We start from the raw sequence: 55,322 nt of genomic DNA on the forward strand, positions 1-55,322 counted from the left end.
GCACCCACCCCATACGACAACGTCGGCCTTCAAGACCACAACCGGGTCTTGAAGGCCGACGTCACGCGAGGCCCCGGATTAACCAACAGCATCCTTTCGAGGTGCGGGGCCCGTTCCCGTTTGCGCGCGCACCGGTGCCCTTTCCGCGGCGCCGGGTTAGCGTGAAGATCACGGGGGACACAAGGGGGGTACAGATGAGGGACAGGCTCGCCGTGCGCGGCATCCTCCGGTTCCTGCTGGCGGCCGCGCTGACCTCGGTCGCGGGGTGCACCTCCGCGGGCCGCGACGCCGCCCCGGGCCCCACGGAGTCCGACAGCGCCCCGCCCAGCCTCGCCCCGCGCACCGCGGCCGCGCTGCGCGCCGTGGAGGAGGCCACCGGCAAGGCCGGCTCCGCGCGGATCACCTCGACGACGGTCATGGGCGCCATGCTCTCCACGAAGACCGAGGGCACTCTCGACTGGGCCGGCGACTCCACCGGCACCTTGCGCATCACGTACACCGGCGGCGAACTGGCCGAGACCATGCGCAAGCTGGGCACCACCACGATGGAGGCCCGGCTGCTGCCCGACGCCTACTACGCCAAGGTCGGCGCCCGCTTCGCGGAGCAGCTGGGCGGCCGGCACTGGATCAGATACGACTACGACGACCTGGACGCACTGCCCGGCGACTCGGGGACCTACCTCAAGGACCAGCTCCGCAACACCGCCCCCATCCCTCCGATCAGGCTCCTGCTGGCCTCCGGGGACGTCCGCGCCGCGGGGGAGGAGGAGGTGGGCGGCGTGCGTACCCGGCACTACTCGGGCACGGTGGACGTGGCAGGTCTCTCCGACGCGGCGCTGAAGAAGCAGCTCACCGAGGCCGGTGTCACCGGCGAGACCCTGGAGATCTGGGTCGACGACCGCAACCTGCTGGTCAAGAAGGTGGAGCAGGCCAGGATGTCGACGGGCCTGATGACCCAGACCGCGTACTACCGCGACTACGGTGTGCGGCTCTCGGTCGAGCAGCCGCCGACGGCGGACACACAGGACTTCGAGGACCTGGTGAAGCGGCAGGAAGGCACGTCCTGAACATGACCGTCCCGTTCCGCGACCTGGCCGGGACGATGAACGACCTCGACGGGAGCCGAGCCCCGTACGGGCGGATTTGCTTGACGGCGACCCGCTCACGTACTCTCGTCCAGAAGCCAAAGACCGCTGGTCGTTGCCGTGTGCTCGTACGAGGGCGCGGTGGCCGAAGGATCCGCTGACTGCGGACGACCCGCGCAGGTGACTGTGGATGTGCTCCCGGGGTTCGTGGTTCTTACTGTGAACGACCGGTCGAGCTACGCCCCGTGCGCCTGCGCCGGGGCGTTTCGTTTGCCCAGCCCCTTCTGAGCGGTCCTCATCACCCGGAAGGAGGCCGACGCTCTATGGCAAGGCCCGACAAGGCTGCCGCGGTAGCCGAGCTCGCGGAGCAGTTCCGCAGCTCGAACGCCGCTGTGCTGACCGAGTACCGGGGTCTCACCGTGGCGCAGCTCAAGACGCTGCGTCGTTCGCTCGGTGACGACGCCCAGTACGCCGTGGTGAAGAACACGCTGACCAAGATTGCGGCCAACGAGGCCGGGATCTCGACGCTCGACGACCTGTTCAACGGTCCGACGGCGGTTGCCTTCATCTCCGGTGACCCGGTGGTGTCGGCGAAGGGTCTTCGTGACTTCGCCAAGGACAACCCGAACCTCATCATCAAGGGCGGTGTCCTTGAGGGTAAGGCGCTGTCCGCCGATGAGATCAAGAAGCTCGCGGACCTCGAGTCCCGCGAGGTTCTGCTCGCCAAGCTGGCGGGTGCCTTCAAGGGCAAGCAGACTCAGGCTGCTCAGGTCTTCCAGGCGCTCCCGTCGAAGTTCGTCCGCACCGCGGAGGCGCTTCGTGCCAAGCAGGCCGAGCAGGGCGGTGCCGAGTAATTCGGCTCGCGCATTGACCGCCGCCTGAGGCGACGGTCGTAGCGGGCCGAACGTACGCCCGCCTCACCAGTACATCCCGGCACCAGCCGAATTAGTGGAAGGATCGCCCATCATGGCGAAGCTCAGCCAGGAAGACCTGCTCGCGCAGTTCGAGGAGATGACCCTCATCGAGCTCTCCGAGTTCGTGAAGGCCTTCGAGGAGAAGTTCGACGTCACCGCCGCCGCCGCGGTCGCCGTCGCCGGCCCGGCCGGTCCGGCCGCCGCCGCCGAGGCCGCTGAGGAGCAGGACGAGTTCGACGTCATCCTCACGGGTGCCGGCGACAAGAAGATCCAGGTCATCAAGGTCGTGCGTGAGCTGACCTCCCTGGGTCTGAAGGAGGCCAAGGACCTCGTGGACGGCGCTCCGAAGCCGGTCCTCGAGAAGGTCGCCAAGGACGCCGCGGAGAAGGCCGCCGAGGCCCTCAAGGGCGCCGGCGCCTCCGTCGAGGTCAAGTAACACCCTCGAGGTCCCTCGGACCTCTCTGCGCGCTGACGACGGCCTCCTGAGGCTGTAACGCGAACGCACCGAAGAGCGATCATCCATCCGGGTGGTCGCTCTTCGGCGTTCCGAGGGGTTCCGTGGCGGCTGCCTTGCACCGGGGGCCCCCGGCGGTATGGTGATCTTCGTCGTGCCTGCCAGACCCCTGGTGACAGGTGGCAAGTGACGAGCGCAGCACCCGGTTTGGGCAAGGGGGCCTTGACGAACCGCACGCAGCGCGCAATTCTCAGGACGCGTCGTCACAAGGATCCGAATCCGAGGCATGGATCGACGACGAAGAGGGCAGTATCAACGTGCATTGAGGGCGTGGGCTTGCGCAGGTGTCGAGAACGACGAGGGTCTCGAAAAACCCGCACTGGACATCAGTGTGCCAAGTGGCTACACTGACCCTTTGCGCTGCCTGTTAGCTGTCCCCTGCCCGTCACCAGGGGCATGCCCTCGCTTGAGCACCGACGATCGGACCATTCCTGACCTGGCCCTTTAGCCAGATCCGGAACAGCCTGTCTTCGTGCACGGGAGAGGGACCGGTACGCGCGTAGTGAGTCCGAGCCCTCGGAAGGACCCCCTCTTGGCCGCCTCGCGCACTGCCTCGACCGCGAATATGAACAACGGCGCCAGCACCGCCCCGCTGCGCATCTCCTTTGCAAAGATCAAGGAGCCCCTCGAGGTTCCGAACCTTCTTGCGCTGCAAACCGAGAGCTTCGACTGGCTGCTCGGCAACGAAGCGTGGAAGGCTCGTGTCGAGGCGGCTCTGGAGTCCGGTCAGGACGTCCCCACCAAGTCCGGTCTGGAGGAGATCTTCGAGGAGATCTCTCCGATCGAGGACTTCTCCGGGTCGATGTCGCTGACGTTCCGCGACCACCGTTTCGAGCCCCCGAAGAACAGCATCGACGAGTGCAAGGACCGCGACTTCACGTACGCGGCTCCGCTCTTCGTCACGGCTGAGTTCACCAACAACGAGACCGGCGAGATCAAGTCCCAGACGGTCTTCATGGGCGACTTCCCGCTCATGACCAACAAGGGCACCTTCGTCATCAACGGCACCGAGCGTGTCGTGGTGTCGCAGCTGGTCCGTTCGCCGGGTGTCTACTTCGACTCCTCCATCGACAAGACGTCCGACAAGGACATCTTCTCCGCCAAGATCATCCCGTCCCGGGGTGCCTGGCTGGAGATGGAGATCGACAAGCGCGACATGGTCGGTGTGCGCATCGACCGCAAGCGCAAGCAGTCCGTCACCGTCCTCCTGAAGGCTCTCGGTTGGACCACCGAGCAGATCCTCGAGGAGTTCGGCGAGTACGAGTCCATGCGCGCCACCCTGGAGAAGGACCACACCCAGGGCCAGGACGACGCGCTGCTCGACATCTACCGCAAGCTGCGTCCGGGCGAGCCCCCGACCCGTGAGGCCGCGCAGACGCTGCTCGAGAACCTCTACTTCAACCCGAAGCGCTACGACCTCGCGAAGGTCGGCCGCTACAAGGTCAACAAGAAGCTGGGTGCGGAGGCTCCGCTCGACGCGGGCGTCCTGACCGTCGAGGACGTCATCTCGACGATCAAGTACCTGGTGAAGCTGCACGCGGGCGAGACCGAGACGGTCGCCGACAGCGGCCAGTCGATCGTCGTCGAGACCGACGACATCGACCACTTCGGCAACCGCCGTCTGCGCAGCGTCGGTGAGCTCATCCAGAACCAGGTCCGTACGGGTCTGGCGCGTATGGAGCGTGTCGTCCGCGAGCGGATGACGACTCAGGACGTCGAGGCGATCACGCCGCAGACCCTGATCAACATCCGGCCGGTCGTCGCCTCCATCAAGGAGTTCTTCGGCACCAGCCAGCTGTCGCAGTTCATGGACCAGAACAACCCGCTGTCGGGTCTCACCCACAAGCGCCGTCTGTCGGCTCTTGGCCCGGGTGGTCTCTCCCGTGAGCGGGCCGGCTTCGAGGTCCGTGACGTGCACCCCTCGCACTACGGCCGCATGTGCCCGATCGAGACGCCCGAAGGCCCGAACATCGGTCTGATCGGCTCGCTCGCCTCCTACGGCCGCGTCAACGCGTTCGGTTTCGTGGAGACGCCGTACCGCCGGGTCACCGACGGCATCGTCACCGACGAGGTCGACTACCTGACGGCCGACGAAGAGGACCGTTACGTCATCGCGCAGGCCAACGCCACGCTCGACGACGATCTGCGCTTCACCGAGAACCGCGTCCTGGTCCGCCGCCGTGGCGGCGAGGTCGACTACGTCGCCGGTGACGACGTGGACTACATGGACGTCTCGCCGCGCCAGATGGTGTCGGTCGCGACCGCCATGATCCCGTTCCTCGAGCACGACGACGCCAACCGTGCCCTCATGGGCGCGAACATGATGCGTCAGGCCGTGCCGCTGATTAAGTCCGAGTCCCCGCTCGTCGGCACCGGCATGGAGTACCGCTCCGCCGTCGACGCCGGCGACGTGGTCAAGGCCGAGAAGGCGGGTGTGGTCCAGGAGGTCTCCGCGGACTACATCACCACCGCCAACGACGACGGCACGTACATCACGTACCGCCTGGCCAAGTTCGCCCGCTCCAACCAGGGCACCTCGGTCAACCAGAAGGTCATCGTCAACGAGGGCGACCGCATCATCGAGGGCCAGGTCCTCGCCGATGGTCCGGCCACCCAGAACGGCGAGATGGCGCTGGGCAAGAACCTGCTCGTGGCGTTCATGCCGTGGGAGGGTCACAACTACGAGGACGCGATCATCCTGTCGCAGCGCCTCGTGCAGGACGACGTCCTCTCCTCGATCCACATCGAGGAGCACGAGGTCGACGCCCGTGACACCAAGCTCGGCCCTGAGGAGATCACCCGGGACATCCCGAACGTCTCCGAGGAGGTCCTCGCCGACCTCGACGAGCGCGGCATCATCCGTATCGGTGCCGAGGTCGTCGCCGGCGACATCCTCGTCGGCAAGGTCACGCCCAAGGGTGAGACCGAGCTGACGCCGGAGGAGCGCCTGCTGCGCGCGATCTTCGGTGAGAAGGCCCGTGAGGTCCGTGACACCTCGCTGAAGGTCCCGCACGGCGAGATCGGCAAGGTCATCGGCGTCCGCGTCTTCGACCGCGAGGAGGGCGACGAGCTTCCCCCCGGTGTGAACCAGCTGGTGCGCGTGTACGTGGCGCAGAAGCGCAAGATCACCGACGGTGACAAGCTCGCCGGCCGGCACGGCAACAAGGGTGTCATCTCGAAGATCCTGCCGATCGAGGACATGCCGTTCCTGGAGGACGGCACCCCGGTCGACATCATCCTCAACCCGCTCGGTGTCCCGTCCCGAATGAACCCGGGACAGGTCCTGGAGATCCACCTCGGCTGGCTCGCCAGCCGCGGCTGGGACGTCTCCGGCCTCGCCGAGGAGTGGGCGCAGCGTCTGCAGGTCATCGGTGCCGACCAGGTCGCCCCGGGCACCAACGTCGCCACCCCGGTCTTCGACGGTGCGCGTGAGGACGAGCTCGCGGGTCTGCTGCAGCACACCATCCCGAACCGTGACGGCGAGCGCATGGTGCTCCCGACCGGTAAGGCGCGGCTGTTCGACGGCCGCTCCGGTGAGCCGTTCCCGGACCCGATCTCGGTCGGCTACATGTACATCCTGAAGCTGCACCACCTGGTCGACGACAAGCTGCACGCCCGGTCGACCGGTCCGTACTCGATGATCACCCAGCAGCCGCTGGGTGGTAAGGCTCAGTTCGGTGGCCAGCGCTTCGGTGAGATGGAGGTGTGGGCGCTGGAGGCTTACGGCGCCGCGTACGCCCTCCAGGAGCTGCTGACCATCAAGTCCGACGACGTCACCGGCCGCGTGAAGGTCTACGAGGCCATCGTCAAGGGCGAGAACATCCCCGAGCCCGGCATCCCCGAGTCCTTCAAGGTGCTCATCAAGGAGATGCAGTCCCTGTGCCTCAACGTGGAGGTGCTGTCCTCGGACGGCATGTCCATCGAGATGCGCGACACCGACGAGGACGTCTTCCGCGCGGCGGAGGAGCTTGGCATCGACCTGTCCCGGCGCGAGCCGAGCAGCGTCGAAGAGGTCTGACGGGAGTCCGGCCGGGCTCGACATGAGCCCGGCCGGCCCCAGGACCCCCGTATCAGACCCCATGACTTACAACCCTGAGAGGGATTGACGCATAGTGCTCGACGTCAACTTCTTCGACGAGCTCCGGATCGGTCTGGCTACCGCTGACGACATCCGTCAGTGGAGCCACGGCGAGGTCAAGAAGCCCGAGACCATCAACTACCGCACGCTCAAGCCCGAAAAGGACGGACTCTTCTGCGAGAAGATCTTCGGTCCGACCCGGGACTGGGAGTGCTACTGCGGCAAGTACAAGCGCGTCCGCTTCAAGGGCATCATCTGTGAGCGCTGCGGCGTCGAGGTCACTCGCGCCAAGGTGCGTCGTGAGCGGATGGGCCACATCGAGCTGGCCGCTCCCGTCACGCACATCTGGTACTTCAAGGGTGTCCCGTCGCGTCTGGGCTACCTGCTCGACCTGGCGCCGAAGGACCTCGAGAAGGTCATCTACTTCGCCGCGTACATGATCACGTTCGTGGACGAGGAGCGTCGTACCCGCGACCTGCCCTCGCTGGAGGCGCACGTCTCCGTCGAGCGTCAGCAGATCGAGAACCGTCGCGACGCCGACCTCGAGTCCCGCGCCAAGAAGCTCGAGACCGACCTGGCCGAGCTCGAGGCCGAGGGTGCCAAGGCCGACGTGCGCCGAAAGGTGCGCGAGGGTGCCGAGCGTGAGATGAAGCAGCTGCGGGACCGTTCGCAGCGCGAGATCGACCGTCTCGACGAGGTGTGGGCCCGGTTCAAGAACCTCAAGGTCCAGGACCTCGAGGGCGACGAGCTGCTCTACCGCGAGCTGCGCGACCGCTTCGGCACGTACTTCGACGGTTCGATGGGTGCCGCGGCGCTGCAGAAGCGCCTGGAGTCCTTCGACCTCGACGAGGAGGCCGAGAAGCTCCGCGAGATCATCCGCACCGGCAAGGGCCAGAAGAAGACCCGTGCGCTGAAGCGGCTGAAGGTCGTGTCTGCCTTCCTGCAGACCTCCAACAGCCCCAAGGGCATGGTTCTCGACTGCGTCCCGGTCATCCCGCCGGACCTTCGCCCGATGGTGCAGCTGGACGGTGGCCGCTTCGCGACCTCCGACCTGAACGACCTGTACCGCCGTGTGATCAACCGCAACAACCGCCTGAAGCGCCTTCTCGACCTCGGTGCGCCCGAGATCATCGTGAACAACGAGAAGCGCATGCTCCAGGAGGCCGTCGACGCCCTCTTCGACAACGGTCGTCGTGGTCGCCCGGTCACCGGTCCCGGTAACCGCCCGCTCAAGTCCCTGAGCGACATGCTCAAGGGCAAGCAGGGTCGTTTCCGTCAGAACCTGCTCGGCAAGCGTGTGGACTACTCCGCGCGTTCCGTGATCGTCGTCGGTCCGCAGCTGAAGCTGCACCAGTGCGGTCTGCCGAAGGCGATGGCGCTGGAGCTCTTCAAGCCGTTCGTGATGAAGCGTCTGGTCGACCTGAACCACGCGCAGAACATCAAGAGCGCCAAGCGCATGGTGGAGCGCGGCCGCACCGTCGTGTACGACGTCCTCGAAGAGGTCATCGCCGAGCACCCGGTGCTGCTGAACCGTGCGCCCACCCTGCACCGCCTCGGCATCCAGGCCTTCGAGCCGCAGCTGGTCGAGGGCAAGGCCATCCAGATCCACCCGCTCGTCTGCACCGCGTTCAACGCGGACTTCGACGGTGACCAGATGGCCGTGCACCTGCCGCTGTCCGCGGAGGCGCAGGCCGAGGCCCGCATCCTGATGCTGTCCTCGAACAACATCCTCAAGCCCGCCGACGGCCGTCCGGTGACGATGCCGACCCAGGACATGGTCCTCGGTCTGTTCTTCCTGACGACCGACGGTGAGCTGCGCGACACCAAGGGCGAGGGCCGGGCGTTCGGCTCCACGGCCGAGGCGACCATGGCGTTCGACGCCGGTGAGCTCGCGCTCCAGTCCGCGGTCGACATCCGCTTCCCGGTGGGCACCATCCCGCCGCGCGGCTGGACCCCGCCGGCGCGGGAGGAGGGCGAGCCGGAGTGGCAGCAGGGTGACACCTTCCGCCTGCGTACGACCCTGGGCCGCGCGCTCTTCAACGAGCTGCTGCCCGAGGACTACCCGTTCGTCGACTACTCGGTGGGCAAGAAGCAGCTCGGCGAGATCGTCAACGACCTCGCGGAGCGCTACCCCAAGGTCATCGTGGCGGCGACGCTCGACAACCTGAAGGCGGCCGGCTTCTACTGGGGTACCCGCTCCGGTGTCACCGTGGCCATCTCCGACGTCGTCGTCCCCGAGGCGAAGAAGGCGATCGTCGCGGGCTACGAGGCGCAGGACGAGAAGGTCCAGAAGCAGTACGAGCGCGGTCTGATCACCAAGGAAGAGCGCACTCAGGAGCTCATCGCGATCTGGACCAAGGCGACCAACGAGGTCGCCGAGGCGATGAACGAGAACTTCCCCAAGACGAACCCCATCTTCATGATGGTTGACTCGGGTGCCCGAGGAAACATGATGCAGATGCGGCAGATCGCCGGTATGCGTGGTCTGGTGTCGAACGCGAAGAACGAGACCATCCCGCGTCCGATCAAGGCGTCCTTCCGTGAGGGCCTCTCCGTGCTGGAGTACTTCATCTCCACGCACGGTGCCCGTAAGGGTCTGGCGGACACCGCCCTGCGTACCGCCGACTCGGGTTACCTGACCCGTCGTCTGGTGGACGTCTCGCAGGACGTCATCATCCGCGAGGAGGACTGCGGCACCGAGCGCGGCCTCAAGCTGGCCATCGCCGAGCGCGGCGCCGACGGCGTCCTGCGCAAGGCGGACAACGCCGAGACCAGCGTGTACGCGCGCTGCCTCGCCGAGGACATCGTCGTCGACGGCAAGGTGCTCGCCCCGGCGGGCGTCGACCTCGGTGACGTCCTCATCGACCAGCTGGTCGCCGCGGGCGTCGAGGAGGTCAAGACCCGCTCGGTCCTGACCTGTGAGTCGACCGTCGGCACCTGCGCGATGTGCTACGGCCGCTCGCTGGCCACCGGCAAGCTGGTCGACATCGGTGAGGCGGTCGGCATCATCGCCGCCCAGTCCATCGGTGAGCCCGGTACCCAGCTGACGATGCGTACCTTCCACACCGGTGGTGTGGCCGGTGACGACATCACCCAGGGTCTGCCGCGTGTCGTCGAGCTCTTCGAGGCCCGTACCCCGAAGGGTGTCGCCCCGATCTCCGAGGCCTCCGGCCGCGTCCGGATCGAGGAGACCGAGAAGACCAAGAAGATCGTCATCACGCCGGACGACGGCAGCGACGAGACGGCGTTCCCGATCTCGAAGCGCGCCCGACTCCTGGTCAGCGAGGGCGAGCACGTGGAGGTGGGCCAGAAGCTCACCGTGGGTGCCACCAACCCGCACGACGTGCTGCGCATCCTGGGCCAGCGTGCCGTCCAGGTCCACCTGGTCGGCGAGGTCCAGAAGGTCTACAACTCGCAGGGTGTGTCGATCCACGACAAGCACATCGAGATCATCATCCGGCAGATGCTGCGCCGTGTGACGATCATCGAGTCCGGCGACGCCGAGCTGCTGCCCGGCGAGCTGGTCGAGCGCTCGAAGTTCGAGACCGAGAACCGTCGTGTGGTCCAGGAGGGCGGTCACCCGGCCTCCGGTCGTCCGCAGCTCATGGGTATCACCAAGGCCTCGCTGGCCACGGAGTCCTGGCTGTCGGCGGCGTCCTTCCAGGAGACGACCAGGGTTCTGACGGACGCGGCGATCAACGCCAAGTCCGACTCCCTGATCGGCCTCAAGGAGAACGTCATCATCGGTAAGCTCATCCCGGCCGGTACGGGTCTGTCCCGCTACCGCAACATCCGGGTCGAGCCGACCGAGGAGGCCAAGGCCGCGATGTACTCGGCCGTCGGCTACGACGACATCGACTACTCGCCGTTCGGCACGGGCTCCGGCCAGGCCGTTCCGCTGGAGGACTACGACTACGGTCCGTACAACCAGTAAGGCGCAGTACGTCTGAAGCACTGAAGGGCGGTCACCCCGTGGGGTGGCCGCCCTTCGGCGTTTCCGCAGCTCTCGACAGAGCCGCCGGCTCCTGGTGCGGCGGCTCTCAGTACGGCCGCTGCGGCTGGAGGTACGGCTGCAGGTGGTGCAGCCGGGTGTGGTAGTCCGGGTGGGAGGACAGCAGCTTGCTCAGCGCGCTCTCCGCGACGGGCACACCGCCGTTCTGCGCGGTGAGCGCGGCCTGGGCCTGCTGCTCCTGCTGGTGCAGCTTGCCCAGTACGGCGGCCAGCATCGGAGCGAAGCCGAGGCCCGCGGCGTGTTCGTCGGCCCGTAGCTCGGCGCGGCGGCCGACGGCGGCGAGCGCGTACGGCACGCCCAGGATCAGCAGCGGGAGGCCGTACAGGGTGCTGACGGTCGCCACGGCGATACCGCCGATGAACAGCACGACAAAGGCGACGCCGAAGCAGCCGAAGGCGCGCGACACATGGAAGACGAAGGTGGAGAACACCTTCAGGACACGCCAGGCGATGCGGCCCGGCAGCGCGTACCAGTAGCCGAGGAGCCCGGACCAGGCGTGGCCGCCGACGTGGTGGCCCAGCTCATGGGCCATGACGGCGGCGAGCTCGCCGTTGGGGAGCTCGTTCATGGCGAAGCGGGTGACGCCGACGATGTGGCCGGCCGCGGCGACCGCGTTGAGGCTGTCGCTGTCCTCGACCCAGAGCTCGTAGGTGCGGCCCTCGACGCCGGCCCGGGCCGTGACCTCCCGCCAGACCGGTTCGATTTTGGCTCGTTCTTGCGGCGTGGGGTAGCGCAGATGGAGCAAACGGCGCGCGAGGGCGCTCTCTGTGGGGCGGTGGAACACAAGTGCGCCGCTGGCGAGCCAGAGCAGGATCACGACGAACGCGAGGTCGCCGAAGAAGGCGGAGACCAGGCCGACGACGCAGAGGCTGCAGAGGAAGTTCGGCAGGTAGAGGAGCAGGTTGCCGACCGCGGTGGCGTCCGTGCGCCGCTGGTGGTTGGAGATGTGGACGCGGCGGGCGTCGGTGTTGATGTGGTGAGGGTGAGCGGGGTCGCCGGGGGGCGGGGGAGCGGAGGCGGTGGGGGGAACGGGAGGAGCGGCGGGAGCGGCGGGGACGGTCGGAGACTGGGGCGGGGTCTGGGGGTACTGCGGGGGGATCGGCGCGGAGGCTTGCGGGTACGTGGGCGTGGCCTGCGGGTATGCGGGTGAGGCCTGTGGGTACGCGGGTGCGGCTTGCGGGTACGTGGGTGGCTGCTGTGGGTACGTGGGTGGCTCTTGCGGGTACTGCGGGGGTACCTGCGGCTGGGCGGCCTGGGCGGGGTACTCCGGGTACTCCGGCGGTGGCTGGGTCATCGGGCTTCCTTCGGAGGCGGGGACGGCTGCTGTGCGGGGCGGTCAGCCGATCAGCAGGGAGGCGGGCAGCAGGACCGTGCCGGTGCAGAAGGCGATCAGGCCGGTGCGGATCCACTGGTGCTTGCGTGCGGCGATCCGGCTCAGGTCGGCGAGTGCGGTGGTCAGCCCGGTCGTGGGGTCGCGCCGGGTGTCGCCGAGCGCGGTCTCCAACTGTCCGAGCCGGACGGCCTGTTGGATGTCGCCGAAGTAGGACAGGGGCCGGCCGGGCGTCCACTTCTCGGCGCGGTAGCGGGGCAGTACGGCCAGCAGCAGGGCGAAGAGGGAGAGCCCCAGGGCCGCGGACCCGGCCCACCACAGCGCCGTGCCCGTGGCGGAGAGCGCGGCCGGGGTCCAGTCCCGCCCGGCGAGCAGACCGCTGGACACGCCCGCGGTCGTGCCGAGGGCGGCGACCAGGACGGACGCCTTGCTGTCGGCACGGGCGACCTCGCCGCGCAGCTCGGTGAGGAGCCGCTCGCAGAGGGGGACCAGGTCGGCGGGCGGGTCGGCGTCGTCCGGGCGGGGAGCCGGGGCCGGGACGGGAGCGGGATCGAGCGTGGTCATGTGCCGCCGTCCTCCGTCTTGTCGGCCCCGCTGCTGCCATTCGCGCCGCTGTCGTTCCGGTCGCCGCCGTTCGCGCCGCCGTCGTTCCCGTCCGGGGCTGCGGGGGCGTCCGGCACGGCCTGGGCCGGCAGGGTCGGGGTCCTGCCGTAGCCGGGCGGGGGCTGCCAGGCGGGCGGTTCGGGTGCGGAGCCGGCCGGCCCGGACGGAGACGCCGCCGTCGCGGCCTGCGGCGCCGGGGCACCGGCGTACGGGCCGGAGGCGCCCGGCGCGGGCGGCGGGGAGTACGCCGGGGGCGGCGGGGAGTAGGGCGCGGGTGCCTGTGCGCCCGGGGTGCCGGGCGGGAACTGGGGGAACGGCGCCACCCCGGGCGGGGCGGGCGGGGCCGTGGGCGCGGCGGGGACTGTGGGGGTGCCGGCCGGGCCGGGCGCGGTGGGGATCGTGGGTGTGGCGGCCGGGCCGGGCGCGGTGGGCATCGTCGGGGTGCCGGCCGGGCCCGGCGCGGTGGGGCCGCCGTACGGGCCGGGGGCAGTCGTCGGCGAGCCCGGGTACGGCCCGGTCGGGAACGGCCCTGCCGTGGCCGGCTGCCCGGGCGCGTACGGTCCTGTCGGCGCCGCGTACCCACCCGCGGGCTGCGCCGGCCCGCCCGTGCCGCCGTACCCCGTTGGACCAGGCTGTCCTGCCGTGCCCGGCTCCGGCGCGCCGCCACCCTGCGGGATCGCCGCCCCCGGATACGCCGGTCCACCTCCCTGCGGCAGCGGCGGCGGGTTCTGCGGTACGCCCGGGAGGCGCTGGGTGAGGATGTCGTTGACCGTGCGCAGGGCCAGTTGCTTGGGGCCCTCCAGCTCCCAGTTCTCGGCGGCGTCACCGCTCAGAAGCTGCTTCACCAGCTCCATCTGGGACTGGATCATGCGGAGTTGGTCCTCGCGCATGCTGGTCATGACCAGGGCCGAGTCCTCCGGGTGCTGGGCCAGGTGCAGCGCCCAGGCGTGCACGCCACCCTGCTGGAGGTGGTACTGGTAGAAGTCGATCTTCTGCGCCTCCAACTGCTGGAGTTCCAGCTGATGCTGACCCGCCAGCAGTGCCTGCGCATGCTGCCATCGCTGCTGCTGGAGGAGCAGTTCCTGCTGCTGGGTGCCGTACTGCAGGGCGCGTTCGATCTGCAGCGAGTCGCTCTGCCGGCCCCGGCGGTCGACCTCGACGTCGATCTCCATGCCCCGCTGCGCCGCACGGATCTGCTCGGCGGCGGAGTGGTCGATGGCCTGCTTGCGCAGCTCGTGCTCGATGTTGGCCTGGTCGCGCCGCAACCGCAGGGTCCAGGTGACCTGGAGTCCGGCCAGCGCCCCGAGCGGCCCCAGCAGGTTCATCCGCTCCAGCAGCTCCACCTCGGCGGCCGCGCTGTCGGCGATGGCGAACCGGCGCGTCACCGGGCGGGCCGCCTGCTGGAGTTCGCCCAGCAGCAGGCCGGGCACGTCCCGGTGGCCGCTGGCCACGAAGCGGGCCGGGTCGAGGACCTGCCAGGAGAGGTCGACCACGGCCGTGAACTCGAACGCGTCGTTGTCGCTGGGCAGGGTGAGGTCGCAGGTGTGCGGGTGCACGCCCATGTCCACCTCGTACACGGCCGTGTAGTGGTTCGCCGCGATGTCGCCGCGCGTCGGCCGCCGCGGCGGCAGATACGCCTCGTATCCGCCCTTGGCGATGGAGAAGACCAGGGCGTGGTCGATACGGACGTACGACTTCAGGCTGAACTCGAAGCGCGACAGCTGCCGCACGGTGAGGACCGGATCGACGATCTGGGTGTGCCGGTCGGCCTGCTGCTGCCACTCGGGCTGGCGGAAGGTGGGCATGGGGCGTGTCTCCTCGGACGTACCACCCGGCGTACGCGGGTCGGTCTGACGTGGGTCAGCGGGTGGGAAGCGTGGTCAGCAGGCGGGCCGCGACCGGGGGCGGGGGGTTTCCGTCCTCGCCGGGCATGGTGCGCAGCAGATGGCTCAGCCGCTGGTGTTCGGCGGGCGTGGTGACGAGGGCGGGGAGCAGGGCGGCCAGCGCCCATTCGGTGGCCGTGGCGCGGTCGGCGATCAGGACCCACCCGCGCAGCACGTCGAGCGCGTGCCGCGTGGCGCGCGGGTCGGCCAGCGCGGCGCGCCAGAGGTACGGGATGCCGTGGGACGCGGCACCGGCCTCGGGCACCGCGCGGGCGTACCACGCGAGGACCAGCGGGGTGCCGTACCGCTCGTCGTCCTCCGTACGGCGGCAGGCGTTGACGAAGCCGGCGAGCGTGAGGTCGTGCACGGCGCGGTCGTCGGCGAGGTGTTCCCGCAGTTCCTCGAGCACCTGCTCGCTGGCGGGGGAGAGCAGCAGCAGTTCCACGGCCTCGGCGAGCTCGCCGGCCATCTCGTCGTCGAGGTCGTCGGGGCCGTCGTCGTAGAGCCGCCGTACCGCTCCGCGCAGCGCGGCGAGGGCCTGCTCGGGGCGTTCCGGGCCGATCAGCCCGTACGACCGCACGGCCACCCAGCGCAGTCGCGCGTCGGGGCCCTCGCACCAGGCGTCGAGGATGCGCGGGATGTTGGGCGTGTCGATGAGGTGGGCGAGGGTGAGGGCGTTGACGGCGACCAGCCGCTGCCGGAACCGCTTGGAGGTGGCCCACGGCTCGATGACCAGGGCCATCGCCGACGGCAGGTCGGTGCGGGCCAGGATCGCGACGGTGGACGCGGCGCGGGTACGGACCAGGGGGCGGCCGTCCTCGGCGAGGTGGCGCAGCCAGCGGATGAGGGCGGGCCGGGCGGACGGATGGCCCGTCCACAGCTCGCGCAACAGGACGAGCGAGGCCCGCTCGTCGCGGAACGCGGCCTTCTGCTGGGTGACCGGGCCCCACTCGGTGTGCTCGTCCTCCTCGTACTTCCTCGCGCGGGCGAGCTGCAGGCGCTTGCCGATGTGCGTGCCGAAGACGGGGACCTCGGCGACGCGGGCCGGGTTCTCGGTCTCCTGGAGGAAGCGGTAGAGGAGGTCGCTCAGTTCGGCGGTGAGGGCGTACGGGCCGCCGTCGAAGGCGGCCAGGGCGACCAGGAAGGCCTTGTCGCGCAGGTGGACCGCGCTCTCGTCCTCCTCGAACCACTCCTGCACCTGGTTCTCCAGAGAGGCCAGCGAGAACTGGGCCACCGCGTCCTCGGTGACCTGTCCGGTCGCGTACGCGCCCAGCAACCGGGCGAAGGCGGCGACCTCGCGCAGCTGGTGGCCGCGGCCCAGGAACTCCACCACGTCCGGCAGGCCGAGCAGCTTGGCGGCGGTCTCCTCGTCGGTGCGGGTGCGCAGGTGCGCGGCGAGGACGTCGGCCGTGGCAGGCGGCCGCCACTCCACGACGGGCACGTCCTCCAGTACGGCATTGGGGCCGACGGTCACGACCAGAAAGGCGTCCTGCTCGGCGAGGAGGTCCTTCGCCGCGAGCAGGTGCGGTTCCCGCAGGGGGCGGTCGCGGCGGGTGGTGAGGTCGCACAGGACATAGCCGCGGGCCTGGTCCTCGGCCGCGAACTGCTCGGCGAGGGCGGCCGGGCCGGTGTCGCGCTCCAGGGTGCGGACCGGGGCGGCGGCCAGACGGTGCAGCAGCATCAGGGCGGCCGTGCGGCGGCCGGTGAAGCGGGCGCCGGACAGGACGAGGACACGGTCGCGGCGCAGCCGGTCGAGCAGGCCGGCCATGACCTCCTCGTCGGCGACGAAGGTGGTGGCCAGACGGTCGAGGGTGGTCCGCGGGACCTCGCCGGAGGCCGAGGCGGGCGCGGAGATCCCCGGTATCGCGTAGTGGATCTCCGTCTTGCTGCCCATGATGACGTCGCCGGCGACCCGGCCGCCGCTGACGCCGTGCTGGTCGTGGCCGACCAGGCTGCCGCCGAAGCGGGCACGGTCGCCGACGTTCATGGTGCGGGGGCTGTGGTCGACCAGGTCGCGCCGGGCGGACCAGGCGTTCTGCGGCTGGTCGCGTTCCTCGGTGGCTTCGCCGGTCGGCTGGGTCTCGTCGGCGGCCGACTCGGCCTGCTTCGGGTCCGGTGCGTTGCCGTTGCCGGGCCCGCCCGGTCTGGGGTTCTCCGGTTCTGCTGGGCTGCTCATGCGCCGTCCCCCCGCTCGGTGCCGCCGAGGTTCACGTCGCCGGTGACCTGGCCGCCGCTGACCCCGTGCTGGTCGCCGCCGACCAGGCTGCCGCCGAAGGACGACGAGCCGCCGTTGAAGTTGAAGACGGTGCCCGGCGCCGGGGCTCCCCGTGTCCCGTCCGGCGCCGGGCGGTCCCTGCGGGTGCCCTGAGCGGGGACCCTCTCCTCGGGGGCGCCCGATGAGGGGACCCGGTCGGCGGGGGTGCCCTGAGCGGGGACCCTCTCCTGCGAGCCGTCCTGTGCGGGGACCCGCGGCGCCGGGCGGTCCCCCGAACCGCCCGGCGCCTCCCCCGCCCCCGTGTCACCGTGGTCTTTGCCGTCTGCCTCAGCCGCCTCGGCCGCCCCGGCGGGCACTGGGCCGTGCAGCCACGCCTTCAGCGGGCCGTTCTTGCTGGCCACCGTCACCGGGTGGAAGTCGGCGGCCGGGATGCCCGGGTGGTCGTGCCGTACGACACCGGAGTACAGGGCGTCGGAGACGCACAGGGCGAAGTCGGCGGTGCGCTCGCGCAGGGCGGCGCGCAGTACGTCAGCGTCCAGCAGTCGGCAGGCGTGGTTGAGGTCGGAGCCGACCCAGCCGTCGTGCTTGTCGACGGCGACGTAACCGGTGGCGAGGACACCGCGCAGCCTGATCTGCGCGGAGCTCGACGCCATGCGGTTGACCGTCCTCAGCTGGGCCGGGACCTCCGTGAGCAGGGCCCGCAGCAGCGCCGTGACCGGGGTGTTGGCATCGATCAGCTCCATCACCGAGTCCCCGCGGTCGGCCCGCAGCCGGCGGGTCTCGTCGATGCCCGCGCTCTCCAGCGTGCGGTCGGCGATGTCGTAGAGCATGCGCCGCAGATAGGCCTGCTCCACGTCGTCCCGGTCACTGAACCTCTCGATGTCCAGCAGCAGGATCGTGCGGCTCACGGGGTCGGTCATGGTCGCCTCTCGAGGGGTGTGCGCTGTGCAGAGCAGCAGCGTGGTGGCGATGGGGCTTCGGCGGTGAGGGCGGATGACGCACTCGGAGTGTGACCGTGTGCACAGAAGCCCTCCGGGGGGTGCGGGAGCTTCGTGAGCCGGGGTGCCCGTTGCGGGGCGGGCGTGCCGACCGTCACGGGGGCTGCCGCCCCCCGGCCCCGCTTCGGCCTGGAGGGCCTCGCCCTCAAGCGCCGGCCGGGCTGGAAGGCCTCGTCCTCAAGCGCCGAACGGGCTGGATGTCGTCGGCCGGGGTTGCAATGTCCGGTCGCTTGCGGTTACACGTCCGCCCGCCCCGGTGGCGATGCGACCCCGTCCACCGGCCCCGGTGGCGACGGGATCCCCATCGCCGGTCCCGTCGCCGCGATCCTCCGCAGGATGTCCGGCCGCATGATCAGCATGGTGCGGCGGCCCGTGGCGACGGCCCCCTTGTCCCGCAGTTCCCGCAGCAGGCGCTGCACCATCTCCCGGGACGCGCCCACCGAGCCCGCAAGCTCCTGCTTGCTGAGCGGTACGGCCAGCTCGACGCCCTCCGGGGTGCGGCGGCCGTGCGTGCGGGCCAGGTCCAGGAGCAGGACGGCGAAGCGCTCCCGCACGCTCATCGACGCGAACTCCAGCCGACGCCGGTCCGCCGCGCGGGTGCGGTCCGCGGTGAGGCCGAGAAGGGCGAAGGAGACGGCGGGGGAGCGGTTGAGGAAGTCCTTGAAGCGGTCACGCTCCACCGCCACCGCCCGTACCGGCTCCAGCGCGGTCACCGTCGCCGACCGCGGGCGTCCGGTCAGCGCGGCCGACTCGCCGACGATGTCGCCGGGGCCGCGCAGCGCCAGCAGGGCCTCGTAACCGTTGGCGGCCGAGGCGGTGACCTTGGTCCAGCCGTACGCGAGGAAGAGGACGTGCGAGGAGGGCTCGTGCTGGTGGACCAGGACCATACGGGGCGTGAAGTCCAGCGAGCGGCCCAGCGCCAGCAGCGCCGAGCGGTCCTCGCTCTCCAGCCGGGCCAGGAACGGCACCCGGTCGTCCAGGCCGCCGTCGTCCGGCGAGTACGCGGACGTCCCCATTGGCATGCTCATCCCCCGATTCCCGACAGCGGACGGATCAACGTACTGAAAGCGCAAGATCGCGGAGTGTGAAAGAGCGCAAACCGGCCATTGGCGGAAGACGGCGCCCGGACGTACTCGGCTCGCCTCGCCTGCCAGGTGCCGGGTCGGGACGCGCAGGCGGCCCGGGAACCGTCGATTCGAAGATCGCGGAAGGAGCGCGGCTTCGGCTTGTTTTGTGCGGGCCCGCCGGTCCCGCCCATTTGTTTTGACCGCAGCGAATGAGGTAGGTACGCTCAGACCTTGTGCCTGGGGTGTGCCCTGGCCCTCGTGCGTGCCTTGAACCGCACGCGGGGTCCGAGACCGGCCACCGCAATCTGCGCCCTTTTTGCCTTGCGGCGAAGGTCCGCGGGATTCGACACACCCGACCGCGTGGGTCGGTGAATGTTCCAGGTTAGCTTCACCATTCGGCACACAGAAACCGGAGAAGTAGTGCCTACGATCCAGCAGCTGGTCCGGAAGGGCCGGCAGGACAAGGTCGAGAAGAACAAGACGCCCGCACTCGAGGGTTCGCCCCAGCGTCGTGGCGTCTGCACGCGTGTGTTCACGACCACCCCGAAGAAGCCGAACTCGGCCCTGCGTAAGGTCGCGCGTGTGCGTCTGACCAGCGGTATCGAGGTCACTGCTTACATTCCGGGTGAGGGACACAACCTGCAGGAGCACTCCATCGTGCTCGTGCGCGGCGGCCGTGTGAAGGACCTGCCGGGTGTTCGCTACAAGATCATCCGTGGTTCCCTCGACACCCAGGGTGTCAAGAACCGCAAGCAGGCCCGCAGCCGCTACGGCGCCAAGAAGGAGAAGTAAGAATGCCTCGTAAGGGCCCCGCCCCGAAGCGCCCGGTCATCATCGACCCGGTCTACGGTTCTCCTCTTGTCACGTCGCTGATCAACAAGGTGCTGCTGAACGGCAAGCGCTCCACCGCCGAGCGCATCGTCTACGGCGCCATGGAGGGTCTGCGTGAGAAGACGGGCAACGACCCGATCATCACGCTGAAGCGCGCGCTGGAGAACATCAAGCCGACCCTTGAGGTCAAGTCCCGCCGTGTCGGTGGTGCGACCTACCAGGTTCCGATCGAGGTCAAGCCCGGTCGTGCCAACACCCTCGCGCTGCGCTGGCTCGTCGGTTACTCGCGTGCCCGTCGCGAGAAGACCATGACCGAGCGTCTCCTCAACGAGCTTCTCGACGCCTCGAACGGCCTCGGTGCGGCCGTGAAGAAGCGCGAGGACACCCACAAGATGGCCGAGTCCAACAAGGCCTTCGCGCACTACCGCTGGTAGTCGCAGACCCCATCGAGACCGAGAGAAGACTGAAGCCTTATGGCTACCACTTCACTTGACCTGGCCAAGGTCCGCAACATCGGGATCATGGCCCACATCGACGCGGGCAAGACGACCACCACCGAGCGGATCCTCTTCTACACCGGCGTCAGCTACAAGATCGGTGAGGTCCACGACGGCGCCGCCACCATGGACTGGATGGAGCAGGAGCAGGAGCGTGGCATCACGATCACCTCTGCTGCCACCACCTGTCACTGGCCGCTCGAGGACAACGACTACACGATCAACATCATCGACACCCCGGGGCACGTCGACTTCACGGTCGAGGTGGAGCGCTCGCTGCGCGTCCTCGACGGTGCCGTCACGGTGTTCGACGGTGTCGCCGGTGTCGAGCCGCAGTCCGAGACGGTGTGGCGTCAGGCCGACCGTTACGGCGTGCCGCGCATCTGCTTCGTGAACAAGCTGGACCGTACCGGCGCCGAGTTCCACCGCTGCGTGGACATGATCTCGGACCGCCTGGGCGCCCAGCCGCTCGTCATGCAGCTTCCGATCGGCGCCGAGGCCGACTTCAAGGGCGTTGTGGACCTGGTCCGCATGAAGGCGCTCGTGTGGTCCGCCGAGGCCGCCAAGGGCGAGATGTACGACGTCGTCGACATCCCGGCCACGCACACCGAGGCCGCTGAAGAGTGGCGCGGCAAGCTGGTCGAGGCCGTCGCGGAGAACGACGAAGAGATCATGGAGCTGTACCTGGAGGGCCAGGAGCCCACCGAGGAGCAGCTGTACGCCGCGATCCGTCGCATCACCATCGCGTCCGGCAAGTCCAACGACACCACGGTCACCCCGGTGTTCTGTGGCACCGCGTTCAAGAACAAGGGCGTCCAGCCCCTGCTCGACGCGGTCGTGCGCTACCTGCCGACCCCGCTCGACGTCGAGGCCATCGAGGGCCACGACGTCAAGGACCCCGAGGTCGTCGTCAAGCGCAAGCCGTCGGACGAGGAGCCGCTGTCCGCGCTCGCGTTCAAGATCATGAGCGACCCGCACCTCGGCAAGCTCACCTTCGTCCGGATCTACTCCGGTCGCCTGGAGTCCGGCACCGCGGTGCTGAACTCGGTCAAGGGCAAGAAGGAGCGCATCGGCAAGATCTACCGCATGCACGCGAACAAGCGTGAGGAGATCGACTCGGTGGGCGCCGGCGACATCGTCGCCGTGATGGGCCTCAAGCAGACCACCACCGGTGAGACGCTGAGCGACGACAAGGCCCCGGTGATCCTGGAGTCCATGGACTTCCCGGCGCCGGTCATCCAGGTCGCCATCGAGCCCAAGTCCAAGGGTGACCAGGAGAAGCTGGGTGTCGCCATCCAGCGTCTCGCGGAGGAGGACCCCTCCTTCCAGGTCCACTCGGACGAGGAGACCGGCCAGACCATCATCGGTGGTATGGGCGAGCTGCACCTCGAGGTGCTGGTCGACCGTATGCGCCGTGAGTTCAAGGTCGAGGCCAACGTCGGCAAGCCGCAGGTCGCGTACCGCGAGACGATCCGCAAGGCCGTCGAGCGCGTGGACTACACCCACAAGAAGCAGACCGGTGGTACCGGTCAGTTCGCCAAGGTGCAGATCGCGATCGAGCCCATCGAGGGCGGCGACGCCTCGTACGAGTTCGTGAACAAGGTGACCGGTGGTCGCATCCCGAAGGAGTACATCCCTTCGGTCGACGCCGGTGCGCAGGAGGCCATGCAGTTCGGCATCCTCGCCGGCTACGAGATGACGGGCGTCCGCGTCACGCTCATCGACGGCGCCTACCACGAGGTCGACTCCTCCGAGCTCGCGTTCAAGATCGCCGGTTCGCAGGCCTTCAAGGAGGCCGCGCGCAAGGCCAGCCCCGTGCTTCTCGAGCCGATGATGGCCGTCGAGGTCACCACGCCCGAGGACTACATGGGTGAGGTCATCGGCGACATCAACTCCCGCCGTGGCCAGATCCAGGCCATGGAGGAGCGGGCGGGTGCCCGTGTCGTGAAGGGTCTCGTGCCCCTCTCGGAGATGTTCGGCTACGTCGGAGACCTCCGTAGCAAGACGTCGGGTCGCGCAAGCTACTCGATGCAGTTCGACTCCTACGCCGAGGTTCCGCGGAACGTCGCCGAGGAGATCATCGCGAAGGCCAAGGGCGAGTAACGCTCCGCGTTCCCACGCTTTAGGCTTGACTCCGGAGCCCGGAGGGGCATTCACCCGCATTTGTGGGGGAATGCCCCCGGGCCCGGGCTTTCCAGCAAAGATCACCTGGCGCCGATGAAGCAAGGCGTTCAGAACCACTCCACAGGAGGACCCCGTGGCGAAGGCGAAGTTCGAGCGGACTAAGCCCCACGTCAACATCGGCACCATCGGTCACATCGACCACGGTAAGACGACCCTCACGGCCGCCATTACCAAGGTGCTGCACGACAAGTACCCGGACCTGAACGAGGCCTCGGCCTTCGACCAGATCGACAAGGCTCCTGAGGAGCGCCAGCGCGGTATCACCATCTCCATCGCGCACGTCGAGTACCAGACCGAGGCGCGTCACTACGCCCACGTCGACTGCCCGGGTCACGCGGACTACATCAAGAACATGATCACCGGTGCCGCGCAGATGGACGGCGCGATCCTCGTGGTCGCCGCCACCGACGGCCCGATGCCGCAGACCAAGGAGCACGTGCTCCTGGCCCGCCAGGTCGGCGTTCCGTACATCGTTGTCGCCCTGAACAAGGCCGACATGGTGGACGACGAGGAGATCCTGGAGCTCGTCGAGCTCGAGGTCCGTGAGCTCCTCTCCGAGTACGAGTTCCCGGGCGACGACGTCCCGGTCGTCAAGGTCTCGGCGCTCAAGGCGCTCGAGGGCGACGCGACGTGGGGCCAGTCCGTCCTGGACCTCATGGACGCCGTCGACTCCGCCATCCCGGAGCCGGAGCGTGACGTCGACAAGCCGTTCCTCATGCCCATCGAGGACGTCTTCACGATCACCGGTCGCGGTACGGTCGTCACCGGCCGTATCGAGCGTGGTGTCCTGAAGGTCAACGAGACCGTCGACATCATCGGCATCAAGACCGAGAAGACCACCACCACGGTCACCGGTATCGAGATGTTCCGCAAGCTGCTCGACGAGGGCCAGGCCGGTGAGAACGTCGGTCTGCTGCTCCGCGGCATCAAGCGCGAGGACGTCGAGCGCGGCCAGGTCATCATCAAGCCGGGCTCGGTCACCCCGCACACCGAGTTCGAGGCCCAGGCCTACATCCTGTCCAAGGACGAGGGTGGCCGCCACACGCCGTTCTTCAACAACTACCGTCCGCAGTTCTACTTCCGTACGACGGACGTGACGGGCGTTGTGACCCTCCCCGAGGGCACCGAGATGGTCATGCCGGGTGACAACACCGAGATGTCGGTGCAGCTCATCCAGCCCATCGCCATGGAAGAGGGCCTGAAGTTCGCCATCCGTGAGGGTGGCCGGACGGTCGGCGCCGGCCAGGTCATCAAGATCACGAAGTGATCTTGAACTGACCCGGTAGCTCCGCCGCGAGCTCCAGAAGGGGCCCGTACGACTTCGGTCGTACGGGCCCCTTCGCCATGTCCGGGAACGGCCGCTCGGGAAACGCCGCGGCTCGGCCACGCCGACACACCGGAGAGCCCTCAGTCTCGCGGGGCGGACGAATACGTATACGAAAGCCGACCGGGGTTACGGTGTGAAGGAGATCCCCACAGGTGACGCGACCTTTGCCACGTGTACGAAGAATCACGTAACGCGGCTGAAATTCAGAGGTAACACTGTAGGGACGGTCCCCCGCCCGCGAGCGGGGGCTCCACTGGTCTGCGCACCGGCAACGGCGCCGAGCGCACCCCCGCCGGTCGTACCGGAGTGCCGGGGGCCCAGGCGTTTGCCCGTGCACGGGTGTGCCCCGGCCCCTCCACCGATGCCGCCGGAAACCACCCGGCCGAACCGACCCCGGTCAGCCGTTCCGGCAACCCCATCAGAAGGGACCCCCAGGTGACCCGTCCTGACACGAAGAGCCGTATCGCGTCCTTGCTCGCCGACATCGAGCGGCGCAATCCGGCGCAGCCCGAGTTCCACCAGGCCGCGCACGAGGTGCTCGAAACCCTGGCTCCGGTCCTTTCGCAGCGCCCGGAGTACGCGGACGCGGCCCTCGTCGAGCGCCTGGTGGAGCCCGAGCGGCAGATCATCTTCCGTGTCCCGTGGCAGGACGACCACGGAAAGGTCCAGGTCAACCGGGGCTACCGCGTGGAGTTCAACAGCGCGCTCGGCCCGTACAAGGGCGGTCTGCGGTTCCACCCGTCGGTGAACCTGGGCATCGTGAAGTTCCTCGGCTTCGAGCAGATCTTCAAGAACGCCCTGACCGGTCTGGGCATCGGCGGCGGCAAGGGCGGCAGCGACTTCGACCCGCGCGGCAGGTCGGACGCGGAGGTCATGCGGTTCTGCCAGTCGTTCATGACGGAGCTGTACCGGCACATCGGTGAGCACACGGACGTTCCGGCGGGCGACATCGGTGTGGGCGGCCGGGAGATCGGCTACCTGTTCGGCCAGTACCGGCGCATCACCAACCGCTGGGAGGCCGGTGTCCTCACCGGCAAGGGCACACACTGGGGCGGTTCGCTGATCCGGCCCGAGGCGACCGGCTACGGCAACGTCCTGTTCGCCGCCGCCATGCTGCGGGAGCGCGGCGAGGACCTGGAGGGCCAGACCACGGTCGTCTCCGGCTCCGGCAACGTCGCGATCTACACCATCGAGAAGCTCGCCGCCCTTGGCGCCAACGCGGTGACCTGCTCCGACTCCGGCGGCTACGTCGTCGACGAGAAGGGCATCGACGTCGACCTGCTCAAGCAGGTCAAGGAGGTCGAGCGCGGCCGGGTCTCCGACTACGCGGCACGGCGCGGCGCGTCGGCGCGGTTTGTCGCGGGCGGCAGCGTCTGGGACGTGCCGGGCGACGTCGCGCTGCCCTCGGCGACCCAGAACGAGCTGGACGCGGCCGCGGCGGCCACGCTGATCGGCAACGGCGTCAAGGCGGTCTCCGAGGGCGCCAACATGCCCACCACTCCCGAGGCGGTCCACCTCTTCCAGGAGGCGGGCGTCGCCTTCGGCCCCGGCAAGGCGGCCAACGCGGGCGGGGTCGCGGTCAGCGCGCTGGAGATGAGCCAGAACCACGCCCGCACCTCATGGTCGCGGGAGCGGGTCGAGGACGAGCTGACCCACATCATGAACAGCATCCACGCCATCTGCCACGAGACCGCCGAGCGCTACGGCGTCGCGGGCGACTATGTCAGCGGTGCGAACATCGCGGGCTTCGAGCGCGTCGCCGACGCGATGCTGGAGCAAGGTGTGATCTGACTGAGGTTCGCCATCTGCAAGGGCGCCGGACGGTCGGCGCCGGCCCAGGACATCAAGATCACGAAGTGACCTCGTGCCGGACCCGATGGCTTCAGCCTGAGCCGACCTCCGGAAGGGGCCCACCTCGTCGCGGCGACCCGGGTTTGACCTACGTCACCTTAGGGGTATTGTCTCCGGCTCGATTGGCCAGGCCCCTGCCCCATATGGCAGACTGTCGGAGTTGCTCGGTCGAGTGTTGATGCTGCGCGCCTCCCGCCGGGAGGACCGGAAGCGAGTCCCACAGTACTCGTCGTCCCAACTGCCTTTACGGCAGCGCTGGGACGGACGTACGGGAATCTTCCGGGAAGTGTCAGTGCGGCGCCGACCAGGCACCCGGTGGGCCTTTCGGCCCCCGACTTGCGGTTCCGGAAGGGCCGTGTTCCCCAGCAAGGGATGTCTCAGGTGGGACATCTGTGTGAGCGGGAGCGCGACACGCCCGACCGCGTGGGTCGGAGGAAGTGCACGGAATGCCGGGTTCCAGAGCGTTACGAGAGACAGGACTACTGAGTAGCCATGGCGGGACAGAAGATCCGCATCCGGCTCAAGGCCTACGACCACGAGGTCATCGACTCCTCGGCGAAGAAGATCGTCGAGACGGTGACCCGCACTGGTGCGTCGGTCGCGGGCCCGGTGCCGCTGCCCACTGAGAAGAACGTGTACTGCGTCATCAAGTCGCCGCACAAGTACAAGGACTCGCGCGAGCACTTCGAGATGCGCACGCACAAGCGCCTGATCGACATCCTCGACCCGACGCCCAAGACCGTTGACTCCCTGATGCGACTCGACCTTCCGGCCGGTGTCGACATCGAGATCAAGCTCTAGGGGTCGGTGATCTGAGAATGGCTAAGCAGATCAAGGGCATCCTGGGCGAGAAGCTCGGCATGACGCAGGTGTGGGACGAGAACAACCGTGTTGTTCCGGTCACCGTCGTCAAGGCCGGCCCCAACGTCGTCACCCAGGTCCGTACGAACGACGCCGACGGCTACGAGTCGGTCCAGATCGCCTTCGGCGAGATCGACCCGCGCAAGGTGAACAAGCCCCTCAAGGGTCACTTCGCCAAGGCCGACGTCACCCCCCGCCGCCACCTCGTCGAGATCCGTACCGCTGACGCCAGCGAGTACACCCTCGGCCAGGAGATCACCGCCGAGGTGTTCGAGGCCGGCATCAAGGTGGACGTGACCGGCAAGAGCAAGGGCAAGGGCTTCGCCGGTGTCATGAAGCGTCACAACTTCAAGGGCCTCGGCGCCGGTCACGGCACCCAGCGCAAGCACCGCTCCCCCGGCTCCATCGGTGGCTGCGCCACCCCGGGCCGCGTGTTCAAGGGCCTCCGCATGGCGGGTCGCATGGGCAACGAGCGGGTCACCACCCAGAACCTGACCGTCCACGCCGTTGACGCGGAGAAGGGTCTGCTGCTCATCAAGGGCGCGGTTCCCGGTCCGAACGGCGGCCTCGTCCTGGTCCGCACCGCGGCCAAGGGGGCCTGAGGTAACCGATGAGCACTGTTGACATCCTTTCGCCGGCGGGCGACAAGGCCGGATCCGTCGAGCTCCCCGCGGAGATCTTCGGCGTTGAAAAGGTCAGCATTCCGCTGATCCACCAGGTCGTCGTCGCACAGCTGGCCGCTGCCCGTCAGGGCACGCACAAGACCAAGACTCGTGGCGAGGTTCGCGGTGGCGGCAAGAAGCCGTACCGCCAGAAGGGCACCGGCCGCGCCCGTCAGGGCTCGACCCGCGCCCCGCAGTTCGCCGGCGGTGGCGTCGTCCACGGCCCCGTGCCGCGTGACTACTCGCAGCGGACCCCGAAGAAGATGAAGGCCGCGGCCCTGCGCCACGCCCTCACCGACCGGGCCCGCCACAACCGCATCCACGTCGTCTCCGGCGTGGTCGAGGGCGACATCTCCACGAAGGCCGCGAAGACGCTGTTCGGCAAGATCTCGGAGCGCAAGAACCTGCTCCTGGTCGTCGAGCGCAGCGACGAGGCCGCGTGGCTGTCCGCCCGCAACCTGCCCCAGGTCCACATCCTGGAGCCGGGCCAGCTCAACACGTACGACGTTCTCGTCTCGGACGACGTGGTCTTCACCCAGTCCGCGTTCGAGTCCTTCGTGTCTGGCCCCAAGGCCGCTGACACCGAAGGGAGCGAGGCCTGATGGCTACGCGTCACCCGAGCATCGCCTCGAAGGCGGCCAAGGCCGCCAAGGCCGCGCGCGTCGCCAAGGCACGCCGCCACGCCACCGAGGGCAAGAACACCGTCGAGACGCCGCTGAGCAAGTCCTTCACGGACCCCCGTGACGTGCTGCTCAAGCCGGTCGTCTCCGAGAAGAGCTACGCGCTGCTCGACGAGGGCAAGTACACCTTCATCGTCGCGCCCGGCTCCAACAAGACCCAGATCAAGGAGGCCGTCCAGGCGGTCTTCTCGGTCAAGGTCACCGGGGTCAACACGATCAACCGCCAGGGCAAGCGCAAGCGCACCAAGAGCGGTTTCGGTAAGCGTGCTGACAGCAAGCGCGCGATCGTGACCCTCGCCGAGGGCGACCGTATCGACATCTTCGGCGGTCCGACCTCCTGACGGAGGTCCGGATCGTCCGATATCGGACGAGGACTGAGAAATGGGTATCCGCAAGTACAAGCCGACGACTCCGGGCCGTCGTGGCTCCAGCGTCGCCGACTTCGTCGAGGTCACGCGGTCCACGCCGGAGAAGTCGCTGGTCCGCCCTCTGCACAGCAAGGGCGGCCGTAACAACGCCGGTCGTGTGACCGTTCGCCACCAGGGTGGCGGACACAAGCGCGCCTACCGCGTGATCGACTTCCGTCGTCACGACAAGGACGGCGTGCCGGCGAAGGTCGCGCACATCGAGTACGACCCCAACCGCACCGCGCGCATCGCGCTGCTGCACTACGCGGACGGCGAGAAGCGCTACATCCTCGCCCCGCGCAACCTGCAGCAGGGTGACCGCGTGGAGAACGGTCCCGGGGCCGACATCAAGCCGGGCAACAACCTGGCCCTCCGCAACATCCCGGTCGGTACCACGATCCACGCGATCGAGCTCCGTCCCGGTGGCGGTGCCAAGTTCGCCCGCTCCGCCGGTGCCTCCGTGCAGCTGCTCGCGAAGGAGGGCTCGATGGCCCACCTCCGCATGCCCTCCGGTGAGATCCGCCTGGTCGACCAGCGCTGCCGCGCCACGGTCGGCGAGGTCGGCAACGCCGAGCAGAGCAACATCAACTGGGGCAAGGCCGGCCGTAAGCGCTGGCTGGGCGTTCGCCCGACCGTTCGCGGTGTGGCGATGAACCCGGTCGACCACCCGCACGGTGGTGGTGAGGGCAAGACCTCCGGTGGTCGCCACCCGGTCTCCCCGTGGGGTCAGAAGGAGGGTCGTACTCGTTCGCCGAAGAAGGCTTCGAACAAGTACATCGTCCGCCGCCGCAAGACGAACAAGAAGCGCTAGGAGCGGGTTTAGATGCCGCGCAGTCTCAAGAAGGGGCCCTTCGTCGACGACCACCTGATCAAGAAGGTGGATTCGCAGAACGAAGCCGGCACCAAGAACGTCATCAAGACCTGGTCCCGCCGCTCGATGATCATCCCGGCCATGCTCGGCCACACGATCGCGGTGCACAACGGCAAGACCCACATTCCGGTGTTTGTCACCGAGTCGATGGTCGGCCACAAGCTCGGCGAGTTCTCGCCGACGCGCACCTTCCGGGGTCACGTCAAGGACGACCGGAAGTCGAAGCGCCGCTAACGCGGGGTGGAATGACCATGACAGACACTGGAAGGACAACCATGGAAGCCAGGGCCCAGGCGCGGTACATCCGCGTTACGCCCATGAAGGCCCGCCGCGTGGTGGACCTTATCCGTGGCATGGATGCCACGGAGGCTCAGGCGGTCCTGCGTTTCGCCCCGCAGGCCGCGAGCGTGCCGGTCGGCAAGGTGCTGGACAGCGCCATCGCCAACGCCGCGCACAACTACGACCACACCGATGTCGACAGCCTCTTCATCTCCGAGGCCTACGTCGATGAGGGCCCGACCCTGAAGCGGTTCCGTCCGCGTGCCCAGGGCCGTGCCTACCGGATCCGCAAGCGGACCAGCCACATCACCGTGGTCGTCAGCAGCAAGGAAGGAACCCGGTAATGGGCCAGAAGGTAAACCCGCATGGGTTCCGGCTCGGTGTCACGACCGACTTCAAGTCGCGTTGGTACGCCGACAAGCTGTACAAGGACTACGTCAAGGAAGACGTCGCCATCCGTCGGATGATGACGTCCGGCATGGAGCGCGCCGGCATCTCGAAGGTTGAGATCGAGCGCACCCGTGACCGCGTCCGTGTGGACATCCACACGGCCCGTCCGGGCATCGTCATCGGCCGCCGTGGCGCCGAGGCCGACCGCATCCGCGGCGACCTCGAGAAGCTCACGGGCAAGCAGGTCCAGCTGAACATCCTCGAGGTCAAGAACCCCGAGACCGACGCTCAGCTGGTTGCCCAGGCCGTCGCCGAGCAGCTCTCCTCCCGCGTCTCCTTCCGTCGGGCCATGCGTAAGAGCATGCAGTCCGCCATGAAGGCCGGCGCCAAGGGCATCAAGATCCAGTGCGGTGGCCGCCTCGGTGGCGCCGAGATGTCCCGCTCGGAGTTCTACCGCGAGGGCCGTGTGCCCCTGCACACGCTCCGCGCGAACGTGGACTACGGCTTCTTCGAGGCCAAGACGACCTTCGGCCGCATCGGTGTGAAGGTCTGGATCTACAAGGGCGACGTCAAGAACATCGCCGAGGTCCGCGCCGAGAACGCTGCTGCCCGCGCCGGCAACCGCCCGGCCCGTGGCGGCGCTGACCGCCCGGCCCGTGGTGGCCGCGGTGGCGAGCGTGGCGGTCGCGGTCGCAAGCCGCAGCAGGCTCCCGCTGCCGAGGCCCCCAAGGCCGAGGCTCCGGCTGCCGCTCCGGCTGAGAGCACCGGAACGGAGGCCTGACCGACATGCTGATCCCCCGTAGGGTCAAGCACCGCAAGCAGCACCACCCGAAGCGCCGTGGTCAGGCCAAGGGCGGTACGACGGTCGCGTTCGGCGAGTACGGCATTCAGGCCCTCACGCCGGCGTACGTGACCAACCGTCAGATCGAGGCGGCTCGTATCGCGATGACCCGCCACATCAAGCGTGGCGGCAAGGTCTGGATCAACATCTACCCGGACCGCCCGCTGACGAAGAAGCCTGCCGAGACCCGCATGGGTTCCGGTAAGGGTTCTCCGGAGTGGTGGATCGCGAACGTGCACCCGGGCCGGGTCATGTTCGAGCTGTCCTACCCCAACGAGAAGATCGCCCGTGAGGCCCTCACTCGCGCAGCCCACAAGCTGCCGATGAAGTGCCGGATCGTCAAGCGCGAGGCAGGTGAAGCGTGATGTCGGCCGGTACCAAGGCGTCCGAGCTGCGCGAGCTGGGCAACGAGGAGCTCCTCAACAAGCTCCGCGAGGCCAAGGAAGAGCTGTTCAACCTCCGCTTCCAGGCGGCGACGGGTCAGCTCGAGAACCACGGTCGGCTGAAGGCCGTCCGTAAGGACATCGCGCGGATCTACACCCTGATGCGTGAGCGCGAGCTGGGCATCGAGACGGTGGAGAGCGCCTGATGAGCGAGAGCAACGTGACCGAGAACACCACTGAGGCGCGCGGTTTCCGCAAGACCCGTGAGGGTCTCGTCGTCAGCGACAAGATGGACAAGACCGTCGTCGTCGCTGTCGAGGACCGTGTGAAGCACGCGCTGTACGGCAAGGTCATCCGCCGTACGAACAAGCTCAAGGCCCACGACGAGCAGAACGCTGCAGGCGTCGGCGACCGTGTCCTCCTCGCGGAGACCCGGCCGCTGTCCGCGACGAAGCGCTGGCGCATCGTCGAGATCCTCGAGAAGGCCAAGTAATCCCTCCTAGGGGGACCCCCTAGGCATCGTTCCGCCAGGCTCGGGGCGGGGCCGCCGTCGTGCGGCCCCGCCCCGGGAACCGGCAGACAACCAGGAGATAGACGTGATCCAGCAGGAGTCGCGACTGCGTGTCGCCGACAACACTGGTGCGAAGGAGATCCTTTGCATCCGTGTGCTCGGTGGCTCCGGTCGCCGCTACGCGGGCATCGGTGACGTCATCGTCGCCACCGTCAAGGACGCGATCCCCGGTGGCAACGTGAAGAAGGGTGACGTCGTCAAGGCGGTCATCGTTCGCACCGTCAAGGAGCGCCGCCGTCCGGACGGCTCGTACATCCGCTTCGACGAGAACGCCGCCGTCATTCTGAAGAACGACGGCGACCCTCGCGGCACCCGTATCTTCGGCCCCGTGGGCCGTGAGCTGCGCGAGAAGAAGTTCATGAAGATCATCTCGCTCGCGCCGGAGGTGCTGTAAGCATGAAGATCAAGAAGGGCGACCTGGTCCAGGTCATCACCGGTAAGGACAAGGGCAAGCAGGGCAAGGTCATCGCGGCCTTCCCCCGCGAGGACCGTGTCCTGGTCGAGGGTGTCAACCGGGTCAAGAAGCACACGAAGGCCGGCCCGACCGCCAGCGGTTCCCAGGCCGGCGGCATCGTGACCACCGAGGCCCCGATCCACGTGTCCAACGTTCAGCTGGTCGTGGAGAAGGACGGCAACAAGGTCGTCACGCGTGTCGGTTACCGCTTCGACGACGAGGGCAACAAGATCCGCGTTGCCAAGCGGACGGGTGAGGACATCTGATGGCTACCACCACCACCCCGCGTCTGAAGCAGAAGTACCGCGAGGAGATCGCGGGCAAGCTGCGTGACGAGTTCAAGTACGAGAACGTCATGCAGATCCCCGGCCTCGTCAAGATCGTGGTCAACATGGGTGTGGGCGACGCCGCCCGCGACTCCAAGCTGATCGAGGGCGCCATCCGCGACCTCACCACGATCACCGGTCAGAAGCCGGCCGTGACCAAGGCCCGCAAGTCCATCGCGCAGTTCAAGCTGCGTGAGGGTCAGCCGATCGGTGCCCACGTCACGCTCCGTGGCGACCGCATGTGGGAGTTCCTGGACCGCACCCTGTCGCTCGCGCTGCCGCGCATCCGCGACTTCCGCGGCCTGTCCCCCAAGCAGTTCGACGGCCGTGGCAACTACACCTTCGGTCTCACGGAGCAGGTCATGTTCCACGAGATCGACCAGGACAAGATCGACCGCGTCCGGGGTATGGACATCACCGTGGTCACCACGGCGACCAACGACGCTGAGGGCCGCGCGCTCCTTCGTCACCTCGGCTTCCCCTTCAAGGAGGCGTGAGCGAGATGGCGAAGAAGGCTCTGATCGCGAAGGCTGCTCGCAAGCCCAAGTTCGGCGTGCGTGGCTACACGCGCTGCCAGCGCTGCGGCCGTCCCCACTCCGTGTACCGCAAGTTCGGCCTGTGCCGCGTGTGCCTTCGTGAGATGGCTCACCGTGGCGAGCTGCCGGGCGTGACCAAGAGCTCCTGGTAGTCCCCCTAATAAGGGATTCCAAGGGCTCTCGGTAAGCACTGGGCGTGTCAGGCGCCCTCCTCTCCATGGCTTAGGCTTGGGGGGTTGGGCGCCTGATTGCCGCCCGTACGACTTACTACGCCGTAGGTCCACCGCGCCGCACCCGTCCCGTCCCGGATCGGGGAGAGGGATGGCGCACCAGGAAACCCCGGCGAGAGAGGCCGAAGGCCAATTCATGACCATGACTGATCCGATCGCAGACATGCTTACGCGTCTGCGGAACGCGAACTCGGCATACCACGACTCCGTGACGATGCCGGCATCGAAGATCAAGTCTCACATCGCGGAGATCCTCCAGCAGGAGGGCTTCATCACGGGCTGGAAGATCGAGGACGCCGAGGTCGGCAAGAACCTCGTCCTCGAGCTGAAGTTCGGCCCGAACCGTGAGCGCTCCATCGCGGGCATCAAGCGGATCTCCAAGCCCGGTCTCCGGGTTTACGCGAAGTCCACCAACCTGCCGAAGGTGCTCGGCGGCCTGGGCGTGGCGATCATCTCCACGTCCCACGGGCTCCTCACCGACAAGCAGGCCGGCAAGAAGGGCGTGGGTGGGGAAGTCCTCGCCTACGTCTGGTAGCGGAAGGGAACGGAGGAAACAGCTATGTCGCGTATTGGCAAGCTCCCCATCACGGTTCCCGCCGGCGTGGACGTCACCATCGACGGCCAGACGGTTTCGGTCAAGGGTCCCAAGGGCTCGCTGACCCACACCGTCGTGGCGCCGATCGAGATCGCCAAGGGTGAGGACGGCGTTCTGAACGTCACCCGCCCCAACGACGAGCGTCAGAGCAAGGCCCTGCACGGCCTGTCCCGCACGCTGGTGGCGAACATGATCACCGGCGTGACCCAGGGTTACGTGAAGAAGCTCGAGATCAGCGGTGTCGGTTACCGCGTGACCGCCAAGGGTTCGAACCTCGAGTTCGCGCTCGGCTACAGCCACCCGATCACCGTCGAGGCACCCGAGGGCATCACCTTCAAGGTGGAGACCCCGACCCGCTTCCAGGTCGAGGGCATCGACAAGCAGAAGGTCGGCGAGGTTGCGGCCAACATCCGCAAGCTGCGCAAGCCCGACCCGTACAAGGCCAAGGGTGTCAAGTACGAGGGCGAAGTCATCCGCCGCAAGGTCGGAAAGGCGGGTAAGTAAGCCATGGCATACGGACAGAAGATCCTGAAGGGCGACGCCTACAAGCGCGCCGCGATCAAGCGCCGTCACATCCGGATCCGCAAGCGGATCGCCGGTACGGCGGAGCGTCCCCGCCTGGTCGTTACCCGCTCCAACCGCCACATCGTGGCCCAGGTGATCGACGACCTCAAGGGTCACACCCTTGCGTCGGCGTCCACCCTGGACACCTCGATCCGCGGTGGCGAGGGTGACAAGTCGGCCCAGGCCAAGCAGGTCGGCGCGCTTGTCGCCGAGCGTGCAAAGGCCGCGGGTGTCGAGGCTGTCGTATTCGACCGTGGTGGCAACCAGTACGCCGGGCGCATCGCCGCCCTGGCGGACGCCGCCCGCGAAGCCGGCCTGAAGTTCTAGAGGCCGCCCGTCGCGGCAGCGACTAAAAGTTGCCGCGTAGCTAGCGGAAACAGAGAGAGGTAATTCCAATGGCTGGACCCCAGCGCCGCGGAAGCGGTGCCGGTGGCGGCGAGCGGCGGGACCGGAAGGGCCGTGACGGCGGCGCAGCTGCCGCCGAGAAGACCGCTTACGTTGAGCGCGTCGTCGCGATCAACCGCGTCGCCAAGGTTGTGAAGGGTGGTCGTCGCTTCAGCTTCACCGCGCTGGTCGTGGTGGGCGACGGTGACGGCACCGTGGGTGTCGGTTACGGCAAGGCCAAGGAGGTGCCGGCCGCCATCGCCAAGGGTGTTGAGGAGGCCAAGAAGCACTTCTTCAAGGTCCCCCGTATCCAGGGCACCATCCCGCACCCCATCCAGGGTGAGAAGGCTGCCGGCGTCGTGCTGCTCAAGCCCGCGTCCCCCGGTACCGGCGTTATCGCCGGTGGCCCGGTGCGTGCCGTGCTCGAGTGCGCCGGTATCCACGACGTGCTGTCGAAGTCGCTCGGCTCCGACAACGCGATCAACATCGTGCACGCGACCGTGGAGGCCCTGAAGGGCCTGCAGCGTCCCGAGGAGATCGCGGCTCGCCGTGGTCTGCCCCTCGAGGACGTCGCTCCCGCGGCTCTTCTCCGTGCGCGTGCCGGGGCTGGTGCGTAATGGCGCAGCTCAAGATCACGCAGGTGAAGTCGTACATCGGCAGCAAGCAGAACCACCGTGACACCCTGCGCTCCCTTGGTCTCAAGGGCATCAACACGCAGGTCGTCAAGGAGGACCGCCCCGAGTTCCGCGGCATGGTGCACACCGTCCGCCACCTCGTGACGGTCGAGGAGGTCGACTGATCATGGCGGAGAACAACCCGCTCAAGATCCACAACCTCCGTCCGGCCCCCGGCGCCAAGACCGCCAAGACCCGTGTCGGTCGTGGTGAGGCGTCGAAGGGTAAGACGGCCGGTCGTGGTACCAAGGGTACGAAGGCCCGTTACCAGGTTCCGGAGCGCTTCGAGGGTGGCCAGATGCCCCTCCACATGCGTCTTCCGAAGCTGAAGGGCTTCAAGAACCCGTTCAAGACCGAGTTCCAGGTCGTGAACCTCGACAAGCTGGCCGCGCTCTACCCCGAGGGTGGCGAGGTCACCGTCGAGGGTCTGGTGGCCAAGGGTGCCGTTCGCAAGAACAGCCTCGTCAAGGTCCTCGGCCAGGGCGAGATCTCCGTGGCGCTGCAGGTGACGGTCGACGCCGTCTCCGGCTCCGCCAAGGAGAAGATCACCGCCGCCGGCGGCACCGTCACCGAGCTCGTCTGATCCACTCAGGCGTCTCGATGACTTGAACGATCCCGACCGGGGATACCCACATAAGGGGTATCCCCGGTTGGTCGTTCCAAGGGGGCAGTCTCGCCGGTAAGGTGGCCTGCACTGTCCACTTTCTTTTCCGGGTGCGTCACATGGGGCACCCTGAGCGGCAGTCGACCGTTCTCAAGTCGTCATTCCATTGGAATCTCAAGACCGTCACCCTTGACGCAGTTGCGCGGGGGTCGCAGGAGGCACCGTGCTCACCGCGTTCGCCCGGGCGTTCAGGACGCCCGACCTGCGCAAGAAGCTGCTCTTCACGCTCGGCATCATCGTGGTCTACCGGGTCGGTACCCACATCCCGATCCCGGGCGTCGACTACAAGTCCGTCCAGCAGTGCGTGGACGAGGCATCCGGCAACCAGGGCCTCTTCGGTCTGGTCAACATGTTCAGCGGCGGTGCGCTGCTGCAGATCACGATCTTCGCGCTCGGCATCATGCCGTACATCACGGCGAGCATCATTCTGCAGCTGCTGACCGTGGTGATCCCGCGCCTGGAAGCCCTCAAGAAGGAGGGCCAGGCCGGTACGGCGAAGATCACGCAGTACACCCGCTACCTGACCGTGGCGCTCGCCATCCTGCAGGGCACCGGCCTGGTGGCCACCGCCCGCAGCGGCGCGCTGTTCTCCGGTTGCACGGTCGCCTCGAGCATCGTCCCGGACCGCGCGATCTTCACCACCATCACGATGGTCATCTGCATGACCGCCGGTACGGCCGTCGTCATGTGGCTGGGCGAGCTCATCACCGACCGCGGCATCGGCAACGGCATGTCGATCCTGATGTTCATCTCGATCGCCGCGACCTTCCCGTCCGCGCTGTGGGCCATCAAGAAGTCGGGCACCCTCGCCGACGGCTGGATCGAGTTCGGCACCGTCATCGCGGTCGGTCTGGTCATGGTGGCCCTGGTGGTCTTCGTCGAGCAGGCCCAGCGCCGTATTCCCGTGCAGTACGCGAAGCGCATGATCGGCCGTCGTTCCTACGGCGGTACGTCGACGTACATCCCGCTGAAGGTCAACCAGGCGGGTGTGATCCCCGTCATCTTCGCCTCGTCGCTGCTCTACATCCCGGCGTTGGTCGCGCAGTTCTCCGGCAGCAATTCCGGCTGGAAGACGTGGGTTCAGACGAACTTGACCAAGGGTGACCACCCGATTTACATCACTTCGTACTTCTTGCTCATCGTTTTCTTCGCGTTCTTCTACGTGGCGATCTCCTTCAACCCCGAGGAAGTCGCGGACAACATGAAGAAGTATGGTGGCTTCATCCCGGGCATCCGGGCTGGCCGACCGACCGCTGAGTACCTCAGCTACGTGCTCAACCGGATCACCTGGCCGGGTTCGCTGTACTTGGGTCTGATCGCTCTCGTCCCGACGATGGCGTTGGTTGGCTTCGGGGCAAGCCAGAACTTCCCGTTCGGCGGGACCAGCATCCTGATCATCGTGGGTGTGGGTCTCGAGACTGTGAAGCAGATTGAGAGCCAGCTCCAGCAGCGCAATTACGAAGGGTTCCTCCGCTGATGCGAATCGTCCTCGTCGGGCCGCCGGGTGCCGGTAAGGGAACGCAGGCCACGCGCCTTGCCGAGAAGCTCCGCGTTCCCCACATCTCCACGGGCGACCTGTTCCGCGCCAACATCAGCCAGCAGACGGAGCTCGGGAAGCTCGCGAAGTCCTACATGGACGCCGGCAACCTCGTCCCCGACGAGGTCACCATCGCGATGGCCAAGGACCGCATGGAGCAGCCCGACGCCGTGAACGGCTTCCTGCTCGACGGTTTCCCGCGCAATGTCTCGCAGGCCGAGGCGCTGGACGAGCTCCTCGAGGGCGAGGGCATCAAGCTGGACGCGGTGCTGGACCTGGAGGCGCCCGAGGAGGAGGTCGTCAAGCGGATCGCCGGCCGGCGCATCTGCCGCAACGACTCCTCGCACGTCTTCCACGTGACGTACAAGCCGGCGGCCAAGGAAGGCGTCTGCGACGTCTGCGGCGGCGAGCTGTACCAGCGGGACGACGACTCCGAGGGCACCGTCCGCACGCGGCTCGAGGTCTACCACACGCAGACCGAGCCGATCATCGACTACTACAAGGCGCAGGGCCTGGTCGTCACGATCTCGGCGCTGGGCCCGGTGGACGAGGTCACGAAGCGGGCGCTGGAAGCGCTGAAGCGCGAGGACGACGCCAAGTAGTCGTTCGTACGTCGCTGTAGCCGCGGTTTCCCTTCGAGGGGGCCGCGGCTGCTGTGTGGGGGGCGGTTGTACCCCCACGTATCGTTGAGACATCCGCAGTCCGCAGTCCGCAGCCCCTCCGGTCCGGAGCGTCCAGAAAGGCCGTAGCCCCCATGGTGCAGATCAAGACCCCCGAGCAGATCGCCAAGATGCGAGCGGCGGGGCTGGTCGTCGCCGCCATTCACGCGGCCACGCGGGAGGCGGCCGTGCCCGGGGCGACGACCAAGGACCTGGACGAGGTCGCGCGCAAGGTGCTCGCGGAGCATGGCGCCAAGTCGAACTTCCTCGGCTACGGCGGTTTCCCCGCGACGATCTGCACCTCCGTGAACGACGTCGTGGTCCACGGCATCCCGTCCGAGGACGTCGTCCTCAAGGACGGCGACATCATCTCCATCGACTGCGGCGCGATCGTCGACGGCTGGCACGGCGACGCCGCCTACACCGCGTTCGTGGGTTCCGGTCACGCCCCGGAGCTGATCGAGCTCTCCCGGGTGACCGAGGAGTCGATGTGGGCCGGCATCGCGGCCATGAAGCAGGGCAGCCGGCTCGTCGACGTCTCCCGCGCCATCGAGACGTACATCCGCCGCCAGCCCAAGCCCGGCGGCGGCCGGTACGGGATCATCGAGGACTACGGCGGCCACGGCATCGGCACCGAGATGCACATGGACCCGCATCTGCTGAACTACGTCGACCGCCGCCGCGGCAAGGGCCCCAAGCTCGTCCCCGGCTTCTGCCTCGCCATCGAGCCGATGGTCTCCCTGGGCACCCCGAAGACCGAGGTCCTCGAGGACGACTGGACGGTCATCACCACGGACGGCACCTGGTCCTCCCACTGGGAGCACTCCGTCGCCCTGACCGAGCAGGGCCCGCTGGTCCTCACGGCGCCGGACGGCGGCAAGGCGAAGCTGGCGGAACACGGGATCACGGCCGCGCCGGACCCGCTTGCCTGACGACGACCCCGGCCCACGACCGTCGGCCGGAGGCCGGCGCGGCCGGCCGAAGCTCGTGAGGCGCCCCTGGCACCGAGCCGGCGAGAGCGGCGTCGAGCCGGTTCGGCGGCAAGGCCGGGCCGGCGGAGTACGGAGTCACGGCTTCGCCGGACCCCGTTGCATGATGATCTTCCGCGTGGGGCAGACTTCCCCGATTCGTGTTTCCGGGTGCGCTGACGTAGACTGACTCGTCGGCTCTCGTGCACCCGCATGCCTGCATGCGCTCGTACGGAGTCGATCAAGGTAGTCGATTCGAAGGGCGAAGCGTGGCCAAGAAGCAAGGTGCCATCGAGATCGAGGGCACTGTCGTCGAGTCTCTGCCGAACGCCATGTTCAAGGTCGAGCTCCAGAACGGCCACCAGGTCCTGGCACACATCAGCGGCAAGATGCGTATGCACTACATCCGCATCCTCCCTGACGACCGGGTCGTGGTGGAGCTGTCTCCGTACGACCTGACGCGTGGCCGGATCGTCTACCGGTACAAGTAGATCTTGCCCGCGCCCCGGGCCTCCCGAGGCGATGGCACTGACCCGGAGAACCTCACCCAATGAAGGTCAAGCCGAGCGTCAAGAAGATCTGCGACAAGTGCAGGGTGATCCGCCGTCACGGCCGGGTCATGGTCATCTGCGAGAACCCGCGCCACAAGCAGCGCCAGGGCTGACGCACGACCGCACCCTCTGCACTTCGCAGAAATTCGCGCGACGCAAGCTGAATATGTTCATACGCAGCACCCAGGCCTGAGCGAATCAAGCCTGACACCCCCGGCTCGGAGGCCGGGGACCCAGTTCGTACCTCGTACGGCGACTGGGACTCGGTCCTGCGGAAGACCTCCGAAGATTCAACTGGAGCCATTGAATGGCACGCGTTTCCGGTGTTGACATCCCGCGCGAAAAGCGCGTGGAGGTCGCCCTCACCTACGTGTTCGGCATCGGCCGGACCCTCTCGAAGGAGACGCTGGCAGCGACCGGCGTCGACCCGAACACCCGCGTTCGCGACCTCTCCGAGGAGCAGCTCGTCGCGATCCGCGAGTACGTCGACAACAACATCAAGACCGAGGGTGACCTCCGTCGCGAGATCCAGGCCGACATCCGCCGCAAGGTCGAGATCGGCTGCTACCAGGGTCTGCGGCACCGCCGCGGTCTGCCCGTCCGCGGTCAGCGCACCAGCACGAACGCTCGTACCCGCAAGGGCCCGCGTCGCGCCATCGCCGGCAAGAAGAAGCCGGGCAAGAAGTAGTCCTCAGCGGACAACGCTTCATCAGCGGTCTTCGCTGTAGGACCGACCACCTCCCCGTAGGAGTTACAGATGCCCCCCAAGGGTCGTCAGGGCGCTGCCAAGAAGGTGCGCCGCAAGGAAAAGAAGAACGTCGCTCACGGGCACGCCCACATCAAGAGCACGTTCAACAACACGATCGTCTCGATCACGGACCCCTCCGGCAACGTGATCTCCTGGGCCTCCGCCGGCCACGTCGGCTTCAAGGGCTCGCGCAAGTCGACCCCGTTCGCCGCGCAGATGGCCGCCGAGTCGGCCGCGCGCCGCGCGCAGGAGCACGGCATGCGCAAGGTCGACGTCTTCGTCAAGGGCCCGGGCTCCGGTCGTGAGACCGCGATCCGCTCCCTCCAGGCCACTGGCCTCGAGGTCGGCTCCATCCAGGACGTCACCCCCACCCCGCACAACGGCTGCCGTCCGCCGAAGCGCCGCCGCGTCTGACGCACGGCCGGTAGTTCCGGGCTTTCGGGCGGTACGGCTCTTCGGAGGCGTATCGCCCGTACCCTTGCAGTAACAGCAGGGCGTCAAATAGCGGGCGCCCATGACTGAAGGATCGCAACATGCTGATTGCTCAGCGTCCCTCGTTGACCGAAGAGGTCGTCGACGAGTTCCGCTCCCGGTTCGTGATCGAGCCGCTGGAGCCGGGCTTCGGCTACACCCTCGGCAACTCCCTGCGTCGTACGCTCCTCTCCTCGATCCCGGGTGCGGCGGTCACGTCCATCCGTATCGACGGTGTCCTGCACGAGTTCACCACCGTGCCGGGCGTCAAGGAGGACGTCACCGACCTGATCCTCAACATCAAGCAGCTGGTGGTCTCCAGCGAGCACGACGAGCCCGTCGTCATGTACCTGCGCAAGCAGGGCCCGGGCCTGGTCACCGCCGCTGACATCGCGCCGCCCGCCGGTGTCGAGGTGCACAACCCCGACCTCGTCCTCGCCACGCTCAACGGCAAGGGCAAGCTGGAGATGGAGCTCACGGTCGAGCGTGGCCGTGGTTACGTCTCCGCCGTGCAGAACAAGCAGGTGGGCCAGGAGATCGGCCGTATCCCGGTCGACTCCATCTACTCGCCGGTGCTGAAGGTCACGTACAAGGTCGAGGCGACCCGTGTCGAGCAGCGCACCGACTTCGACAAGCTGATCGTCGACGTCGAGACCAAGCAGGCCATGCGTCCCCGTGACGCCATGGCGTCCGCCGGTAAGACCCTGGTGGAGCTGTTCGGTCTGGCCCGCGAGCTCAACATCGACGCCGAGGGCATCGACATGGGCCCGTCCCCCACGGACGCCGCCCTTGCCGCCGACCTGGCGCTGCCGATCGAGGAGCTGGAGCTTACGGTCCGCTCCTACAACTGCCTCAAGCGTGAGGGCATCCACTCCGTGGGTGAGCTCGTCGCCCGCTCCGAGGCCGACCTCCTGGACATCCGCAACTTCGGTGCGAAGTCCATCGACGAGGTCAAGGCGAAGCTGGCCGGCATGGGCCTGGCCCTCAAGGACAGCCCGCCCGGATTCGACCCGACCGCTGCCGCGGACGCCTTCGGCGCCGACGACGACGCGGACGCGGGCTTCGTGGAGACCGAGCAGTACTGAGAGCTCGGGCCAGCCGGTCCGTTTTCGGGTGCGGGTGCGCTGTGCTTGATCGCGCAGTTCCCCGCGCCCCTTCCGGGAGCGCCCCTTCGGGGCCGCTCCCGGATCTCCGACAGGCGACCGCCTGCTCGGATACTGACCCCGGTACCTGATACGGCCGGGGCAGACACCTAGGAGAAACACCATGCCGAAGCCCACCAAGGGTGCCCGTCTGGGCGGCAGCGCCGCGCACGAGAAGCTGCTCCTCGCGAACCTCGCGAAGTCGCTGTTCGAGCACGGCCGGATCACCACCACCGAGGCGAAGGCCCGCCGTCTGCGGCCGTACGCCGAGCGTCTGGTCACCAAGGCGAAGAAGGGCGACCTTCACAACCGCCGTCAGGTGCTCCAGGTGATCACGGACAAGAGCATCGTCCACACGCTCTTCACCGAGATCGGCCCGCGCTACGAGAACCGCCCGGGTGGCTACACCCGTATCACCAAGATCGGTAACCGCCGTGGCGACAACGCGCCCATGGCCGTCATCGAGCTGGTGGAGGCGCTGACCGTGGCCCAGCAGGCCACCGGTGAGGCCGAGGCGGCGACCAAGCGTGCCGTCAAGGAGGCCGAGGAGACCAAGGTCGAGGAGACCAAGGTCGAGGACGCGGCTCCGGCCGCGGACGAGGCCGCTGAGGAGTCCAAGGACGCCTGAGGCTCTGCCTTGCAGTGAACGGGTCCGCCCTTCGGGGCGGGCCCGTTCCGCGTTTCCCGAAGGACGCAGGCTTGAGAGGATCTAGGGGTGAGTGACGAAGTACAGCCCGGGTTCGTACGGGTGCGAATGGATCTCTCGTACGACGGGACCGAGTTCTCCGGGTGGGCCAAGCAGGCCGGGGGACGGCGGACCGTGCAGGGGGAGATCGAGGACGCCCTGCGGACCGTGACGCGGTCCGGGCAGACGACGTACGAGCTGACCGTGGCCGGGCGGACCGACGCCGGGGTGCACGCGCGCGGACAGGTCGCCCATGTCGATCTGCCCCGGGAGGTCTGGGTCGAGCACCACGAGAAGCTGCTCAAGCGACTCGCCGGGCGCCTGCCCAAGGACGTACGGGTGTGGGCCCTCAGGGAGGCGCCCAGCGGCTTCAACGCCCGTTTCTCCGCGATCTGGCGGCGGTACGCCTACCGTGTCACCGACAACCCCGGCGGCGTCGACCCCCTGCTGCGCAACCATGTCCTCTGGCACGACTGGCCGCTCGACGTCGACGCCATGAACGAGGCAGCTCAGCGGCTGCTGGGGGAGCACGACTTCGCCGCCTACTGCAAGCGGCGGGAGGGCGCGACCACCATTCGTACGCTGCAGGAGCTGAGACTGCGCAAGGGCGAGGACGGGATCATCACCGCCACCGTCCGCGCCGACGCCTTCTGCCACAACATGGTGCGCTCGCTGATCGGGGCGCTGCTGTTCGTGGGGGACGGGCACCGTGGGCCGGACTGGCCGGGCAAGGTGCTCGCCGCGGGCGTACGGGATTCGGCCGTGCATGTCGTACGGCCGCACGGGCTGACGCTGGAGGAGGTCGGCTACCCGGCCGACGAGCTGCTGGCCGCCCGCAACAAGGAGGCGCGGAACAGGCGGACGCTGCCCGGGGCCGGGTGCTGCTGACCCGGCCCCGCGCCCGCGCCTACGCCGGTTCCACGATCAGCCACGCCACCGTCGAGGTGTCCCCGGCGACGCCCTTGACGCTGAAGGACGTGCCGGCGGTGCGGGCGGAGACGTAGGCGATGCCGGCCGGGGTGCCGCCGGGGGCCTGGACGGTCAGGAAGATGCGGCTGGTGGCGGTGACCGCGGTGGTCGCGACCGTGACCGCGGTGGCGCCGTTCAGGGTGAGGGTCCCCATCTTCGCGTTGGTGCCCTCCTTGACCTTGATGCCCTTGCCGGCCAGGCCCGCCACGATGTCCGAGTCGGCGCTGCCGACCTGGGCCGCGCCGAGCCGCCCCCAGCTGGTGTCCCGGCCGGTGGAGCCACCGGGGCCGAAGCTCTGGGTGCCGGCGATGTCCATGGCGAAGCGGTTGATCGAGTCGCCGGTGACCTGGGACTGGAAGGCACGGGAGGCGGTGTCGGCGCCGGTGACGGAGTAGCCCTGGCCCGCGGCCTGGGTCTGGACGAGGCTGACGCCGGGGCTCGCGGTGGCGTTGACGACCACGCCGGGCGTCGTACCGGACTGGCCGAGGGTGATGCGGCCGGTGTTGCGGCGGACGGTGACCGGGGTGTCGATCGCGGTGCCGTCGTCGGCGTACCGGACGAGGGCGAAGTCGGAGCCGTCGCCCGCGCCGGACTCGGCGGTGTCGGTGGTGCGCAGCGCCCAGCGGCGGTTCTTGCCACGCGACCAGAACTGCACGTCACGGGTGGTTCCGGCGGCCCCGGACACCATGTGGACGTCGGACTTGTCCCAGGTGATGCCCGTGTCGGTGTGGGTGCCGGCGGTGACGCCGCTGTGCCGTACGACGACCGCGCCGGCGTCGTTGAAGGGGGCCGTGACGCCGACGTACTCGCCGCCGACGAGCGAGACGCAACTGGCGGAGTTCAGGGCGGAGGTGGTGATGCCGTACGACGGGGAGTAGTCGCCCGTGTTGTCGTCGTTGCGGCCCGTCGAGGTGGAGCAGCCGGTGAGGACGACGCCCTCGGCCGCGCTGCCCGTGATGCTGAAGCCGGACCAGCCGGTGCCCGTCTTGCCGTCCCGCTTGGCCAGGCAGCCCAGGAACTGGATGAAGCGGCCACCGGCGGAGGTGGAGACGTGGAAGCCGTCCTGGCCGCTGCGGTCGGTGTTGCAACCGACGACGACCATGGAGTAGTTGATGCCGGTGATGTTGTAGCCGTGCCGGCCGTTCCACTCGGAGCGGCAGTCGACCATGGTCACGGCGTTGGGGTTGAGGATGTCGTAGCCGTGCAGGCTGTTGCCCTGGGAGTAGCACTGGAACAGGTCGGCGTCGACCAGGCCGCCGCCGGTGCCCTGGGAGTCGCCCCAGGTGAAGCCGTGGAGGTTGTTGTCCACGCAGTGGACCTGGTTGAACTGGAAGGCGGCCGCGTTCTGGGCGTTGACGCCGTTGCCGGTGAACCGCCAGATCGTCACCTTGTCCATGCCGACGTCCTTGACGCCGGGGTTGATGCGCACACCGTCGATGGGATCGCCCACCGTCGCGCCGTCCGGCACCTTGGTCAGCGTGTCGCGCCCGTCGAGCGCGAGGCCGTACAGGCGCGGGCCGCCCCGGTAGGCGGAATCGATGTACGCGCCCTGCGCGGGGGCCGGGTCGATGACGATCAGGGCCTCGCCGGTGAAGTTGCCGATGCCGGGGCGAAGGAAGGAGTCGGGCATGTTGGTGCGCACCGGGAAGTGCGGGTTCCAGTCGCCGCGCAGCGTCACGCCGAGGGAGAGCTTCAGGGGTGAGGCGATGCGGTACTTGCCCGGCGGGAAGTAGACCGTGCCGCCCTGGCCGGCCGCGTCGATGGCCTTCTGGATCGCGGGCTGGTCGTCGGCCGAGTCGTCGCCGAGCGCGCCGTAGGCGGAGTCTTTGACATTCAGCCATCCCGCGAGGGCGTCGGCCGCGGCCGCTTCGTCCGCCGTGGCGACGGTCGTGGCGAGGGCGGCGCCGCCGAGGCCCGCGGCGCTCGCGAGCAGGCGGCGTCTGGACGTACGGGCAGTGCTCATGTGCTGGTCCCCCCAAGGGATCGGCCCAAAGGCGAAGGCGATCGGCTTGATCACCGTTGATCGGCTCGATCAACGGTTGGGGGAGGCTCTCACACGTCCTTGACGAGCGTCATTCGGCATTCGCCTTTGACGAGCGTCATTCGTTGCTGCCCGGCGTCACCCGTTCCTGCCGGGCGTCACTCGTCGGCCGCGGCCGACGCCTGGGCCTCGCCGCGCCTGCGGATCTGCCGGAACGTGAACTCGGCGAGGTCGTCACCCGTGCTGAACACCTTGGTGTCCTTGGTCGTGACGTCCTTGCCGCTGGGGAAGCCGGTGATCGTGAAGTAGGCGTAGCGGCCGTAGGCGTTCGTCGTGGAGCGGCAGACGGCGCCGCTGCAGAAGTCCTTGACGCCCTTGCCGGACAGCGCCTTGACGATGCTCTTGCCGTCTGCCTGGCCCTTGGCCTTGGTGGCCTGTGCCTCGGTGTCGAAGACGGCCACGCCGACGGTCACCGCGATGTCGTCCTTGGTGTAGGTAACGCGCATCAGCCGGGTGCAGCCGTTGGCGGTGAGGATCTTCGGAAGCGTGCCCTGGGCGGCCGTGGCGCAGCTCTTCGTGTCGGCCGTGGCGCCCTTCTTGTACACGGTCTCGGTCATGGTCAGCTGCGTGCCCGGGAAGAGGATGTCCGGGCCGAGCGGCGCCGTGTCCTTCTTGGCGCTGGCCACGAAGTCCTTCGGGTCCAGCGGAGGCGGGGCGGTCGTGGGGGCGAACGACGGCGTCGCGGTGGCGCCGCCGCTCGGTATGTCCGCGGTCGCGGGCAGTTGGGAGGCCGGCTGGTTCGACGCCTCGGAGTCGCCGTTCGCCGACATCACGCCCAAGGCGACGGCGGTGCCGATGCCGACCGTGGCCAGCACGCCGCCGCCGATGAAGAGGATCCGCCGCCGTTTGTTGCGCGTCTCCGACGCCTCGGCGAGTGCCGCCCAGTCCGGGGACTGCCCGTCGCTGCCGCTGGTCCACGGCTGCTGCGAATTCGGTTTCCAGGGATCCCACTGGGACTGGGGTCCCCCCTGCCCATAGCTCATGGGGCGCATCTTAGACGGGACGCGGTGGATGCGGTTCTGCCTCAACGAGCGCTGGAGCCACGGGCGTTCGGGGAGCAAGAAGGGTTATAGGCGACATGTCCTGGCAGCGGGTCTCGAGCGAGAGGGGCCGGACCTGCGCATACGTGTACGAGGTTACGGACGGTCACGCAGCATGCGCGGTCATGTGCCGACGGCGCGCGTGCGAAGCTGTGAATGACAGAGCGGGCTGGACCGCACCGGGCACGACGGCGGTACCCCGCCGCGGGCTTCCCTGCTGCCGGCACCCGGATCTCGTACCGCCTGATCGGAGTGCCCGATCTCACAGGGTGGTCGGCGGTCCACGCGGACCGGGTCGAGGCCCGCTGAAGGGGCGCATGGGGCCGGATGGGGCGCGTGTGTGGGGCGCGCGCGACCTCGTTTTGACCCGTCCATGGGGGCCCGGGTACTCTGATTCTTCGTTGTGTATTGGCTTGCCTTCTCACGGGACGGGCCCTTACACCGGTCCACCGGGCCGATGACCAGCGACCAGCACGCGGTTTGCGTCACCGCAGTGCGGTCAGGGCTGTCGTGATCGTCTTTGGTGACCTGTCAGGACCACTCACTGAAGAAGCGAAGGCTACGAACCGTGCGTACGTACAGCCCCAAGCCCGGCGATGTGACGCGCCAGTGGCACGTCATCGACGCTCAGGACGTTGTCCTGGGTCGTCTCGCCACCACTGCCGCCAGCCTCCTCCGTGGCAAGCACAAGCCGATCTACGCCCCGCACGTCGACACCGGTGACTTCGTCGTCATCATCAACGCCGACAAGGTGCACCTCTCCGGCAACAAGCGGACCCAGAAGATGGCGTACCGCCACTCGGGCTACCCGGGTGGTCTGCGCGCCGTCCGCTACGACGAGCTGCTCGACAAGAACCCCGAGAAGGCCATCGAGAAGGCCGTCAAGGGCATGCTCCCCAAGAACACCCTGGGCCGTCAGATGCTCTCGAAGCTGAAGGTCTACTCGGGCGACCAGCACCCGCACGCTGCCCAGCAGCCGGTGCCGTTCGAGATCACCCAGGTCGCGCAGTAGTTCCGGCCACCCCCTAAGACGAAAAGAAATCTGAGGAGAATCGTGGCCGAGACCACTGTTGAGCAGCCGGTCGAAGAGACTGAGCTCGTCGACATCGACAGCTACACCACCGAGTCCGAGGTCCCCGTCGAGGGCGAGTACACCTCGGAGTCGCTGGCTTCCCGCTTCGGCGAGCCGCAGCCGGCCGCCGGCCTGGGCCGTCGCAAGAACGCCATCGCCCGCGTCCGGATCGTCCCGGGCACCGGCAAGTGGAAGATCAACGGTCGCACCCTCGAGGACTACTTCCCGAACAAGGTGCACCAGCAGGAAGTCAACGAGCCCTTCAAGGTGCTCGAGCTCGAGGGCCGCTACGACGTCATCGCCCGCATCGCGGGTGGCGGTGTCTCCGGTCAGGCCGGTGCCCTGCGCCTCGGCGTGGCCCGCGCCCTGAACGAGGCGGACGTGGACAACAACCGCGGCCCGCTCAAGAAGGCCGGCTTCCTCAAGCGCGACGACCGTGCGGTCGAGCGCAAGAAGGCCGGTCTGAAGAAGGCCCGCAAGGCCCCGCAGTACAGCAAGCGCTAATCACCAGCTGCCTGCACGTACTCCGAACGCCCCGGCGGCACGCCACAGTGCCGCCGGGGCGTTCGTTTATCACAGCCTTCGGGCGTATAACGGCACAAGACGCTCAATGGCTTGTGCTATCGGATGGTCAGGCATCGAATGCCTGGGAGCGGAAGCCCCGTGTGTGGGCCGCACCGGCACACGGCTTCCGTAACTGACGCTTCCTCAGGAGGACACGTGGGACGACTCTTCGGCACGGACGGCGTGCGCGGTGTCGCCAACGCGGATCTGACGGCCGAGATGGCGCTCGGTCTGTCCGTCGCGGCGGCACATGTGCTGGCCGAGGCGGGTACGTTCGCGGGCCACCGGCCGACGGCGGTGGTCGGGCGGGACCCGCGCGCGTCCGGGGAGTTCCTGGAGGCCGCCGTGGTCGCGGGCCTCGCGAGTGCGGGCGTCGACGTCCTGCGCGTCGGCGTGCTGCCGACGCCGGCGGTGGCGTACCTCACCGGCGCGCTCGGCGCCGACCTCGGCGTGATGCTGTCCGCCAGCCACAACGCCATGCCCGACAACGGCATCAAGTTCTTCGCCCGCGGCGGCCACAAGCTCGCCGACGAACTCGAGGACAAGATCGAGACCGTCTACGAGGAGCACCGCACCGGCGCGCCCTGGGAGCGGCCGACGGGCGCGGGCGTCGGCCGCGTGCGGTCGTACGACGAAGGGTTCGACAAGTACGTCGCCCACCTCATCGCCGTACTCCCGAACCGGCTGGACGGTCTGAAGATCGTCCTCGACGAGGCGCACGGCGCTGCCGCGCGGGTCTCGCCCGAGGCGTTCACTCGGGCCGGCGCCGAAGTGATCACCATCGGTGCCGAGCCGGACGGGCTCAACATCAACGACGGCTGCGGATCGACCCACCTCGGCCCGCTGAAGGAGGCCGTCGTCGCGCACGGTGCCGCACTCGGTATCGCGCACGACGGTGACGCCGACCGCTGCCTCGCCGTGGACCACACCGGTGAGGAGATCGACGGCGACCAGATCCTCGCCGTGCTCGCGCTGGCGATGCGGGAGCGTTCCGCGCTGCGCTCCGACACCGTCGTCGCGACCGTGATGTCCAACCTGGGCTTCAAGCTGGCGCTGGAGCGCGAGGGCCTCAAGCTCATCCAGACGGCGGTCGGTGACCGCTACGTCCTGGAGGAGATGAAGCAGCACGGCTACGCCCTCGGCGGCGAGCAGTCCGGGCACGTGATCATCCTCGACCACGCGACGACCGGCGACGGCACGCTGACCGGGCTGATGCTGGCCGCGCGGGTCGCGGAGACCGGGCGTTCGCTGCGGGAGCTCGCGTCCGTGATGGAGCGGCTGCCGCAGGTCCTCGTCAATGTGCCGGACGTGGACAAGGCGCGGGTCGGGACGTCCGCGGACCTCGCCACCGCGGTGGCCGAGGCGGAGCGGGAACTCGGCTCCACGGGACGGGTGTTGCTGCGGCCGTCCGGTACGGAGCCGCTGGTTCGCGTGATGGTCGAGGCCGCGGACATCGATCAGGCGCGGTCGGTTGCCGGGCGGTTGGCGGATGCGGTGAAGTCCGCGCTCGGCTAGACCAGTTCCTGGCTGAACCCCTGACGGGCCTCTCCGGCACCGCCCACTTGGTGGGCGGTGCCGGCCGCTTTCCGGGGCCGGTGGCCGTCAGAGTTTGCGCAGACTCAGCCGCTGCACCTTGTGGTCCGGGCCCTTGCGCACGATCAGGGTCGCGCGGCCGCGGGTGGGGGCCACGTTCTCCACGAGGTTGGGCTTGTTGATGGTGCGCCAGGTGGTGCGGGCGTAGTCGAGGGCCTCCTCCTCGGAGACCTGGGTGTACTTGCGGAAGTACGAGGACGGGTTCTGGAAGGCGGTCGCGCGCAGCTTCTTGAACCGGTTGAGGTACCAGTGCTCGATGTCCTCGGTGCGGGCGTCGACGTACACACTGAAGTCGAAGTAGTCGGCGAGGCCGACCCGGGTGCGGCCGTCCTTGCCGGGCAGCGCGGGCTGCAGGACGTTCAGGCCCTCGACGATGAGGATGTCGGGGCGGCGGACCGTGAGCCGCTGGTCGGGGACGATGTCGTAGATGAGGTGCGAGTAGACGGGGGCCGTCACCTCGTCCTTGCCGGCCTTGATGTCGGCGACGAAACGAGTCAGGGCGCGGCGGTCGTACGACTCGGGGAAGCCCTTCCGCGACATCAGGCCGCGGGCTTCCAGTTCCCTGGTGGGGAGCAGGAAGCCGTCCGTGGTCACCAACTCGACGCGCGGGTGCTCGGGCCATCGGGAGAGCAGGGCCTGGAGGAGCCGGGCGACGGTGGACTTGCCGACGGCGACCGAGCCCGCGACTCCTATGACGAACGGGGTGCCGGACTGGGAGCCCTGTTCGCCGAGGAAGGTGTTGAGCGCGCCTCTGAGTCCGTCGGTGGCGCCGATGTAGAGGTTGAGCAGCCGCGACAGCGGAAGGTAGATGTCGCGCACCTCGTCGAGGTCGATGACATCGCCGAGGCCGCGCAGCTTCTCGACCTCCTCGGCGGTGAGGGGGAGCGGCGTCTTGTCGCGCAGCGCACTCCACTCGGCACGGGTGAGGTCGACGTAGGGAGTCGCCTCCGGCTTGTGCCGGTGGGCGCTCCGGGGCATCGAGGAGACCGGAGAGATCACAGTCCATTGTTAACGGAGTTTGAACGGGGTGGGAGGTGGGGTGCGTCACGCCGGGCCGGGCTGGGGGCGAGAGAGGGGCTGGTCGCAGGCTCGGGAAGGGGCTGCGAGAGAGCTGGAGCGGGCCGGGAAGGGGCTGTGGGCGGGCTGGAGGGGGGCCCGGAAGGGGCTGTGGGCGGGCTTCGTACGACGGTGGGAATTTCCGATTTCGGGCACGCGGCGGCTCTTTTCGGCGGGCGCCGGACCTTAGGCTGCCGCTCATGTGCGGAATCGTGGGATACGTGGGGGCGCAGCCGGCGCTCGATGTTGTCATGGCCGGACTCAAGCGGCTGGAGTACCGGGGGTACGACTCGGCGGGCGTCGCCGTGTTGGCGGACGGGGGGCTCGCCGCGGCGAAGAGGGCCGGGAAGCTGGTCAATCTGGAGAAGGAGCTGGTCGAGCGGCCGCTGCCGTCCGGTACGACGGGCATCGGGCACACCCGGTGGGCCACGCACGGAGGGCCCACGGACGCGAACGCGCATCCGCATCTCGACAACGCGGGGCGCGTCGCCGTCGTGCACAACGGGATCATCGAGAACTTCGCGGAGCTGCGCGCCGAACTGGCGGAGCGCGGGCACGAGCTGAACTCCGAGACCGACACCGAGGTGGTCGCGCACCTGCTCGCCGAGGAGTTCTCCTCCTGCGCGGACCTGGCGGAGGCGATGCGGCTGGTGTGCCGGCGGCTGGAGGGCGCGTTCACGCTGGTCGCGGTGCACGCGGACGAGCCGGACGTGGTCGTCGGGGCGCGGCGGAACTCGCCGCTCGTGGTGGGCGTCGGCGAGGGCGAGGCCTTTCTCGCCTCGGACGTCGCCGCGTTCATCGCCCACACGCGGTCCGCGATCGAGCTGGGTCAGGACCAGGTGGTGGAGCTGCGCCGGGAAGGCGTGACCGTGACGGGCTTCGACGGCCGTCCGGCGGAGGTGCGTTCCTACCACGTCGACTGGGACGCGTCGGCCGCGGAAAAGGGCGGCTACGACTACTTCATGCTCAAGGAGATCGCCGAGCAGCCCAAGGCGGTCGCCGACACGCTCCTGGGCCGCATCGACGCGTCCGGCTCGCTGACTCTGGACGAGGTCCGTATCTCCACCGCCGAGCTGCGCGAGGTGGACAAGGTCGTCATCGTCGCGTGCGGTACGGCCTTCCACGCCGGGCTGATCGCCAAGTACGCCATCGAGCACTGGACCCGCATCCCGTGCGAGGTGGAGCTGGCGAGCGAGTTCCGGTACCGGGATCCGATCCTGGACTCCAGGTCCCTGGTGATCGCCATCTCCCAGTCCGGCGAGACCATGGACACGCTCATGGCCCTGAGGCACGCCCGCGAGCAGGGCTCCAAGGTGCTGGCGATCTGCAACACCAACGGCTCGACGATCCCGCGCGAGTCGGACGCGGTGCTGTACACGCACGCCGGGCCGGAGGTCGCGGTCGCCTCGACGAAGGCATTCCTGACGCAGCTCGTGGCCTGCTACCTGGTCGCGCTGTATCTGGGCCAGGTGCGGGGCACCAAGTGGGGCGACGAGATCCGGGCGGTGATCCGGGACCTGTCCCAGATCTCCGGCGAGGTCGACCGGGTCCTGGAGACGATGGAGCCGGTACGGGCTCTGGCACGGACCCTCGCCAGCAAGAACACGGTGCTGTTCCTGGGGCGGCACGTGGGGTATCCGGTGGCCCTCGAGGGCGCGCTGAAGCTGAAGGAACTGGCGTACATGCACGCCGAGGGCTTCGCGGCCGGCGAACTGAAGCACGGGCCGATCGCGCTGATCGAGGAGGATCTGCCGGTCGTGGTGGTCGTGCCGTCGCCTCGGGGGCGGTCCGTCCTCCACGACAAGATCGTGTCCAACATCCAGGAGATCCGGGCACGGGGTGCGCGGACGATCGTCATCGCGGAGGAGGGGGATGAGGCGGTCGTCCCGTACGCCGACCATCTGATCCGGATCCCGGCGACCCCGACCTTGCTGCAGCCGCTGGTGGCCACGGTGCCGTTGCAGGTCTTCGCTTGTGAGCTGGCCACGGCTCGGGGGAACGAGGTGGATCAGCCTCGGAACCTGGCGAAGTCGGTGACGGTGGAGTGAGTTCCCTTTAGGGCTTCGATGAAGGGGGTGAAGGACCCGGTCGGGAAGGTGAGGATGCCGACGGCCGGGTCCTTGGAGTCTCGGATGGCTATGCGGGTGCGGAGGTCGGCGATCTCGACGCAGGAGTCGCCGTCGCCGGGCCCGGAGTAGGACGACTTCCGCCAGTTGTCGGGGGTGTCCATGGAGTGCCTCACAGCTCTTTCGTCAGCCTGTGGATGAAGTCGCGCGACCGCCCGGGAACGAGCGATACGGCCTCTACTTTATGAAAGAGCGCGCGAAACGCGCCGAGTTGGGCCTCGGAGTCGATGAAGGACGCGCCGTGAGGGCCATCGCGTACGACCGTGTCCAACTTGGGTACGGCGCCTCCCGCGTACGTCATGGCGCTCGCCGCGCCGGCGAATCCCTCCAGGTCGAAGGGGATGACGCGCACGGTGACGTGCTCCGCCTCCGAAAGCTCCAGAAGGTGGGAGAGCTGGGCTCGTGAAGCGGCGCGGTCGCCGACCATGATGCGCAGTGCCGCCTCGTGGACGACGGCCTCGTACGGGGTGCCTTCGAGGGTCGTCTTGCGTTGCATCCGGTGACGAACCCGCAACTCCAGTTCTTCATGCGGAAGTTCTGGCACGCGATAGGAGAAGACGGCGCGAGCGTAGTCCTCTGTCTGAAAAGGCCCGGGGATGTAAAGGAACTGGACTTCCCTCAGGGACGTCGCATGGTGCTCCAGCTCGGCGAGGTCGAGAAAGGGCTTCGGCAGCAGCCATCGGTACGCCTCCCACCAGCCGCGCGTCCGGTCAGTCGCCATGGCTACCAGCGCCGAGACCAACTCGTCGTCCGTGCACATGTAGTGGGACGCAAGACGGCGCAGCCGCTCCTCGCTCAGGCCCGAGAGGCCGGACTCGATCTGGCTGATCTGGACGGAACTCACGCCGAGCAGCTCTGCGGCTTCGCGAGCTTTGAGGCCTGCCGCATCGCGAAGTCTGCGCAGTTCGGTCGCCAGGCGCGTCTGGCGTGCCGTCGGTTCGCGCCTCAAGCCCATCGACTGCTCCTTGGATCAACGGGCCTGCCGGTGCGGCTCGTTCGGGGACAGATTACGCGATTGGGTTGCTTGGTCTGTAAATAAAGGTCTACCGTCAGTGACGTAACGTGCACACAGCGGAAGTGCACCGCATCGTCCTGCTGTGACGGTTGCGGCACCGCCACCGCCCACCAACCTCCTTACCCCTGAACGGAGTTGACGCATGTCCGAAACCGAGCCCAACGAGCCGCATGAGCCCAACGAACCCTGGGAGTACTCCCTCTACATCCCCAACGACCCCCGAGCCGTCACCGTCTGCCGCCGCACCCTCCGTCTGATCCTCACCCTGCACGGACTGATCGGGCTCGTGGACACCGCCGAACTCCTCGCCACCGAACTGATCTCCAACGCCGTATGCCACACCAAGGGACCGGCCGCACTACGGGTGCGCTGGTCGGCGGGCGTGTTGCGGATCGGGGCGTGGGATGCCGACCCGGAGCCGCCCCCGCCGCCGGGGAAGTTGGAGCAGCTCGGGGAGGTCGAGGAGGGGCGTGGGCTGGGGTTGGTGCGGGCGTGTGCGGACGGGTGGGGCTGGCAGCCGCTGTCCAGGTTCGGCAATCGGGGCAAGCTCGTGTGGTGCGAGTTGGGGGCGGCTTGACTGCTGGCGCGCGCAGGATTGGCAGATTCGTGCCGGCTCCAACACCGTGGCCGTACCGTGAGGAGCCCGCGAGTGTTACAGATCTGCCAATCCTGTGACAGTTTCCTCGAGGGTCGATGTCGGGGGGGGGGCAGACCTTGGCGGCACCACTCTAGGCAGCGCGGTCGGCGGCGCCGGCATGGATGCGACGTTCCGGCCGGACGCCGGGTCCGGTGCGGTTTTCCGGTCGTCGGGACGAGAGGGGGTTCCGGCACCCATGAGCCGAGCCGCGCCCCAGTCCGCGTCCTGGCAGCCTGCTGTGACAGTCGCGTCGACGGAGGAGTCCCCGGCCGTAGGGTGCTCGGCATGAGCATCATCGGGGTCGGTATCGACGTGGCCGAGATCGACCGGTTCGCGGCATCGCTGCAGCGCACGCCCGGACTGGTCCAACGACTGTTCCTGGAGAGCGAGTTGCTGCTGCCCAGCGGGGAGCGCAGGGGCGTCGCCTCGCTCGCGGTGCGGTTCGCGGCGAAGGAAGCGGTGGCCAAGGCGCTGGGCGCACCGGCCGGCCTGCACTGGACGGACGCCGAGGTCTACGTCGAGGACAGCGGACAGCCACGGCTACGGGTGACGGGGACGGTGGCGGCCCGGGCGGCGGAGCTCGGGGTGCGGTCCTGGCATGTGTCGCTCAGCCATGACGCCGGGGTGGCTTCGGCGGTCGTGGTGGCGGAGGGGTAGAGCGCGGGCCTGCGTGATACGGCCTGGGGC

Annotated in this window: 58 protein-coding genes; 47 read left to right on the forward strand and 11 right to left on the reverse strand. The window is 68.2% G+C overall.

Annotation, left to right across the window (positions count from 1 at the left end):
* Positions 1-194 precede the first annotated feature (194 nt).
* From ACFY16_RS35705 to ACFY16_RS35725, 5 genes are all read left to right on the forward strand, one after another.
* On the forward strand, positions 195-1,067 hold the full coding sequence (locus ACFY16_RS35705) for a hypothetical protein (RefSeq protein ID WP_390651393.1): 873 nt from the start codon (positions 195-197) through the stop codon (positions 1,065-1,067).
* 341 nt (positions 1,068-1,408) lie between these two features.
* Entirely contained in the window at positions 1,409-1,939 is a 531-nt protein-coding gene (rplJ, locus tag ACFY16_RS35710; RefSeq protein WP_390651394.1) for a 50S ribosomal protein L10, read from the forward strand.
* 112 nt (positions 1,940-2,051) lie between these two features.
* Positions 2,052-2,435, forward strand: a complete 384-nt coding sequence (gene rplL, locus ACFY16_RS35715) for a 50S ribosomal protein L7/L12 (protein ID WP_390651395.1) — start codon at positions 2,052-2,054, stop codon at positions 2,433-2,435.
* A 610-nt stretch (positions 2,436-3,045) separates the two neighbouring features.
* Complete coding sequence (gene rpoB, locus ACFY16_RS35720; RefSeq protein ID WP_390651396.1) at positions 3,046-6,531, forward strand: DNA-directed RNA polymerase subunit beta; 3,486 nt, start codon at positions 3,046-3,048, stop codon at positions 6,529-6,531.
* A 94-nt stretch (positions 6,532-6,625) separates the two neighbouring features.
* Entirely contained in the window at positions 6,626-10,525 is a 3,900-nt protein-coding gene (locus ACFY16_RS35725; protein WP_351143354.1) for a DNA-directed RNA polymerase subunit beta', read from the forward strand.
* A gap of 106 nt (positions 10,526-10,631) precedes the next feature.
* On the opposite strand, the gene ACFY16_RS35730 is transcribed toward ACFY16_RS35725, so the two are convergent.
* The 6 genes from ACFY16_RS35730 to ACFY16_RS35755 form a co-directional block, all read right to left on the reverse strand.
* Positions 10,632-11,897 carry a M48 family metalloprotease gene (locus ACFY16_RS35730; RefSeq protein ID WP_390651397.1) on the reverse strand — a complete coding sequence of 422 codons (1,266 nt, stop codon included), beginning with the start codon at positions 11,895-11,897 and terminating at the stop codon, positions 10,632-10,634.
* Between the two features lie 42 nt (positions 11,898-11,939).
* On the reverse strand, positions 11,940-12,497 hold the full coding sequence (locus tag ACFY16_RS35735) for a Pycsar system effector family protein (RefSeq protein WP_390651398.1): 558 nt from the start codon (positions 12,495-12,497) through the stop codon (positions 11,940-11,942).
* Entirely contained in the window at positions 12,494-14,341 is a 1,848-nt protein-coding gene (locus ACFY16_RS35740) for a hypothetical protein (RefSeq protein WP_390651399.1), read from the reverse strand. Before ACFY16_RS35740 ends, ACFY16_RS35735 begins: the two co-directional genes overlap by 4 nt.
* Before the next feature lie 55 nt (positions 14,342-14,396).
* Complete coding sequence (locus tag ACFY16_RS35745; protein WP_390651400.1) at positions 14,397-16,595, reverse strand: hypothetical protein; 2,199 nt, start codon at positions 16,593-16,595, stop codon at positions 14,397-14,399.
* On the reverse strand, positions 16,592-17,554 hold the full coding sequence (locus ACFY16_RS35750) for a hypothetical protein (protein ID WP_390651401.1): 963 nt from the start codon (positions 17,552-17,554) through the stop codon (positions 16,592-16,594). Before ACFY16_RS35750 ends, ACFY16_RS35745 begins: the two co-directional genes overlap by 4 nt.
* Positions 17,555-17,868: 314 nt before the next feature.
* Complete coding sequence (locus ACFY16_RS35755) at positions 17,869-18,654, reverse strand: Crp/Fnr family transcriptional regulator (protein WP_390651470.1); 786 nt, start codon at positions 18,652-18,654, stop codon at positions 17,869-17,871.
* Positions 18,655-19,119: 465 nt separating this feature from the next.
* On the opposite strand from ACFY16_RS35755, the gene rpsL reads away from it, so the two are divergent.
* The 36 genes from rpsL to truA all read left to right on the forward strand — a co-directional run bounded on the left by rpsL (position 19,120) and on the right by truA (position 43,410).
* Positions 19,120-19,491 (forward strand): 30S ribosomal protein S12, encoded by a 372-nt coding sequence (rpsL, locus tag ACFY16_RS35760; RefSeq protein WP_003948652.1) that lies wholly within the window; start codon positions 19,120-19,122, stop codon positions 19,489-19,491.
* Positions 19,492-19,493: 2 nt separating this feature from the next.
* The gene (gene rpsG, locus ACFY16_RS35765; RefSeq protein ID WP_003992340.1) at positions 19,494-19,964 is read left to right on the forward strand and encodes a 30S ribosomal protein S7; all 471 of its coding nucleotides are present in this window, start codon (positions 19,494-19,496) and stop codon (positions 19,962-19,964) included.
* A 39-nt stretch (positions 19,965-20,003) separates the two neighbouring features.
* Entirely contained in the window at positions 20,004-22,130 is a 2,127-nt protein-coding gene (fusA, locus tag ACFY16_RS35770; protein ID WP_390651402.1) for an elongation factor G, read from the forward strand.
* A 154-nt stretch (positions 22,131-22,284) separates the two neighbouring features.
* Positions 22,285-23,478, forward strand: a complete 1,194-nt coding sequence (gene tuf, locus ACFY16_RS35775; protein ID WP_390651403.1) for an elongation factor Tu — start codon at positions 22,285-22,287, stop codon at positions 23,476-23,478.
* A 495-nt stretch (positions 23,479-23,973) separates the two neighbouring features.
* Positions 23,974-25,329, forward strand: coding sequence for an NADP-specific glutamate dehydrogenase (gene gdhA / locus ACFY16_RS35780; RefSeq protein ID WP_390651404.1), 1,356 nt, complete (start codon positions 23,974-23,976; stop codon positions 25,327-25,329).
* 552 nt (positions 25,330-25,881) lie between these two features.
* On the forward strand, positions 25,882-26,190 hold the full coding sequence (gene rpsJ / locus ACFY16_RS35785; protein ID WP_003948644.1) for a 30S ribosomal protein S10: 309 nt from the start codon (positions 25,882-25,884) through the stop codon (positions 26,188-26,190).
* A 17-nt stretch (positions 26,191-26,207) separates the two neighbouring features.
* Positions 26,208-26,852: a 50S ribosomal protein L3 gene (gene rplC, locus ACFY16_RS35790; RefSeq protein ID WP_007384065.1), complete on the forward strand. Its 645-nt coding sequence runs from the start codon at positions 26,208-26,210 to the stop codon at positions 26,850-26,852.
* Between the two features lie 8 nt (positions 26,853-26,860).
* A complete protein-coding gene (gene rplD, locus ACFY16_RS35795) occupies positions 26,861-27,514 on the forward strand; it encodes a 50S ribosomal protein L4 (RefSeq protein ID WP_390651405.1) in 654 nt (217 codons plus the stop codon).
* Positions 27,514-27,933 (forward strand): 50S ribosomal protein L23, encoded by a 420-nt coding sequence (gene rplW, locus ACFY16_RS35800; protein WP_390651406.1) that lies wholly within the window; start codon positions 27,514-27,516, stop codon positions 27,931-27,933. Before rplD ends, rplW begins: the two co-directional genes overlap by 1 nt.
* Positions 27,934-27,973: 40 nt before the next feature.
* Positions 27,974-28,810, forward strand: a complete 837-nt coding sequence (gene rplB / locus ACFY16_RS35805) for a 50S ribosomal protein L2 (protein ID WP_007494772.1) — start codon at positions 27,974-27,976, stop codon at positions 28,808-28,810.
* A gap of 12 nt (positions 28,811-28,822) precedes the next feature.
* Positions 28,823-29,104 carry a 30S ribosomal protein S19 gene (gene rpsS, locus ACFY16_RS35810; protein ID WP_361628157.1) on the forward strand — a complete coding sequence of 94 codons (282 nt, stop codon included), beginning with the start codon at positions 28,823-28,825 and terminating at the stop codon, positions 29,102-29,104.
* Positions 29,105-29,145: 41 nt separating this feature from the next.
* Entirely contained in the window at positions 29,146-29,493 is a 348-nt protein-coding gene (rplV, locus tag ACFY16_RS35815) for a 50S ribosomal protein L22 (RefSeq protein WP_006130776.1), read from the forward strand.
* The gene (rpsC, locus tag ACFY16_RS35820) at positions 29,493-30,320 is read left to right on the forward strand and encodes a 30S ribosomal protein S3 (RefSeq protein WP_004927271.1); all 828 of its coding nucleotides are present in this window, start codon (positions 29,493-29,495) and stop codon (positions 30,318-30,320) included. Before rplV ends, rpsC begins: the two co-directional genes overlap by 1 nt.
* A gap of 5 nt (positions 30,321-30,325) precedes the next feature.
* Positions 30,326-30,745: a 50S ribosomal protein L16 gene (gene rplP / locus ACFY16_RS35825; protein ID WP_004927269.1), complete on the forward strand. Its 420-nt coding sequence runs from the start codon at positions 30,326-30,328 to the stop codon at positions 30,743-30,745.
* On the forward strand, positions 30,745-30,969 hold the full coding sequence (rpmC, locus tag ACFY16_RS35830; protein WP_010036720.1) for a 50S ribosomal protein L29: 225 nt from the start codon (positions 30,745-30,747) through the stop codon (positions 30,967-30,969). Before rplP ends, rpmC begins: the two co-directional genes overlap by 1 nt.
* Positions 30,969-31,256, forward strand: a complete 288-nt coding sequence (gene rpsQ, locus ACFY16_RS35835; protein ID WP_390651407.1) for a 30S ribosomal protein S17 — start codon at positions 30,969-30,971, stop codon at positions 31,254-31,256. Before rpmC ends, rpsQ begins: the two co-directional genes overlap by 1 nt.
* Before the next feature lie 103 nt (positions 31,257-31,359).
* Positions 31,360-31,728 carry a 50S ribosomal protein L14 gene (rplN, locus tag ACFY16_RS35840; RefSeq protein ID WP_003998823.1) on the forward strand — a complete coding sequence of 123 codons (369 nt, stop codon included), beginning with the start codon at positions 31,360-31,362 and terminating at the stop codon, positions 31,726-31,728.
* A 2-nt stretch (positions 31,729-31,730) separates the two neighbouring features.
* On the forward strand, positions 31,731-32,054 hold the full coding sequence (gene rplX / locus ACFY16_RS35845; protein ID WP_033272457.1) for a 50S ribosomal protein L24: 324 nt from the start codon (positions 31,731-31,733) through the stop codon (positions 32,052-32,054).
* A complete protein-coding gene (gene rplE, locus ACFY16_RS35850) occupies positions 32,054-32,611 on the forward strand; it encodes a 50S ribosomal protein L5 (protein ID WP_016434630.1) in 558 nt (185 codons plus the stop codon). Before rplX ends, rplE begins: the two co-directional genes overlap by 1 nt.
* A 5-nt stretch (positions 32,612-32,616) precedes the next feature.
* Positions 32,617-32,802: a type Z 30S ribosomal protein S14 gene (locus tag ACFY16_RS35855; protein WP_003948630.1), complete on the forward strand. Its 186-nt coding sequence runs from the start codon at positions 32,617-32,619 to the stop codon at positions 32,800-32,802.
* Positions 32,803-33,016: 214 nt separating this feature from the next.
* A complete protein-coding gene (rpsH, locus tag ACFY16_RS35860; RefSeq protein ID WP_007494756.1) occupies positions 33,017-33,415 on the forward strand; it encodes a 30S ribosomal protein S8 in 399 nt (132 codons plus the stop codon).
* Between the two features lie 24 nt (positions 33,416-33,439).
* Positions 33,440-33,979 carry a 50S ribosomal protein L6 gene (rplF, locus tag ACFY16_RS35865; RefSeq protein ID WP_099969705.1) on the forward strand — a complete coding sequence of 180 codons (540 nt, stop codon included), beginning with the start codon at positions 33,440-33,442 and terminating at the stop codon, positions 33,977-33,979.
* Between the two features lie 3 nt (positions 33,980-33,982).
* A complete protein-coding gene (gene rplR, locus ACFY16_RS35870; protein WP_030174556.1) occupies positions 33,983-34,366 on the forward strand; it encodes a 50S ribosomal protein L18 in 384 nt (127 codons plus the stop codon).
* 68 nt (positions 34,367-34,434) lie between these two features.
* Entirely contained in the window at positions 34,435-35,040 is a 606-nt protein-coding gene (rpsE, locus tag ACFY16_RS35875) for a 30S ribosomal protein S5 (RefSeq protein ID WP_019753099.1), read from the forward strand.
* Positions 35,040-35,222, forward strand: a complete 183-nt coding sequence (gene rpmD, locus ACFY16_RS35880; protein ID WP_003974250.1) for a 50S ribosomal protein L30 — start codon at positions 35,040-35,042, stop codon at positions 35,220-35,222. The genes rpsE and rpmD overlap by 1 nt, the downstream gene beginning before the upstream one ends.
* Positions 35,223-35,224: 2 nt before the next feature.
* Complete coding sequence (gene rplO / locus ACFY16_RS35885; RefSeq protein WP_003974249.1) at positions 35,225-35,680, forward strand: 50S ribosomal protein L15; 456 nt, start codon at positions 35,225-35,227, stop codon at positions 35,678-35,680.
* 244 nt (positions 35,681-35,924) lie between these two features.
* Positions 35,925-37,238 (forward strand): preprotein translocase subunit SecY, encoded by a 1,314-nt coding sequence (gene secY, locus ACFY16_RS35890; RefSeq protein WP_351143393.1) that lies wholly within the window; start codon positions 35,925-35,927, stop codon positions 37,236-37,238.
* A complete protein-coding gene (locus ACFY16_RS35895; protein WP_390651408.1) occupies positions 37,238-37,900 on the forward strand; it encodes an adenylate kinase in 663 nt (220 codons plus the stop codon). Before secY ends, ACFY16_RS35895 begins: the two co-directional genes overlap by 1 nt.
* Before the next feature lie 152 nt (positions 37,901-38,052).
* Positions 38,053-38,889 carry a type I methionyl aminopeptidase gene (gene map / locus ACFY16_RS35900; protein ID WP_390651409.1) on the forward strand — a complete coding sequence of 279 codons (837 nt, stop codon included), beginning with the start codon at positions 38,053-38,055 and terminating at the stop codon, positions 38,887-38,889.
* Positions 38,890-39,194: 305 nt separating this feature from the next.
* A complete protein-coding gene (infA, locus tag ACFY16_RS35905; RefSeq protein WP_003948620.1) occupies positions 39,195-39,416 on the forward strand; it encodes a translation initiation factor IF-1 in 222 nt (73 codons plus the stop codon).
* Between the two features lie 59 nt (positions 39,417-39,475).
* Positions 39,476-39,589, forward strand: coding sequence for a 50S ribosomal protein L36 (gene rpmJ / locus ACFY16_RS35910; protein WP_003998809.1), 114 nt, complete (start codon positions 39,476-39,478; stop codon positions 39,587-39,589).
* Positions 39,590-39,783: 194 nt separating this feature from the next.
* Complete coding sequence (gene rpsM, locus ACFY16_RS35915; protein WP_009300593.1) at positions 39,784-40,164, forward strand: 30S ribosomal protein S13; 381 nt, start codon at positions 39,784-39,786, stop codon at positions 40,162-40,164.
* 69 nt (positions 40,165-40,233) lie between these two features.
* Complete coding sequence (rpsK, locus tag ACFY16_RS35920; protein WP_003956432.1) at positions 40,234-40,638, forward strand: 30S ribosomal protein S11; 405 nt, start codon at positions 40,234-40,236, stop codon at positions 40,636-40,638.
* 119 nt (positions 40,639-40,757) lie between these two features.
* On the forward strand, positions 40,758-41,780 hold the full coding sequence (locus tag ACFY16_RS35925) for a DNA-directed RNA polymerase subunit alpha (protein ID WP_003966937.1): 1,023 nt from the start codon (positions 40,758-40,760) through the stop codon (positions 41,778-41,780).
* Between the two features lie 181 nt (positions 41,781-41,961).
* Complete coding sequence (rplQ, locus tag ACFY16_RS35930) at positions 41,962-42,465, forward strand: 50S ribosomal protein L17 (RefSeq protein ID WP_390651410.1); 504 nt, start codon at positions 41,962-41,964, stop codon at positions 42,463-42,465.
* An 87-nt stretch (positions 42,466-42,552) separates the two neighbouring features.
* Positions 42,553-43,410, forward strand: a complete 858-nt coding sequence (gene truA, locus ACFY16_RS35935; protein ID WP_390651411.1) for a tRNA pseudouridine(38-40) synthase TruA — start codon at positions 42,553-42,555, stop codon at positions 43,408-43,410.
* Positions 43,411-43,429: 19 nt separating this feature from the next.
* Here truA and ACFY16_RS35940 read toward each other — a convergent pair whose 3' ends face one another.
* Together ACFY16_RS35940 and ACFY16_RS35945 are read right to left on the reverse strand one after the other, a co-directional pair.
* Positions 43,430-45,454, reverse strand: coding sequence for a glycosyl hydrolase family 28-related protein (locus ACFY16_RS35940; RefSeq protein WP_390651412.1), 2,025 nt, complete (start codon positions 45,452-45,454; stop codon positions 43,430-43,432).
* Between the two features lie 176 nt (positions 45,455-45,630).
* Positions 45,631-46,515: a hypothetical protein gene (locus ACFY16_RS35945; RefSeq protein WP_390651413.1), complete on the reverse strand. Its 885-nt coding sequence runs from the start codon at positions 46,513-46,515 to the stop codon at positions 45,631-45,633.
* 625 nt (positions 46,516-47,140) lie between these two features.
* On the opposite strand from ACFY16_RS35945, the gene rplM reads away from it, so the two are divergent.
* The 3 genes from rplM (at position 47,141) to glmM (ending at position 49,723) form a co-directional block, all read left to right on the forward strand.
* Positions 47,141-47,584 carry a 50S ribosomal protein L13 gene (rplM, locus tag ACFY16_RS35950; RefSeq protein ID WP_384722813.1) on the forward strand — a complete coding sequence of 148 codons (444 nt, stop codon included), beginning with the start codon at positions 47,141-47,143 and terminating at the stop codon, positions 47,582-47,584.
* A gap of 42 nt (positions 47,585-47,626) precedes the next feature.
* The gene (gene rpsI, locus ACFY16_RS35955; protein WP_030950653.1) at positions 47,627-48,148 is read left to right on the forward strand and encodes a 30S ribosomal protein S9; all 522 of its coding nucleotides are present in this window, start codon (positions 47,627-47,629) and stop codon (positions 48,146-48,148) included.
* A 216-nt stretch (positions 48,149-48,364) separates the two neighbouring features.
* A complete protein-coding gene (gene glmM, locus ACFY16_RS35960; protein ID WP_390651414.1) occupies positions 48,365-49,723 on the forward strand; it encodes a phosphoglucosamine mutase in 1,359 nt (452 codons plus the stop codon).
* Positions 49,724-49,810: 87 nt separating this feature from the next.
* Here the strand turns inward: glmM and coaA are convergent, their stop codons facing one another.
* Positions 49,811-50,779: a type I pantothenate kinase gene (gene coaA / locus ACFY16_RS35965; RefSeq protein ID WP_390651415.1), complete on the reverse strand. Its 969-nt coding sequence runs from the start codon at positions 50,777-50,779 to the stop codon at positions 49,811-49,813.
* A 278-nt stretch (positions 50,780-51,057) separates the two neighbouring features.
* Between coaA and glmS the strand changes: the two genes are divergently transcribed.
* On the forward strand, positions 51,058-52,905 hold the full coding sequence (glmS, locus tag ACFY16_RS35970; RefSeq protein ID WP_390651416.1) for a glutamine--fructose-6-phosphate transaminase (isomerizing): 1,848 nt from the start codon (positions 51,058-51,060) through the stop codon (positions 52,903-52,905).
* Here glmS and ACFY16_RS35975 read toward each other — a convergent pair.
* The gene (locus ACFY16_RS35975; protein ID WP_390651417.1) at positions 52,866-53,087 is read right to left on the reverse strand and encodes a DUF397 domain-containing protein; all 222 of its coding nucleotides are present in this window, start codon (positions 53,085-53,087) and stop codon (positions 52,866-52,868) included. The genes glmS and ACFY16_RS35975 overlap by 40 nt on opposite strands.
* 8 nt (positions 53,088-53,095) lie before the next feature.
* Complete coding sequence (locus ACFY16_RS35980) at positions 53,096-53,938, reverse strand: helix-turn-helix domain-containing protein (protein ID WP_390651418.1); 843 nt, start codon at positions 53,936-53,938, stop codon at positions 53,096-53,098.
* Positions 53,939-54,140: 202 nt separating this feature from the next.
* On the opposite strand from ACFY16_RS35980, the gene ACFY16_RS35985 reads away from it, so the two are divergent.
* Both ACFY16_RS35985 and ACFY16_RS35990 read left to right on the forward strand, forming a co-directional pair.
* Complete coding sequence (locus ACFY16_RS35985) at positions 54,141-54,575, forward strand: ATP-binding protein (RefSeq protein ID WP_390651419.1); 435 nt, start codon at positions 54,141-54,143, stop codon at positions 54,573-54,575.
* Between the two features lie 345 nt (positions 54,576-54,920).
* The gene (locus ACFY16_RS35990) at positions 54,921-55,292 is read left to right on the forward strand and encodes a holo-ACP synthase (RefSeq protein ID WP_390651420.1); all 372 of its coding nucleotides are present in this window, start codon (positions 54,921-54,923) and stop codon (positions 55,290-55,292) included.
* The last annotated feature ends 30 nt before the right edge of the window (positions 55,293-55,322 follow it).

This window comes from Streptomyces sp. NPDC001315, assembly GCF_042896175.1.
Lineage (GTDB): Bacteria > Actinomycetota > Actinomycetes > Streptomycetales > Streptomycetaceae > Streptomyces.

Coding starts and splice junctions, on each gene's coding strand:
- rplX (WP_033272457.1), top strand. CDS start 31,731: ATGAAGATCAAGAAGGGCGACCTGGTCCAGGTCATCACCGGTAAGGAC.
- rplC (WP_007384065.1), top strand. CDS start 26,208: ATGGCTAAGCAGATCAAGGGCATCCTGGGCGAGAAGCTCGGCATGACG.
- ACFY16_RS35730 (WP_390651397.1), bottom strand. CDS start 11,897: ATGACCCAGCCACCGCCGGAGTACCCGGAGTACCCCGCCCAGGCCGCC.
- ACFY16_RS35740 (WP_390651399.1), bottom strand. CDS start 14,341: ATGCCCACCTTCCGCCAGCCCGAGTGGCAGCAGCAGGCCGACCGGCAC.
- ACFY16_RS35745 (WP_390651400.1), bottom strand. CDS start 16,595: ATGAGCAGCCCAGCAGAACCGGAGAACCCCAGACCGGGCGGGCCCGGC.
- coaA (WP_390651415.1), bottom strand. CDS start 50,779: ATGCCCCGGAGCGCCCACCGGCACAAGCCGGAGGCGACTCCCTACGTC.
- rplQ (WP_390651410.1), top strand. CDS start 41,962: ATGCCGAAGCCCACCAAGGGTGCCCGTCTGGGCGGCAGCGCCGCGCAC.
- rpsE (WP_019753099.1), top strand. CDS start 34,435: ATGGCTGGACCCCAGCGCCGCGGAAGCGGTGCCGGTGGCGGCGAGCGG.
- rplV (WP_006130776.1), top strand. CDS start 29,146: ATGGAAGCCAGGGCCCAGGCGCGGTACATCCGCGTTACGCCCATGAAG.
- rplO (WP_003974249.1), top strand. CDS start 35,225: ATGGCGGAGAACAACCCGCTCAAGATCCACAACCTCCGTCCGGCCCCC.
- ACFY16_RS35940 (WP_390651412.1), bottom strand. CDS start 45,454: ATGAGCACTGCCCGTACGTCCAGACGCCGCCTGCTCGCGAGCGCCGCG.
- rplJ (WP_390651394.1), top strand. CDS start 1,409: ATGGCAAGGCCCGACAAGGCTGCCGCGGTAGCCGAGCTCGCGGAGCAG.
- rpsC (WP_004927271.1), top strand. CDS start 29,493: ATGGGCCAGAAGGTAAACCCGCATGGGTTCCGGCTCGGTGTCACGACC.
- rpmJ (WP_003998809.1), top strand. CDS start 39,476: ATGAAGGTCAAGCCGAGCGTCAAGAAGATCTGCGACAAGTGCAGGGTG.
- rpsJ (WP_003948644.1), top strand. CDS start 25,882: ATGGCGGGACAGAAGATCCGCATCCGGCTCAAGGCCTACGACCACGAG.
- map (WP_390651409.1), top strand. CDS start 38,053: ATGGTGCAGATCAAGACCCCCGAGCAGATCGCCAAGATGCGAGCGGCG.
- rplW (WP_390651406.1), top strand. CDS start 27,514: ATGGCTACGCGTCACCCGAGCATCGCCTCGAAGGCGGCCAAGGCCGCC.
- rplD (WP_390651405.1), top strand. CDS start 26,861: ATGAGCACTGTTGACATCCTTTCGCCGGCGGGCGACAAGGCCGGATCC.
- rpsS (WP_361628157.1), top strand. CDS start 28,823: ATGCCGCGCAGTCTCAAGAAGGGGCCCTTCGTCGACGACCACCTGATC.
- ACFY16_RS35705 (WP_390651393.1), top strand. CDS start 195: ATGAGGGACAGGCTCGCCGTGCGCGGCATCCTCCGGTTCCTGCTGGCG.
- ACFY16_RS35945 (WP_390651413.1), bottom strand. CDS start 46,515: ATGAGCTATGGGCAGGGGGGACCCCAGTCCCAGTGGGATCCCTGGAAA.
- rpsK (WP_003956432.1), top strand. CDS start 40,234: ATGCCCCCCAAGGGTCGTCAGGGCGCTGCCAAGAAGGTGCGCCGCAAG.
- rpmD (WP_003974250.1), top strand. CDS start 35,040: ATGGCGCAGCTCAAGATCACGCAGGTGAAGTCGTACATCGGCAGCAAG.
- ACFY16_RS35895 (WP_390651408.1), top strand. CDS start 37,238: ATGCGAATCGTCCTCGTCGGGCCGCCGGGTGCCGGTAAGGGAACGCAG.
- ACFY16_RS35755 (WP_390651470.1), bottom strand. CDS start 18,654: ATGCCAATGGGGACGTCCGCGTACTCGCCGGACGACGGCGGCCTGGAC.
- ACFY16_RS35985 (WP_390651419.1), top strand. CDS start 54,141: ATGTCCGAAACCGAGCCCAACGAGCCGCATGAGCCCAACGAACCCTGG.
- rplL (WP_390651395.1), top strand. CDS start 2,052: ATGGCGAAGCTCAGCCAGGAAGACCTGCTCGCGCAGTTCGAGGAGATG.
- glmS (WP_390651416.1), top strand. CDS start 51,058: ATGTGCGGAATCGTGGGATACGTGGGGGCGCAGCCGGCGCTCGATGTT.
- rpsM (WP_009300593.1), top strand. CDS start 39,784: ATGGCACGCGTTTCCGGTGTTGACATCCCGCGCGAAAAGCGCGTGGAG.
- ACFY16_RS35750 (WP_390651401.1), bottom strand. CDS start 17,554: ATGACCGACCCCGTGAGCCGCACGATCCTGCTGCTGGACATCGAGAGG.
- rplR (WP_030174556.1), top strand. CDS start 33,983: ATGGCATACGGACAGAAGATCCTGAAGGGCGACGCCTACAAGCGCGCC.
- rpsQ (WP_390651407.1), top strand. CDS start 30,969: ATGAGCGAGAGCAACGTGACCGAGAACACCACTGAGGCGCGCGGTTTC.
- ACFY16_RS35990 (WP_390651420.1), top strand. CDS start 54,921: ATGAGCATCATCGGGGTCGGTATCGACGTGGCCGAGATCGACCGGTTC.
- rplP (WP_004927269.1), top strand. CDS start 30,326: ATGCTGATCCCCCGTAGGGTCAAGCACCGCAAGCAGCACCACCCGAAG.
- ACFY16_RS35925 (WP_003966937.1), top strand. CDS start 40,758: ATGCTGATTGCTCAGCGTCCCTCGTTGACCGAAGAGGTCGTCGACGAG.
- ACFY16_RS35975 (WP_390651417.1), bottom strand. CDS start 53,087: ATGGACACCCCCGACAACTGGCGGAAGTCGTCCTACTCCGGGCCCGGC.
- rplE (WP_016434630.1), top strand. CDS start 32,054: ATGGCTACCACCACCACCCCGCGTCTGAAGCAGAAGTACCGCGAGGAG.
- ACFY16_RS35855 (WP_003948630.1), top strand. CDS start 32,617: ATGGCGAAGAAGGCTCTGATCGCGAAGGCTGCTCGCAAGCCCAAGTTC.
- rpsG (WP_003992340.1), top strand. CDS start 19,494: ATGCCTCGTAAGGGCCCCGCCCCGAAGCGCCCGGTCATCATCGACCCG.
- fusA (WP_390651402.1), top strand. CDS start 20,004: ATGGCTACCACTTCACTTGACCTGGCCAAGGTCCGCAACATCGGGATC.
- rpsH (WP_007494756.1), top strand. CDS start 33,017: ATGACCATGACTGATCCGATCGCAGACATGCTTACGCGTCTGCGGAAC.
- ACFY16_RS35735 (WP_390651398.1), bottom strand. CDS start 12,497: ATGACCACGCTCGATCCCGCTCCCGTCCCGGCCCCGGCTCCCCGCCCG.
- rplF (WP_099969705.1), top strand. CDS start 33,440: ATGTCGCGTATTGGCAAGCTCCCCATCACGGTTCCCGCCGGCGTGGAC.
- rpmC (WP_010036720.1), top strand. CDS start 30,745: ATGTCGGCCGGTACCAAGGCGTCCGAGCTGCGCGAGCTGGGCAACGAG.
- rplB (WP_007494772.1), top strand. CDS start 27,974: ATGGGTATCCGCAAGTACAAGCCGACGACTCCGGGCCGTCGTGGCTCC.
- ACFY16_RS35980 (WP_390651418.1), bottom strand. CDS start 53,938: ATGGGCTTGAGGCGCGAACCGACGGCACGCCAGACGCGCCTGGCGACC.